Raw genomic sequence first — 57,671 nt, 5'->3', positions numbered from 1 at the left:
CGTCTTGAGGCGAAGCGCGAGGAATGGAGCCATCGCCGGGCCGATTTACGCATTGCCGCACCGGCGGCGATCTCGCTCAGCCTGTTGCCGGAGGGACCTTGCCGTCTGCATGTGGACACAGACATGCTGGCCGTCGATCCGGCCAGCGTGCGGATCGTGATGGAAGACCTTGCCCGCTTTTACGAGACGGCGTCAGGCGCAGCCGAAATCCGGACTTTCGAACCGGTAACTCCGTCGTTTTTCGACTGGGCGGAACGTCTCATGTCCGATCCGGACTTGAGGGGCTTGCGCGAAAGGGACCGCCTGTGGTGGCGGCAACGGCTTGCCGATGTTCCGGACGCTCCGCCGCTGCCGTTTCTGTCCGATGACCCCTCGCGCGCCGTTCACACGGACCGGCTCGCCACGCTGCTTTCTGCGGCGGAGCGCAGCAGCCTGGAGCGGACAGCGCGGCGTTTTTCCGTGACGACGTCGACCCTTCTGCTCGGCGTTTTCGCACTGGCGCTGTCGCAGGCGGCGGGGGCGGAAAAATTCCGGCTTTCCGTGCCGGGTTTCTGGCGCGCGCCGCTGGTGCAAGGGGTCGATGAGATCGTCGGCGAGTTTTCCAACGTGCTCGTGCTCGGCGTCGACATCAGGCCTGAAGAAACGCTTGAAGCGCTGCTCGGCAGGCTATTCGATGAGATGAACGGGCTTCTCGCACACCAGTCCTATCCGGGCGTCAGCGCCATGCGCGATCTCTCCCGCCAGCGCGGTGGTTTGCAGACCTCGCCGGTGGTTTTCACCGCCGGGGTCGATCTTCCGGGTGGGGAGCTGTTTTCGGAACGGGTCGGGCGGGTGTTCGGTCCGATGGTCCACACCGTCTCGCAGGGGCCGGGGGTCGCGCTGGATGCGCAGGTGGCGGCGGTGGATGGCGGTCTGCTGATCAACTGGGATGTGCGGCTCGATGCGCTGCCGGAACGCTGGCTGCGCGCCTTGTTCGAAACCTACGCCGCTCTTCTCCGCCAGATCGCGGAAAGCCCAGATCTCGCTTGCGAAAGCGTGGAGCGATTGGTCGCGCAGCGGTCGGAAACGGCAGCCGAGGCAAAAGGAAAACCCATGGAGCGTCCTCTTTCACCCCTGCAACAGGCCTATCTGCTCGGGCGCGGCACCCATCTGCCGCTGAGCGGCGTGGCGATGCAGGAGTTTCGCGAATATCGCGGCGATATCGACCCGGAACTGCTGCGGTCGCGGCTTGCCGCGATGGTCGCGAGACATGAAAGCCTGCGCACCCGCATCGACGAGCGACGTCTGGTGCAGATGGTCTCCGATGAGCCGAAGATCAATCTCGATCTCGTCGATCTTTCGGCCATGTCTGTTCCGCAAGCCGAAGCAAGGATCGGCGCGGTGCGACGGGATTTCTCCCATGCACATTTCGATCTCGCAGCCTCGCCATGGCAGGTCACGGTGTTTCTTACGCCGGATGCAGGGCCGACGGGGCATAAGGTCGTGGTCTTCCTGCGTTTCGACGCGCTTATCCTTGATGGGCGGGCCATTGCCAGCCTCGCGGCGGAACTCTTCGATGGTGTCGTGCCGCCGGAAGCCGCCGCTACGGTCGGAACGCCGAAGGAGGATATCTCGGCGGCCCGTGCCGGGGATGCCGCCTATTGGGCTGAAAAGTTGAAAGATGCCGAGGTGCCTTCGCAACTGCCGTGGAAAGCACCGCTCGAAACCATTCCCACCTCGCGTTACAGCCGCCAGAGCCTGACTGTCGAAAAACAGCGTTTCACCGCCTTTTCGCGCATCGGTGCGAAAGAGCGGCTGTTCAAGAATTCGGCGCTGACGGCCGTTATCCTCGATGTGCTCTCGCTCTGGCTCAACGAAGGCGCGCTCGTCGTCGGCATTCCCGTCGCGCCGCAGGTGGAAGGCGCCTTCGCCAACCGCTCCAGCTTCATTGCCGTCCAATGGGATGCGGCCAAGAATAGCTTTGCGGAGCGGGCGGCAGGCCTCCAGACGGATGTGCTGGAAGGGCTGAACCATCTCGCCTTTTCGGGTATCGATCTCAATCGTGTGCTTCTCAATGCCAATCCGGGCGGGCTCGCCTTGCCGGTGGTGATCACCAACGGTCTGACATGGCCGACGCTTTCATCCAAATCGACGATGCAATGGACCGGCGGGCTTACCCAGACGCCACAGGTGGCGCTGGATTTCCGCTTTTCGCAGAATCCGCAGGGCGATCTCGTCCTCGATATCGACTATGCCGAGCAGGCGATCGATGCGGCGGTGGTGGCGGATATTCTCGCCGCCATCGAACGCGCGATTGCCGGGATCGCCAATAGCGGCGCTTTCTCCTTCAACGCACGCGATATTGTCGACCTGTCCCACTACCGGCTGAACGGCGACGAAGGAAACTTCGTCTGCCCGCCATTTCTGGAACGGATCGCCGGCCATCTTTTCGAGGGCGACCCGTCGCGCACGGCGCTCGTCAGCGGCAAGCGGCGTATTGCCTATGGCGAACTCGCTCAGATGGTGGCAGGGGCGATGGCGGGCCTCAGGGCGCGCGGCATCGGCCGGGGCGATGTCGTGGCCGTGTGCCTGCCGCGCAGCCCGGAACATACGGCCATCACGCTCGCCGCAGCGCTGATGGGGGCTGTCTGGGTGCCGGTCGATGCCGGCTCGCCGGAAGATCGCCTGCGCTATCTGCTGACCAATTGCCGCCCGGCCGTCATCGTCGCCCGGAGCGTTCCGCAGGGTTTCGACGCCGTCGATCCGGCGGCGCTTCTGTCCACGCCCGCACCGGCTGGCGCACCCGTTAGCATGGCGGAGGTGTCGGCGCTCTCCCAAAGCGAGGAGCCTGCCTATTATCTCTATACCTCCGGCACGACGGGCAAACCGAAATGCGTCGTGCTTTCCAACCGCGCCACGGCCAATGTCGTTGGCAGCACGCTTGCGGAATGGGCGGTGACGGATGGCGACGTGTTCATCTCCGTCACGCCGCTGCATCACGACATGTCCGTCTTCGATGTTTTCGGCGCGTTGGTCGCCGGCGCGACCCTGGTGTTGCCGGAACCGGGCGAGGAAAAGGATGCGGTGCGCTGGAACGAGCTGGTGGCCGAACATGGCGTCACGCTCTGGTGCTCGGTGCCGGCCATCCTCGAAATGCTTCTCTCCTGCTGCCGTGGCGACCAGCTTGCCTCGCTGCGGCTCGTGGCGCAGGGCGGCGATTACATCAAGCCGATGATTATCGAAGAGCTTCGCAGATTGAAGCCCGGCCTGCGGCTGATATCGCTCGGCGGGCCGACTGAAACGACGATCTGGAGCATCTGGCACGAGATCGTAGCGGAAGATGTGGCGGCTGTGCCATATGGCCACCCGCTGCCCGCCAATCGTTATTTCGTCCTCAACGATCAGGGTGGCCATTGCCCGGCCGGTGTCGTCGGCCGCATCCATACGGCCGGCGTGAATGTCGCTATCGGCTATCTCGAAGATGGCGCGATTACCCAGACGGATTTCGTGACGGTTGCCGATCCGGAAGGAAACCCCGTGCGCGCCTTCCGCACCGGAGACCGGGGCCGTTACCGGCCGGATGGCAAGATCATGTTTGCCAGCCGCGTCAATGGTTACGTCAAGGTGCGCGGCGTGCGCGTTTCGCTGCCGGATGTGGAAAACGAGCTTATCCGCCATCCTTCCATCCAGCGCGTTCTGGTGGTGGATTACGGCGTCGAACAAAAGGGCGAAGCGGCCATCGGCGTGCTTTACGTCGTTGCGTCGGGCCTTGAACTCTCGACCGCCGATCTGCGCAATTTTGCCCGCCAGCATCTGCCGGAATCGCATGTGCCCGGCCGGTTTCTCAAGGTCGACGATCTGCCGCTCTCGGCCAATGGCAAGCCTGATCGCCGTCGCGCCCGCGAATTGCTGACAGGTGCTGCGGAACCGGCAAAAATCTCCGCCTCTGCTGCTCCCGCCGTCGATCAGGGCGACCGTAGGGTGCTGGATATCTATCTCGGCGTGCTGGGTAAAAAACCGGCGAATGTGGATGCGAACAGCGACCTGCTGGCGCTCGGTCTTCTGCCTTCGCATCTGAAAACCGTCTCGGCTGAAATCCGCACTGCCTTCGGCGTGGAGCTCACACCGCAGCAGCTTCTGCGGTGCCGCAACGCCAGGCAGGTGACTTCGCTCCTGGCCGCCCGGGCGGCGTGAACCCAATCATTTCGGGCGGCACTTCGCGCCCGATAACGGAAATTGTGCAAGGAAAAACAGATGGCGCATATCGATCCTGCCGGCGGCTGGCTTCCACTGACGCAGCCGCAACTCGATTTCTGGGAGGAGTTTTCCTTCCATCCCGACGAGCCGGTTTCCACGGTCGCCCATTATATCGATCTTTCCGGTGCGGTGAATGAAAGCGCGCTCATCGAGGCGATCAAACGCACCGTGCGCGAATCCGAAGTCCTGTCGATCCGTTTTCGCATCGGCGACGACGGCGAGACGCCGCAGCAACGCTGCGACCCGAGCCATGCCCCGGTGGTGGAGCTTGTCGATCTCCGTGGCGATTCCGCTCCCCTGGAAGAGGCGCTGCGGCGCATGAACGCGGATGTGGAAGCAAGGCTCGATCTTAGAACCGACAGGCTTTCGGCGCAGCTGCTCTACCGTATCGCCGACGATCGTTACCTCTGGTACATCCGCGCCCATCATATCGTCGTTGATGGTTATGGCCTGACGCTGGTGGAGCAGCGCTGCGGTCAGCTTTACGGGCACTATTGCGGCAAGGGCGAAGCGGGTCCGGATTTCCACCCCTTCGGCGATTTCCTTGCCGAAGAGGATGCCTATAAGCAAAGCCGGCGTTTTGAAAAGGACCGCGATTTCTGGGCGGCCTATCTTGCCGCACCCGCCGATCTGCCGGTGCTGGACAAGGATTGCGAGGACTATGGCGGTGGCGGCCTGCATACGGACGCGGCCTTGCCGCAGGGTTTCAGCACGCGGTTGCAACAGGTGGCGGGCGCAATGGAGATCGGCTGGCCGGACCTTCTGGTGCTGCTTTCCGGCCTTTATCTCCACCGTGTCTTGCCGCGGCCGGATCGCGATGTGCTGACTTTGTGGCTGCCCTTCATGAGCCGCTGGGGCAGCGTCGGCGCGCATATGCCGGCCATGCTCGTCAATATTTTGCCCTTCCATCTCACCATCGAGCCGGGGGAGAGCCTCGGCGCATTTCTGACGCGCAACGCCGCCAATCTGCGAAAGCAGCGCCTGCATGGCCGCTACCGCATCGAGCAGATCGCCGCCGACCGGGAAATCCCGAAGGGCCGGCGGTTCTTCTTCTCGCCGCTCATCAATGTCCTGCCCTTCAGCGCGCCGGTCTTTGCCGGGCTTACCGTTATCAGGCACATCCTTGCCAACGGTCCCGGCGACGGTTTCAACCTGACCTTCCGTGGCGAAGATGACGGCAGCGAGCTGAACCTGCATATCGATGCGGATTCAGCGCTGACGCAAGCGGAGGATTTCGCCCGTTACCGCGAGGAGTTGCCATTGTTCCTCGATGCCATGCTGCGCGAAGAAGCGCTGACGCTTGCGGCGGCGGAGGCGTCCACGGTGTTCCGTCTGGCGGTTTGAGGGGGATGACGACTGTGGGTGAATGCCGGGCCGGCTTCAGAGTGTGAGGCCGGGCATACGTTGCCGATAAAGACGGACAACCCCTTTTCCGTCATGCCGGACTAGATCCGGCATCCAGCCACGGCGCGTCTGCGCCGTGAACGGATTCTTTCGCGATCAAGGACTTGATCGCACTGGACCCCGGACCAAGCCCGGGGTGACGGCGTGCGGATGCAGCGGCCGCGCCAATGCATTCTCATCAGCGTTCATAGACAAAAATAACCCGGCTCCGCTAAGGCGAAGCCGGGTTTTCCTTGCGCAATTCCAGCTCAGGCGAGCGTTGTCAGCACGCGGCTCGAAGCGCCGGCTTCGGCAAAGCGGCTGAAGACGCCGCTGGTGGTGTTGCGCAGCCGCTCGACGTCCTGCGGGCCGTAGCGGTCCGAACGGTAGCTCATCAGCACGCGAATGGAGCGCTCGCCGCCGATCGTCTCTTCCATCACCTCGAATTGCAGTCCCAGCATGGATTCATGCTTGTCGGGGTCGATCTGGCGGAACTCCACCGGCTTGCCATCCGGCCCGGCAAGGGTGCCGTTCAGCTTGTTCTTGGCGTGGATCTGGATGAAGACCTCGAACAGATGGTCGCGGCCGGGCGTCATGCCCAGCGCTTCCTCGACGAGATCGATCGGGATTTCGCTATGTTCCAGCGAGCCGTTGATGGTGTTCTTCACCGAAGAAATCAGGTCGCCGACGGTCATTGTCTCGCCGAAACGCACGCGATGGGCGACAACCGTGGTGAAATAACCGATCGTATCGAAATAGCCGCTATCGGTGCGGCCCGAAGCCGAGGTGCCGACCACGAGATCGCTCAACCCGCCGAGATGGCGCAGCGATGCGGCGATGGCAGCATAGACCACGTTGAACAGCGAGGCGCTGTTCTGCTTGGCAATGGCGTAAAGCCCGTCGCTGACATGTTTTTCGAGCTTGAACTCGATCCAGCCGCCCGCCGGTGCTTCGTACTGCGATGCCTCGTGCGGCGTGCCGTCCTGTCCGTTGAGGGTAAGGCCTTTCGGCGCATCCCGCAGCATATCGGTCCAGTAGGCAAGGTGGTCGGCATTGACGCCTGACGCGACCTGTTTTCTCGCAAATTCATGGAAGGGCGCCGGCTTGGTGGCAAAGACCGGGGCCTTGCCCGCCGCCCTTGCCCGGTAGGCCTCGGTCAGCTCGTCCATCATCAGGTTCACCGACCATTCGTCGAGCACGATGTGATGGAAGAGGAAGGAAAGCACCTGGCGGCCGGTCTGCGCATCCTTAAGGAAGCGCAGCCGCATCGGCAGTTCACGCGCCAGATCGAACCGCCAGCCGGCCTCCGCGTGCCGGTCCACACCCTGGCTTTCTTCGCTGGTCCAGAACCATTTGTAACCGGGCAGGTCGTGCATCGGCACGATCTTCTGCAGAACCGTATCGTTTTCGACGTAGAAATGGGTCCGCAGGCCGGGATGGCGCTCGATGATATCGAGGAAGGCGCATTCGAAGGCATTCTCATCCACCGGATCGAGGAAATCGAGTGCGAAGGGAATGTTGAAGATTTCGCCGAAACCGAAGGCGGCATAGGCCTTCCAGAGCGACATCTGCGCCAGCGAAAGCGGTGCGGTGAGCGAGCCGCTCGCCGTCGCTTCGGCCTGCGCGGGTGCTGCGGTTTCGAGCCGGGTCGCCTGTTTTGCGAGCGAGGCGGCGGTCGGGTAGCTGAACAGGTCGTTGAAGCGCAGCTCGATGCCGTGATTGCTGAGAAGACGTCCGATGATGCGCGTCGCAATCAGCGAATGGCCGCCGAAATCGAAGAAATCGTCATCCGGCCCCATCTCGGGCGAGACGAGCGCTTCACGGAATTCCGCAAGGATCGTTGCGACGGTGTCGTCGTTATCACCGGAGGCAGCGGGCGAAAGGGCTGCCTGCTGAGGTGCTGTCGCAGCATTTTGAGGGACGATGCCGGAAAAATCCGCGCCGCCTTCGAGATGGCTGATGAAGCGCTCCAGCAGGAAGGCCGTCGCGTGCGGCGATGTCTCCCTTCCGCCCGTCAATTCGAGGCGGATATCGCCGGCGGCTGTCGGACCGGCGGCAAGCGTCAGGCCGAGACCGGATTGCAGGGAGGGCAGGGACAGGTGCTCAAACTGGAGCCCATGCTCCGATATGGCTTGAACGGGTGTTGCAAGCGCCTGCAACGTGAAGGTGGCGGTTCCGCCCTCATTGTCGTTTCGCTGCTCCAGACCGGACAGCACGGCTTTTTCAGCCTGTTCGGGCGTTTGGTCGCGGGAGATCGCTACCCGTGCCGCAGCCTCGGCTGACATCGGCATCGAAGCGCCGACACCGGGCTGCAGGCGCAGGGTTACGGTCTCGGGACCGCCGTTTTTCGCCAGGAAAAGGGCAAAACGCGATCCGGCGCGGGCCAGAAGCGCATTCGTCGCCGTGGAGCTGTTGAGGCCGAGCAGGGTGGCGGGAAGATCGACGCCGTGGCTGTGGCTCGCCGGCCTGTCGATCCCGTTTTGCCGCAGCGCCACGACGGTCGAGCCGGAGGCCGGACGTTGCAGCCATTGAAGCGGAAGCGGGTCGACGCCGTCACTTTCGACCGCGCGCGGCGAAAGCGGTTTCGGTGTCTCACCGGCATAGGCCGCCGTAATGCCTTCCAGCAGGATTTGCGGCGAGAGGACTTCGCCGAGCAGGCCGTGGACCAGAAATGCCAGCAGGATTTCTCCTTCGCTTAAGAGCACGACGGCCTGAAACGGCGGGTCGGTCTCGGCATCGAAGGGCCTTGCCTGCAGGTCGTGCAGCAAGGTCAGGGTCTCGCCCGCCGATGGAACATGCAGCAGTTGCACGATCGATGCGGACGGGGCCTCGATGCTCTTGGCAAGCGTGCCGTCCTCGCCGAAGGCAAAGCGTGCACGAAGTTCGGGCCAGACCTCGCAAACCGTCTTCAGCGCCGAAGTCAGACGCAGCAGATCGCACTCTTCACCGATGCGATAGGCGAGAAGGGCCCGGAAGACCTGATCGGGATCCTGAAACTGCTCGAACCAGACCCGTTCTTCGTATTGGCTCGGCGGGGCTGCATCTCCCCTGTCGAAAGTTTCTTCGATGCGACGTGCGAGCATACGCGTATTGTCTGCTGCCATGGTCCTCTCCTTGGAAATATTCGGGAATCGCGCTCCGGCGCGAAAAGTGCTGTGTCGTGGGATCAATGTCCCGCGCGCGACCGTTCGATGAGCGCCTGCCAGGCGGCAAGCGTGGGCTGCCGGGCCAGATCGTCATAATCGAGCCGTGTCCCGGCAAGCTGGGAAAGCGGCGGCATCAGCCGCATGAGGGCTAGCGAATGAAGCCCGCGACCGAACAGGTTGTCCCCCGGTTCGATGTCGCGCACTTCATCCTCCAGAACCCTGGCGATAAGGGCCTTGAGTTCGGTCATCATCGTTTCCGCCTCCGGCATGTCGTCCGCCGCGATTGCCGGTTCATTCATCGAAATGATCGTGAACGCCGCTGGCGCCGCGCCGCCAGTAACCGGAAGCGCGAGTCCATTTGGGGTTGGCGCCGAATTCTTCGACCAGAAGGGCGCGAACCTCCTTTGCAGCCTTCGATTCGCAGGCGACCCAGCTGAAGAAATCGCCCTTCGGCAGGTCGAGCTTGCGCAGCGCGCCCGCCAGCGCGTTGTGGTCGGTTCCGTTTTCCGTCTTCTGTGTCACCCAGACGATAGACGCATCCGCCTTCGTCGTGAGCTCCAGCCGGTCGGCATCCGTCTCGACCTCGATCAGCGCGACGACGCGGGTGCCCTCAGGCATTTCCTCCAGCCGCCGCGCCAGCGCGGGAAGGCCGGTATCGTCGGCAATCAGCAGGTGCCAGTCGTAGGTGAAGGGAACGGTGAAGGAGCCGCGCGGACCGGCGATCCACGCTTTGTCACCCGCTTTGGCGGCTTTCGCCCAGTTGCTGGCGGGGCCGTCGTGATGGGTGGCGAAATCGATGGCGAGTTCGCCCTTTTCGGCGTCGAAGCCGCGCGGCGTGTAGTCGCGCGCCAGCGGGCGCGGCGCGCCTTCGGGGAATTCAATGCCGTTCGGGCCGATCACCGGCAGGCTCGGTTCGGTTTCGCCGGGCTGGGCAAAGAACATCTTGACGTGGTCGTCGAAACCGAGGCTCGCAAAGCCCTCCAGTTCCGGCCCGGTCAGGACGATGCGGACCATGGACCGGCTGAGCTTTTCGACGCGCGCGACATTGAGCGCGCGCAGCGCGACGGCGTGGCGATGGCGTTTGGGAGTGCGGTCCGGGATGGGGGAATCCATGGTTTCTGGCATGCTCATGCTGTTGTCTTTCCTGGGATATCGCCGACGGGTTCGGCGGTCTCGCTGTCCCGGGTCGGCGTGCTGGACGATCGCGCGTTGGGAATCTTAATCCGGCGCGATATTCCGGCGTCGTTGCGTCAAGATGCGCGAACCATAACAGGCGGTTTCGGCCCCGGCAATATAACTTTCTCCAAAAACTCAAGTTTATACCCGGCACATAAATCGTGCCGGGATTGGCTTTGGATAACGCCGTTCAGCGGCGGCCTGCCCAGCTTTCCACCTCATTCAATGTGTGCAGGGCGCTTGGAATGGAAGGCGTCGTGACCCTGGTGGAATCGAGGAAAACGATCCTTTTCTCGCGCGCCGGTTTTACGAAACGCTCCCAGCCGGGAATGATCTTTTCAAGGGCGGCGCGCGTTCCGGCCTCGCCGCGGGCGGGGCTGGTATAGCTGTTCATCACCACCAGCAGATCGGGATTGAGCTTGCCGAAGGCATCGGCGCTCAGCGGCATCATCAGGGTCGAGCCCATGCCGCCCGAAGAGGCGGCGTTGTCGATCTTCAGGCGGGTATAACCCAGATCCTCCAATGCCTGCACCGCGCCGGACATGTCGCCCACCGCATTGATCTGGTCGGTCAGCAGGATCGCGAGATAGGTCTTGCCCTTGATATCGTCGCCCAGCGTCTTTTTGACGGCGGCGAGCTTCGTGTCATAGGTCTTCCGGCGCTCGGCAAAGACATCGCTTCGCCCGACCAGGGCGGCAAGGTTTTCTTCGACGCTGAAACCGTAGGCATGGCCGGTGCTGACTTTTTGCAGATAGACGGGGGCGACGGTGGAGAGCTGTTCGGCCTTGCCGCCATCCATTTCCGTGGCGACGATCAGGTCCGGTTGAAGCGCCCGCAGTTTTTCGAGGTCGATCTGGCCGACCGCGCCGAAACCCTTCGGTTTCGTGCGGCCTTCACCGAGAACGGTGTCGACGAAGTCGACGGCGGTGGCGAATTTGCCGTCGCTGTTGCGGCCATAGGCGCCGACCACATTGGCGTCGAGATCCATCAGCGGCACGCCGAGCAGCGGCTCGTGCATGACGACGATGCGTTGCGGCTTTTCCGGAACGGAGACGGTGCGGCCGGCGGCATCGGTCACGCTGCGCTCGGCGGCGAGGCTCGTTCCGGCGGCCAGAAGTGCGGCGATGAGGATGGCAATTCGCATGGCATTCCCTTTATTCGATGTCTTCAGTGGCTATTGGTTCTGCGCAACGCCTGAAGGCGCAGCGTGAGGATGAAAAGCGGCACGCCGATCAGCGTCAGCGCAAGGCCGATCGGCATCGGCGTATCGGCCACCAGCCCGCGCGACAGCGTATCGGCGGTGACGACAAGAATGCCGCCGGTAAGCCCAGACAGGAAAAGCCTGGCGCGGCCGACGGCGGGCGAAACGAAGGTGGCCAGATGCGGGGCGATAACGCCGAGAAAGGTCAGCGGGCCGACGGCGGTAACCGAGGAGGCGCTGAGGATGACCGCAAAAACAATGACGAGCGGGCGCGAATGCCTGACGGTTTCACCGAGCGCCATGGCCATTTCATTGCCGAGATCGAAGACCGCGAGCGCCCGGCCGATGAGAAAAATACTCACGAGGCTTGCGCCAAAGAGGGGCGCGAAAACGAGGATGGTCGACCAGCTTGCCTGAAACAGCGAACCCGCCATCCAGTCAGCCAGCGACAGCGAGGTTTCGGCCGGCGTGTAGAGCAAAAGAACGGAAGAGACGGATGAGAGGGCGGATTCGATCGCGATGCCCATCAGCAATATGGCAAGGCCGCTCGAGCGTTCCCGTCCGACGAGGGCGATGAGAAGGAAGGCGACAGCCAGACCGCCGCCGACGGCCGCAAGCGCCACCAGCGTCTTGGGTGCGGCCGGCACCAGCACCAGAAGCAGCATGATGGTGGTCATCGACCCCTGGCTCAGACCGAACAGGCCGGGATCGGCGAGCGGATTGCGGGCGACGGATTGCAGCATGGCTCCTGCCAGCGCCACGCTCCAGCCGGCCATGAAACCGATGAGGATGCGCGGCAGCCGCACCGTCCACAGCGCATAGGCCTGATCGTCGCCGAGATGCCCGCCCACCAAGCCGCGCAGGAGATCGACGAGGCCCGTTTCGGTATTGCCGAGGCTGACGGACAGGGCGGCGAGCGCCAGCGCCAGCACAAGCAGCGCAAGGCCGGCCTTCAGATTGCCGATGCCGATCTGCAGGCCGCTCGACAGCCTGAGGACGGCTTTGCCGTCGGTGGCGAAATGCCGTTTCATGAAAGCCCCCTTGCCGAAGGCGACAGATAGAAGCGCTTGACGATGACGATGAAGACGAGGCCGCCGAGCAGGTCCATGAACAGCCCGGTATTGACCACATACGGCGCAAACAGGGTTTGCGCGCCAAGATCGGCCAGCACGCAGAGGCCCGCGCCGACAAGCGCAGACGCCGGCAGGGCAAGCGTGAAGTTCACCCCGACCAGAGGCCGGATCATATGCGGCACGATGAGGCCGACGAAGCCGATGGGGCCGCAGATCGCCACCGCCGAACCCGAGGCCAGCATGGTGGCGAAGAGCGCGACCCGGGAAATACGCGTGACATTCACACCGGCGGAGGCGGCCTTTTCCGCGCCCAGCAGAACCAGCGTCAGCGGCCGGGCGACCGCCCACAACATGACGAGCGCAATTGCGCCGATCCACCAGAAATCGAACAGGCGCTCGGCATAGACGTGGTTGATATTGCCGCCCACCCAGCTGAGGAACTCGGCGCGGCGTGTGGGGTTGGAGAGAAGCAGGGCGTTGGTCACGCCGATCAGCAGCATGGAAACCAGCGCGCCGGAAAGGATGAGCGACAGGCCGCGCGGATCGTTCGCCCGCCCGGCGAGACGCGCGACGACGAAGCAGGCGGCAAAACCGAAGCCAGCGCCCGCGAGCGCGGCAAGGCCCTGTATTTCCGGAGAGAAATCGAACACCAGCGCGCCGGCAATCACAAAAAGCGTCGCGCCGGCATTCAGCCCCAGGGTGGAGGGCGAGGCGAGGGGATTGCGCGCAAGCCCCTGCAGCACACAACCGCTGACGGCCGTAGTCGCCCCCACATAGATGGCAATCAGCGCGCGTGGGATTTGCTGATAGAGAAGCACCGACTGCTCATAGCTGTCGGCCTCGCCGCGCCAGAGCGTCGCCATGATTTCGGCAGGCGGCATGTCGCCGGACATTACCAGCAGATTGATGGCGAGGATGGCGGCCAGCAGCAGCGCGGCGACGAAAATCAGCGTTATTTTCGGGGTCATGCCGGAATGGCCTGTTCCTGCCGCTCCAGCCGGGGCACGCAGATGAGCCGCCCCTGCCGGGAGAAGATATCGGCTTCGAGATCGAAGACCTCGGCGACATTTTCGGGCGTGACCGTTCTTTCAACCGGCCCGGATGCCAGAACCCGCCCGGCTTTCAGCATGATGACATCATCGGCGAAAGTGGAGGCAAGGTTGAGATCGTGCAGCACGACGATGACGGTCTTGCCATGCCTGTCCGTCAGTTCGCGCACGAGGCCGAGAACGGCATATTGATATTTCATGTCGAGATGATTGACCGGCTCGTCCATCAGGATCACGTCCGTATCTTGCGCCAGCACCATGGCGATGAAGGCGCGCTGGCGCTGGCCGCCAGAAAGCGTGTTGACCTGCGCTTTCGCCTTGTCTTCCAGCCCGACGGTCTTCAGCGCCTCGGCAAAAAGCGCGCGGTCGCGTTCGGTGGGGCCGCCCGCAAGGCCGTAACGGGCGTAACCGGCAAGCTCGATCAGCTCGCCGAGCGTCATATAGTCAGGGCAATGGCACTCCTGCGGCAGATAGGCGATGCGCCGCGCCAGTTCGCGGCGTCCGATCTCGCCGATCGAACGCTCGCCGAGCCTTATTGCCCCGGATGACAAAGGCACGAAACCCATGATGGTCTTCAACAGCGTCGACTTGCCGCAGCCATTGGGGCCGACCAGCGCGGTGACGCGGCCTGATCTGAAACGGGCGGAAAGCCCCCGCAGGACGGGAACATGTCCATAGCTGGCGTGAAGGTCCGTGGCGTCAAGCACCGGATACAACTCCTGTTATTCATGCGCCCATGCGTCGAGACGCCGCACGGTCTTTATAAGTATTTGAATTTAAATATCGAACCCGTGGAAAAAGCATTTCTTTCCGGCAGGCGCGACGGTGTGGTCTTGAAGCGACACTAAACTATAGTAAAACTCTCCACAAATCGAAATTTGCCGATTCAACGTGCGGATTTCCTGCCGGTTATTTCAGTCGAGGTGCATCATGTCAGTCGCAGCCAAGCTTCATGTCGGCATGTCGCTGGCCCCAACCTGGCTCAGCGGCGAGGCATGGCGGCGCGCGGACAGCGATATAAACGGGGTGTTTTCCAGCGACTATTTCGTCGATCTGGCGCAGCGCGCGGAGGCCGCCCATGTGGATTTCGTGTTTCGTCCGGATACGCTTTTTCTGCGCACCGAGGGGCTGGAGACCGGCGGCGGATTTGCCAGCATGGATCCGACTATGCTTCTTGCGGCCATTGCGCGGGAAACCAGCCATGTCGGGCTGTTGTCCACCGTTTCGACCACATTTCTGCCGCCCTATGTGGTGGCCCGCCAGATACAGTCGCTGAACTGGCTGAGCAACGGCAGGGCGGGGTGGAATATCGTCACGGCGCTTGAGGGGCACGAAAATTTCGGCCTGAAAGAGATGCCTTCGCCGCAGGAGCGCTACGAGCGCGCCGCCGAATTCACGCAGGTAGTGCAGCAACTCTGGGCGAGCTTTCCGAACGAAGCTCTCAAACTCGACCGGGAAAGCGGTCGGTTTGCCGATTCCTCGCTGGTGCGGCCGGTGACGCATGAGGGCAGGCATTTCAACGTCAAAGGCCCGCTCAACCTGCCGTCCCATGCCAGCCGCATTCCGCTGGTGCAGGCGGGCGCCTCTCCCGAGGGCCGTGATTTCGCCTCGTCGGTGGCCGACGCTGTCTTTGCCTCGACGCCGGACATGCAGGCGGCCAGCGAACTCAGGGCGGATTTGCGGCGGCGTGCCGAGGGGCATGGCCGAGACCCCGACGGCGTGAAGCTGATGCCGGGCCTCAGCCTCTATCTCGCGGAGACCGGCAGGGAGGCGCTGGAACTCTTCGCGGAGACCCATGCCCGCGCCAACCGCGCCCGCGCCTTTGCCTCCATCCGCGATATGACGGGTCTTGATCTCACGGACTGGCCGCTCACGCGGATCGTTACCGCCTCCGACCTGCCGCCGCCGCCGGAGACACCGAGAAGCCGCACCCATGCTGGCCTGCTGCGCCGGCTGATCGAGCGGGAGACGCTGAGTGTTGCGGAATTATTGCGGCGTCCGGAAGTGATGGGGTCGGGCCATTGGCAGATCATCGGCACCGTTGAAGATGCCCTTGAGGCCATCCGCGAATGGGCGGCTGCCGGTGCTATCGACGGTTTCGTCGCGGTGCCCGGCGGTTCGGTGGCGTCCATGCGGCTGGTGCTGGAGCGGCTGTTGCCGAAGCTCGCCGATGCCGGGCTGTTCCGCACGGCCTATTCCGGCCGCACCTTTGCGGAGCATCTGGCCGAATAGGCTTACACGCCGCCGGATTCGGCCGTCGCCTGTCTAGCTGCTTCGATCAGTCGGGAAAAATGCCGTTCGGTCTCGGCGGTGGCCACGAAGGATACGGTGGTGACGACACAACAGAGTTCGCCCTGGGCGTCGAAAACCGGCGCGGCCTTGCCCGTTAGGGCGGAGAACAGATGTTCATTGAGTTCCGCGCCACCCGCTTCGCGGATGGTTTCCAGAATGCAGGCATCGGGACGGGAGCCACGAAAGGCGGCCGGTTGCAGCCTGCGCACGGCGGCTATCCTGTCCGGAGGCAGGTAGGCCTGAAAAACCAGCCCGCAGGCGCTGTTGTCCAGCGGCAGAACATCGCCGAGCGCCACGGTGCTGATGGAAAAGCTGGCGCTTCTCGCCCATCGCACCACGGTCGGGCCGCGTTCGGTCCAGATCGCCACGCCGCAGCTGGCGCCGATCCTGGAAGCAAGCGCATTCATCTGGCGGCCGGCGGTTTCGACGGGATTGATTCGCCTGAGCGCGCTGATGCCTATCCCAAGCGCTGCGGGTCCGAGATCGTAACTGCCGCTTGCGGGGTCCTGTATCACCAGCCCCTCCCGCACGAGGCTTTGCATGTAGCGATGCGCGGTGGAGCGGCCGGTGCCGGCGCGTTTGGCCAGTTCGCCAAGTGCCAGCGCGCTGTCCGATCTGGCGAGAAGATTGAGGAAACGCGCCGCGATCGACACCGACTGAATGAGGGCAGAGCGCTTTTCGCCCTCGTTTTCCGGCAGATTGTCCGAATCGTCATCCATGGCGTTCAAGCGCGTTCCCCCCGTTTTGTTGAGCATGCCTAACGCATCGGACCGGAAATCGGAATCGATTTCTGCGGACGGAACCATGCTGTTCCCTTTCGAAACGCTGCGGGTGCGCAAGCGGCGGTCGGTAAACTTTGTTGTAAATATGGCACATCCCGTTACGGAAGCCTTTTTGTCCGCAATACAGAACGCATTCTCTATTGCGAAACGGATAACGCTTCCGTTACTTGAATATGACTTTAATACTCATGTTTATTAGGGGTGTGTGATGGGGTTTAGCTCTAACGGTCGTTTGATGAGCGGGGTCAGCGCTCTGACGCTGGCGACATTGTTTGTGACGCCGGTTCTCGGTCAGGATCAGCAGGCGGCGACGGCGGGCACCACCGTCCTGAAGCCGATCGTCGTGACCGGTGAAAAAGTGGCGCGCGACATGAAGAACACGGCGTCGTCCGTTTCGGTCATATCCGGGGATAAAATCAAGAAGGAAAAGACCGGCGACCCGACCGTATCGGAAGCGATCAAGGATATTCCGAACGTCGTTTACACCGACAATGTCAGCGCCCCGATCATTCGCGGACAGGATACGCAGGGACCGAATACCGGCTCCATCGCCTTCTTCACCGGCACGGTGCCGCGCGCGACGATCAATGTCGACGGCCACTATCTCGGTTATAACGAGTTCATCTATGGCGCGAGCTCCATCTGGGATGTCGAAAGCATCGAGGTGTTCCGCGGCCCGCAGACCACCTCGCAGGGCGCCAACGCCATTGCCGGCGCGATCCTCGTCAACACCAAGGACCCGACCTTTACGCCCGAAGCCAGCTATCAGGCGGAAATCGGCAATTATCACCAGAAGCGGGCTTCGTTTGCGCTTTCTGGGCCGCTGATCGAAGACGAGCTGGCGGCGCGCATGGCGATCGATTATTCCGGCCGCGACACCTTCATCGACTATATCAATCCGAGCTTTGCACGCAGCGGCACGGATCAGGACTTCAAGGAGTTCAACGGTCGCTTCAAGCTCTTGTGGGAACCTGCTGAAATTCCCGGCCTCTCGACCAAGCTGACCTATTCTTACAATAACTCCAACCGCCCGACATCGGAAGCGGCTTTCGGTCGTTACGAGGATCTCACGCACTCGACTGCCACGAAGCCGAGTTTCAAGCAGCACACCAACACCGTCATTCTCGACATCAACTATGATTTTGAAAATGGCGTGAAGGTATTCAACCAGACTCAGTTTTCCGCTGCCGATACCAAGCGAAGGGTGGGTATTCCCAATACGGGCGACGCCGACGTCGATCAGAAAAATACCTCCAACGAAACGCGCGTAACTTTCGGCGATCAGGAAGATACGCTGAGCGGCGTTGTCGGTCTTTATTATGCTCACACCCAGACCGACGAAAAACTCCTTCTCAACGGAACGTCTCTTTTCGACGATACCAAGGATAATTTCGGTCTCTTCAGCGAGCTGAGCTATCGCCTGACCGATCAGTGGACCCTGACCGGCGGTCTGCGGTATCAGCGGGACCAGATTCAGCGCGTCGGCTTCAGGGCGTTGGGCGCCGGAAGAAGTTCGGTGAACTACGACGAAACCTTCTCGGAAATTCTGCCGAAGGTCTCTCTTGCTTACGCCGTGACTGACGACTGGACGGTCGGCGGCATGATCAGCAGGGGTTACAATCCCGGCGGCGTGGCCTTCGATCTGACAACCAGCAAGTGGCGCAATTTCGACAAGGAAACGATCTGGAACTACGAGCTGTTCACGCGGGCGAACCTTCTGGACGACACGCTGACGGTCAACGGCAACCTGTTCTATATGGACATGCAGGATGCGCAGTTCAGCATTCCGGTGTTTGTCTCCTCGGGCGTGACCGAAACCTATACGATCAACGCCGAAGAGGCTCATGCCTATGGTTTGGAAATCGGAGCGGACTATCAGGTTCTCGACAATCTGACGCTCAAGGCCAGCGCCGGCGTATTGAAAACCGAAATCGACGAGATTTCCAGCAATGCCGCCTATGCCGGCAAGGAGTTCGCCAAGTCTCCGGGTTACATGTTCACCGTTGGCGCAAGTTGGGATGTGACTGACAAGTTCACGGTTTCAGGCCAGGTGCGTCATCTGGATGGCTATTTCTCGGATACGGCCAACACTTCGGCCTATGCGATCAAGCCCTATACCATCGCGGATATACGCGCGAGCTACAAGTTCCAGGAACAGCTCGAGCTCTATGCCTACGTCAAGAATGTGTTCGACGAACGCGCGCCGACCTACAAGATGCTGACTCGCGGTATCGGCGCGTCGGGCATCGAGGCAAGCATGACCGAACCGCGCATGTTTGGCGTCGGTATTCGCGGCACGTTCTAAGCGATTGCCCGATTTGAAAAGCAAAAGGCCTTCGAAGTGATCTTCGAAGGCCTTTCTGTTTCAGGGGGGGGACGCTCCCGATGATATGATTTGAGCTTGGCTCAGAGCGCTGGCTCACATTCGCCGGGGCGTCATGCATTCTCCCTCCGTCATTCCGGCCTTGAGCCGGAATCCAGCCAGCCCAAGTCCTTGGGCTGAAAGGAGTCTTCCCGCCACGCGGACGCGCGTCGGCTGGATTCCGGCTCAAGGCCGGAATGACGGTGAGAAGAAACTTCGCCGTTGCTATCCGACGCCGTCCCCGCTCCGGTCCATAAGCCTCAGAAAAACGCCTGAATGCCTGTCTGCGCCCGGCCGAGGATCAGCGCGTGGACGTCGTGTGTGCCCTCATAGGTGTTGACCGTCTCAAGGTTCTGGGCATGGCGCATGACGTGATATTCGATCTGGATGCCGTTGCCGCCATGCATGTCGCGGGCCTGGCGGGCGATGTCCAGCGCCTTGCCGCAATTGTTGCGCTTGATGATGGAGATCATTTCCGGCGCCATCTTATGGTCGTCCATCAGTTGGCCGACGCGGAGCGATGCCTGAAGGCCGAGCGCGATTTCGGTCTGCATGTCGGCGAGCTTCTTCTGGTAAAGCTGCATGCCGGCGAGCGGCTTGCCGAACTGCTTGCGGTCGAGACCATATTGCCGGGCGCGGAACCAGCAATCTTCCGCAGCTCCCATGACACCCCAGGAAATGCCGTAACGGGCGCGGTTGAGGCAGCCGAACGGGCCTTTCAGGCCGGAAACATTGGGCAGCAGCGCGTCTTCGCCCACTTCCACACCGTCCAGAACGATCTCGCCCGTAATGGAGGCGCGCAGCGACAGCTTGCCGCCGATCTTGGGAGCGGAGAGGCCCTTCATGCCCTTTTCCAGCACGAAGCCCCTGATCTGGTTGTCATGGGCTTCCGATTTCGCCCAGACGACGAAGACATCGGCGATTGGCGCATTGGAAATCCACATTTTCGAACCGCGCAGGCGATAGCCGCCGGCGATCTTTTCAGCGCGGGTCTTCATGCCGCCGGGATCGGAGCCGGCATCCGGCTCGGTCAGGCCGAAACAGCCGATCAACTCGCCCGAGACGAGGCCGGGCAGGTATTTCTTCTTCTGCTCGTCCGAGCCATAGGCGAAGATCGGATGGATGACGAGCGAGGACTGCACGCTCATCATCGAGCGGTAACCGCTGTCGATCCGCTCCACCTCGCGGGCGACGAGGCCGTAAGCCACATAGCTGGCATTGGCCGCGCCATATTCTTCCGGCAGGGTGACGCCGAGCAGGCCGGTGCGGCCCATCAGGCGGAACAGTTCCGGTTCGGTGGTCTCAGAAAGATAGGCTTCGGAGACACGCGGCAAGAGTTCCGATTTGCCGAAGGCGGCGGCGGCGTCGCGGATCATCCGCTCGTCGTCGTTCAGTTGGTCTTCGAGCAGAAAAGGGTCCTGCCAATTGAATGCTGCGTGTTCGCTCACGTGATGCCTCCGGATTTGCTGGCCGGATTATTGGTATTCGAGCCAGTCGGCACAAGCCATGTTTACTCATTTTTGCATTACATATAGTAATGGCTCATGACATCTCTCAGCCGCAAACTCCTGCCCTCCACCAGTGCGCTCGCCGCCTTCGATTCCGTGGCCCGGCTTGGCAGCTTTTCCGCGGCCGCCGATGAGCTTGCTCTGACGCAGGGGGCGATCAGCCGGCAGGTTATGTCACTGGAAGAACAGCTTGGCGTGCGCCTGTTCGAGCGCGGCGCACGCGGCGTGGCGCTGACGACCGAGGGCCGCGCCTATGCAAAATCGATTGCCTCCGCCCTTGGCGAGATACGCTCCGCGTCGCTGCAGATCATGACCAAAACGCATGGCAATACGCTGAACCTCGCCATGCTGCCCACTTTCGGCACCCGCTGGCTTCTGCCGCGTATCCCGGATTTCGTGGCGAACCACCCCGAAATCACGATCAATTTCGCCACCCGTATCGGGCAATTCGATTTTGAGCGCGAGCAGCTCGATATGGCGATCCATATCGGTCAAGCGGACTGGCCGGGGGCGGAAAGCACCTTTCTGATGCATGAAATGGTCGCGCCGGTGTGCAGCCCGCAATTCCTCAGCGCCCATCCCGTGGAAAAGGGGGAAGACATCGCCGCCCTGCCGCTGCTGCACATGGCCTCGCGGCCGGGCGCATGGGGTCACTGGTTCGAAAGCCTCGGCCTGTCGCTCGCCCTGCCGCAGGGCATGCGCTTCGAACAGTTTTCCAGCGTGGCGCAGGCCTGCATCGCCGGGCTCGGCGTGGCGCTCATGCCGCTTTTCCTGATCGATAACGAACTGAAATCGAAGCAACTGGTAAAGGCCTTCGATCATCAGGCCAGAAGCCCCAGCTCCTATTATGCCGTGGCGCCGCTTTCGCGCGCCAATCACGTGCCGGTCGTGCTGTTTCGTGACTGGCTGGTGCGGCAGGTGGAGGCATACCGCGCAGCGAACAGCGAAGCCTCGCAAAAATAATCGCACTTTTTTCGGGCAGTTAGACTTTATGCCCGGGTTTTCGCCGATTTTGCCCTCCGTCGGACTCGACAGGGCGGCCTTGCTCGATTATCGTGATTAAACGTTTAATCAGCCCTTCCGGACCATCATGGCGTCTTCACGGCCTGCCACCAATCTGAGCGCGATAGCAGCGGCACTCGGCGTGTCGGCGGCAACCGTGTCCAATGCGCTGTCGGGCAAGGGCCGCGTTTCGCCGGAACTGGTGGAGCGCATTCGCAAGACGGCAAGCGAGCTGGGTTATGTGCCGAGCTCGGCGGGCAGGGCGCTGCGCACCGGCAGAAGCGGGGTTCTGGGGCTGGTTCTGCCGGATATTGCCAATCCTCTTTTTCCGCAGATCGCGCAGGCCATCGAAAAGGCGGCCGTCACTGCCGGTTACGGCGTGCTCATCGCCGACTCGCGCGGCGAGATTGCCATGCAGACGGATGCGATCAACCGGCTGATCGAGCGCGGTGTGGATGGTATGGTCATCGTTCCCCGCCGCGGCACCCGCATTGCCGATGTCGATTGTCCCGTCGCGGTCATCGACAGCCCCTCGACGCCCGGCAACACTGTCGCCGCTGACCATTGGGATGGCGGCCGGCAGGTGGGCGAATATCTGGCGGGCCTGGGCCATCGCAAGGTGGTGCTGGTGGGCAAAAACCGCGATTCCAACGTGCAGAACGACCGTCTCGGCGGCATTCGCGATGGTCTTGGCAAGGCGTGCGTAACGCAGACGCTCTGGGTGGACGCCATTGAACAGGCGGGCGGCGCGGGTTGCCGGCTTGGTCTTGCAGAAAAGGTTGCCGAAGGTTTCACCGCCTTTGCCGCTGTATCCGATCTGCATGCGCTGCGCGTGCTCACGGAATTGCAGCGCGAGGGCATCGAGGTGCCGGAAGAGGCCAGTGTCACCGGCTTCGACGATCTCATCTTTTCCGCCGTGGTCACCCCGCCCTTGACGACCATGCGCATGGATATGGGCCGCATCGCCGATCTCGCCGTCGGCGCGCTGCTGCGCGCAATCGACGGCGCGGGCGAAAATGGCGTCGCCATCGACGTGACCGCGGATATTTCGAAAGTACCGATGGCGCTGATCATGCGCGGCTCCACCGGCAAGGCAAAGCATGATGCGATTGAAGCCAAAAAAACGACAGCAGGAGAACTCACACCATGAAAAAGATCATTCTTGCATCGGGCGCCGCCCTGATGTTGACGATGGGCGCCGCGCAGGCGCAGGACAAGACGCTGACGATTTCCGTCTACGCCTTCGCGCAGGACGAATTCAAGGAACTGGTCTATACGCCGTTCGAAAAGCAATGCGGCTGCAAGCTGGTCGTCGAGACCGGCAACAGCGTCGAGCGTCTGGCCAAGATGGAGGCCAACAAGGCCAATCCGGTGGTCGATCTCGCCATCGTTTCCATGGCGGATGCGCTGTCGGCCACCCGCAAGGACCTGATCCAGAAGATCGATGCTTCCAAGGTTCCGAATATCGAAAAGCTCTATGATATCGCCAAGGATCCGAATGGCGACGGCATGAGCGTCGGCGTCAATTTTTACGCCACGTCCATCGTTTACCGCACCGACAAGATGAAGATCGACAGCTGGGCCGATCTTTTGAAGGACGGCATTGTCGACCACGTCGCCTTCCCGAATGTCACCACCAACCAGGGCCCGCCGGCGCTTTATATGCTCGGCAAGGCCATCGGCAAGGATACGCCCGATCTTTCCGGCGCCATCGAGGCCGTGGGTGAAAAGAAGGACGATATTGTCACTTTCTACGTCAAATCCTCGCAGCTGGTGCAGTTGATGCAGCAGGAAGAAATTTGGGCAGCCCCCATCGGCCGCTTCTCTTGGGCGCCTTTCACCAAGCTCGACCTGCCGCTTGCCTGGGCAACGCCCAAGGAAGGCCAGACCGGCGGCATGAACGTGCTCGTGGTGCCGAAGGGCACGAAGAACGAAGATCTGGCGTTGCAGTTCATGGATTTCTGGCTCTCGACCGACGTTCAGAAGGCGCTGGCCGAAAAGCTGGTGGACAGCCCGACCAACAGGGAAGTCAAGGTTTCCGACGAGGTGGCGAACAACATCACCTATGGCGACGAAACCGCAAAAAGCCTGCAGCTCATCCCTTCCGACGTGACGCTGGATAACCGCGACAAGTGGCTGTCGGAGTGGAATTCCAAGGTCGGCCAATAAGTCCTTCACCGTTTGGAATGGGGCACTGAACGTCCGTCAGGGCGGCTCCATTCCCGGAAAAGCGGTTCGGTCGTCCCCTGACCGCTTTTCCACTCTTTTGATCGTAGGCCGGCGCGTCTGGCTGCCGTAACAACCGGCCTTCAGGCCGTTCAGGGAATAAACCCATGTTTCAGAACCGGGCCGAAGCGCTGGCGCTTGCCTTGCCCGCCGCAATTTTCGCGGCGGCGGTCTTTCTTGTGCCGGTCTTCATCCTGCTGTCGGAGGGCTTTCGCACCGCCGATGGCTGGACATTGGCGGCTTACGCCGATTTCTTCACCGATCCGCTGAACCAGACGGTTTTCCTGCGCACCCTGAAGCTCGGCGCGCTTGTCACCATCGTCTCGGCGGTGGTGGGTTATGCGGCGGCCTTCGCCATCATCAACCTGTCGCAGGGCGCGAAGGGACACGTCGTCAATCTGGTCGTGCTGCCGCTTATGATTTCGCCGGTTGCCCGCACCTATGCCTGGATCGTCATTCTGGGTCGAACCGGCATCGTCAATCAGGCACTGCAGGCGGTCGGCCTGAGTGACGGGCCGATCCGTATCCTGTTTTCCGAAACGGCCGTCTTCATCGGTCTTCTGCAATTGTTCCTGCCATTGATGATCATCTCGCTCATCAGCGCGCTGGAGAATATGCCGAAGGATACGATTGCGGCTGCCCGCGTTCTCGGCGCAAGCTGGTTTCAAGTGTTCTGGAAGGTCATCCTGCCGCTCACCAAGGAAGGGCTGGTCGTCGGCGGCACGCTGGTCTTCACCGGTTCGCTGACGGCCTATATCACGCCCGCCATTCTCGGCGGCTCGAAGGTGCTGATGCTGGAAACCCTGCTTTACCAGCAGGTGACGGTTTCCAACAATTTCGTCTCCGCCAGCGTCATCGCCTTCATCCTGATCGTCATGAGCTTTGCCGCCAATATCCTGCTGAAGCGCATCGCCACCGCAAGGAACAAGAAATGACCCGGCAGCTCTTCATTCCGCTCACGCTTCTGCTTGTCGTCGGTTTCCTGATCGGGCCGTTCCTCATCATCGTCGCGGCCTCGTTTTCGGCCGGCGATACGCTCGCCTTTCCGCCGCAGGGCTTTTCGCTGAAATGGATCGCCAAGGTCTTTACCGTTGAGAGCTTCCGCGAAAGCTTTGCGATGTCGATGTTCCTCGCCATCGGCGGCACGTTTGCGGCGCTCATCCTCGGCATTCCGGCCTCCTACGCCATGTCGCGCTACAAGCTGCCTTTTGCCGAGACGGTGCGCACCATCGTTTCCGCGCCGATCATCGTGCCCGGCATCATCGTGGGTCTCGCGCTGCTGCGTTATTTCGTCGTGCCTTTCGGCATCGGCATCACGCTTGCGTTGTTTCTCGCCCACACCGCGCTCATCCTGCCCTATGCGGTGCGGGTGGTGTCGGCCAGTCTCAACAATCTGCGTTCCGATATCGAGGAGGCGGCGGTGCTGCTCGGCTCGTCGCGGGTCGGGGCGTTTTTCCGCGTCGTGCTGCCGAATATCGCGGCGGCATCCTGTCCGCCTTCATTCTCGGTTTCGTGACGAGCTTCAACCAGGTGCCGGTATCGCTGTTCCTGTCGGGTCCCGGCGTTCGCACGCTGCCCATCGATATGCTGGGTTATATGGAAATCGTCTTCGATCCCTCCGTTGCAGCCCTTTCCTCGTTGCTCGCCTTCCTTTCCATCGGCATCGTCTTCATGGCCGAACGTTTTCTGGGGTTCTCCCGTTATGTCTGACGCAAATTACCTTTCGCTCAAAAAAGTTTCGCTCGCCTATGGTGGCAATGTCGCCGTCAAGGACCTCGATCTCGATATCCGCAAGGGCGAGCTGCTCGCGCTTCTCGGGCCTTCCGGCTGCGGCAAGACCACGACGATGCGCGCCATTGCCGGGCTGATGCCGGTGGCTGGCGGGCGCATCGATCTCGATGGCGCCGATATCACCCGCGTTGCCGCCAACAAGCGCGCCGTGGGTCTGGTGTTCCAGTCCTATGCGCTCTTCCCGCATCTGACGGTCTACGAAAACGTCGCTTTCGGCCTGAAGCTCAAGGGCATGAACGGCAAGGCGCTGGAAGACAAGGTCGCCTCCGGCCTGAAATCGGTGGGCTTGTCCAGCTTCGCCTCGCGCAAGCCTGCGGAGCTTTCCGGCGGCCAGCAGCAGCGCGTGGCGCTGGCGCGCTCCATGGTCATGGAACCGAAGGTGCTCCTGCTCGATGAGCCGCTCTCCAACCTCGATGCGCGTCTCAGGCTCGAAATGCGCACCGAATTGCAGCGCGTGCAGAAGGAGACCGGCGTGACGATGATCTTCGTCACCCATGACCAGATCGAGGCTTTGGCGCTCGCCGACCGCATTGTCGTCATGAAGGGCGGCAAGATTGAGCAGATCGGCACGCCGGAAGATATCTACAACGCGCCGGTTTCGTCCTTCGTGGCGGATTTCGTCGGCTTTGAAAACATCTTCGCGCTGGAAGGCGGCGCGCTCAAAACCGCAAACGGCACAACACCGCTTCCCGGACCAGTCCTTTCAGCATCCGGACTGGCCTGGCGGCCGCGCATGGTCACCCTCGGTTCAGGTCCTTTCCAGGGAACCGTGCGCGGCACCTCCTTTGCCGGCAACAGCCGCGAATATCTGCTCGATACGCCGCTCGGCCCCATCAAGGCGGAAACGGACGCTGCCCTGACCTCCCACGCAATCGGCGATACGCTCGCCTTCGACCTGCCGGTCGAAAAGGCGGCGAGCCTCAAGGTGTTCAACTGACCATGGGTGTATGGATCGATACCGATATGGGCTTTGACGATATCGCCGCCATCATGGTGGTGCAATCGTCGGGCCTTGCCATTGACGGCATTTCGCTGGTCTTCGGCAACACAACGCTTCAGGCGGTCTGCCGCAATGCTGCAGGCGCCGTCTCAGCCTTCGGCTGGTCGATGCCGATCCATCAGGGCCGCGCCATGCCGGTGCTGGGCGCGCTCGAAACCGCCCAGTCTATCCTCGGTGATAGCGGTATTCCGACTGTCGGCCAAAGCCTGCCGGATGCGACGGCATTGCCGAAAAGCGATGCCTTTGCCGCTATTTGCGATTGGCTGGCGGATGGGGAAGGCGAGAAGCGCATCCTTGCGCTCGGTCCGCTCACCAATATCGCCGCACTTTGCCTCGCCCGCCCCGATCTTGCCGCCAGAATTTCCGACCTCACCTGGATGGGCGGCGGCGTGACCAGCGGCAACCACACGGCCTCGGCTGAATTTAACGCCTTTGCCGATCCGGAAGCGCTGGCCATCGTGCTCTCCCACGGCCTGCCGTTGCGCATGGTCGATCTGGATGCCTGCCGCAAAGTCACCGCCTCGCCGGCCGATGTGCTGCCGATCCGCAATGCCGGTGGTAAAAACGCCGGGCTGATTGCCGATCTGCTGGAAGGTTTCATCGGCATCGCCACCAGCCGTGGCAGAGCCGCCATGGCGCTTTACGATCCCGTGGCCGGCGTCGCATTCGCCTCCGGTCTCATTGGTTGGCGTCATGCGCGGATCGATGTCGAGCTTCAGGCGACTCTGACGCGCGGGCGAACCGTGGTCGAGACGCGCGCTCAGAAAGCGAAAGCCTTCAACGCGCATTTCGCCGAAACGGTGGATGCCGAAGGTGCGAAGACCGCGATTCTCGAGGCGCTGCACCAGGAGGCCGCCCGATGAGCGCGAACTCTACAAAATGCGAGCCTGCCGATCTCACCGATGATGCGCTGCGCAGCCGCGCGGTCGCCGCCGCACGCGGCGATGCGCCTTTCGATGTCCTCATCACCGGCGGAACATTGGTGGATGTGGTGACGGGAGAGCTTCGCGCCGCCGATATCGGCATCGTCGGCGCTCTGATCGCCAGCGTGCACGAGCGGGCAAGCCGCAGCGACGCTGCACGGATCATCGATGCGGCAGGCGCCTATGTCTCGCCCGGCCTCATCGACACACATATGCATATCGAAAGCTCGATGGTCACACCGGCCGCCTATGCGGCGGCGGTGGTTGCCCGTGGCGTCACCACCATCGTCTGGGACCCCCATGAATTCGGCAATGTGCATGGTGTGGAAGGGGTGCGCTGGGCGGCGAAATCCATTGAAAACCTGCCCTTGCGCGCCATTCTGCTCGCGCCTTCCTGCGTGCCTTCCGCACCCGGGCTGGAGCGCGGTGGGGCGGATTTCGACGCTGCCATTCTTGCCGATATCCTGTCATGGCCTCAGGTTGGCGGCGTTGCGGAAATCATGAACATGCGCGGCGTCATCGAGCGTGATCCGCGCATGAGCGGTATCGTGCAGGCCGGGCTTGCCTCGGAAAAGCTGGTTTGCGGCCATGCACGCGGCCTGAAAGATGCCGATCTTAACGCCTTCATGGCGGCGGGCGTTTCTTCCGATCACGAGCTGGTCTCGGCCGAAGACCTGATGGCGAAGCTCAGGGCGGGGCTGACCATCGAGCTGCGCGGCTCGCACGATCACCTGCTGCCGGAATTCGTGGAAGCGCTGAACGCGTTCGGCCACCTGCCGCAGACGGTGACACTCTGTACGGACGACGTCTTCCCGGATGACCTGCTGCGGGGCGGTGGGCTTGACGATGTGGTGCGCCGTCTTGTCCGTTATGGCCTGAAGCCCGAATGGGCGCTGCGCGCCGCAACGCTGAATGCAGCCCAAAGGCTCGGCCGTGCCGATCTCGGCCTCATCGCCGCCGGCCGTCGCGCCGATATCGTCGTCTTTGAGGATCTGAGCGGTTTTGCCGCCCGCCACGTTCTGGCCTCGGGCAGGGCGGTTGCGGAAGGCGGGCATATGCTCGTCGACATTCCGGCCTGCGATGCGGCGGCGCTCGAAGGCTCGATGAAGCTGCCGCTGCGCGCAGCCGATGATTTTCGGGTTGCCTGCGAAGGCGCGAAGGTGCGCCTCGCCACCATCGACCGCCCGCGCTTCACGCAATGGGGCGAGGCGGAAGCCGAGGTGAAGGACGGTTTCGTCGTTCCGCCCGAAGGTGCGACGATGATTTCCGTTACCCATCGCCACGGCGTGGCCGAGCCGATCACCAGAACCGGCTTCCTCACCGGCTGGGGAAACTGGAACGGCGCCTTCGCCACCACCGTCTCGCATGACAGCCACAACCTCACTGTCTTCGGCGGTAATGAAGACGACATGGCGCTCGCCGCCAATGCGGTGATAAAGGCCGGCGGCGGCATGGCTGTCGCTTCCGAAGGCAAGGTGACCGCACTTCTCCCGTTGCCGCTTTCCGGCCTCGTTTCCGATGCCCCGCTTGAAGACGTGGCAAAGGCTTTCGAAGAATTGCGCGAAGCCGTCGGCAGGGTGGTGGAATGGCAGCCGCCCTATCTCGTCTTCAAGGCCTGCTTCGGCGCCACGCTCGCCTGCAATATCGGCCCGCACCAGACGGATATGGGCATTGCCGATGTGTTGACGGGCAGGGTGATGGAAAGCCCGGTGATCGCCGTTCTCGAATAGCGGCGGCCCGCATCCGCGGGCTGCGGTTTATTCGACCGCGGGCACATCAGGCGTCTGTATTTCGCGCGCGGCAATGCGCGCCGCCAACACGAAATTCTTCACCACCGGCGATGTCGTTCCGCGCCGATAGGCCAGCGATATGGAAAGCCGCGGCGGCGGGCCGCTGGAGGGCAACAGGACGATGTTCTGCATTTTGACCTGCGCGACGGATTCCGGAAGGAGGGAAACCCCGAGTTCGGCCGCGACCAGCGACAGTATCGAGGCGATTTGCGGTGCCGCCGGCCCGAGGCGCGGCGTGAAACCGGCCTCCTGGCAGGCTTTTATCGATGCATCGTGAAGGCTGGTGCCGACGTTGCGTGGCGTCAGAATGAAAGGGTCGTCGCGCAATTCCATCAGGTCTATGGCGGTGCCGCGCCGCGCGAGCGGATGGGATGCCGGCAGGGCGACCAGAAGCGGTTCGTCGGTGAGCACTTCCTCGAGCAATGTATCGGGATCGGATTGAGAAGGGCGCAAAAGCGCCACGTCCAGCCGATCTTCGAGCAGGGCCGGCGTCAAGGCCAGGGCGGCTGCTTCCATCACCTGAAGTTCCACGTCGGGATATTGGTGTCTGTAGGTGCGGATGCAGGCCGGAACCAGGGGGTTGAGCGCCGCCGTGCCGGTAACGCCTATTCTGAGAATGCCGGTTTCACCGGCCGCCGCCCTGCGTGCGAGCCGGACACCTTCGCCCACCTGATGCGGAATATGGGTTACCGCAGCACGAAAGGCATGGCCCGCCGGTGTCAGTTCCGCGCCATGCGCGAGACGCCGGAACAGCCGCACGCCGATTTCCTGTTCCAGAACCTTTATCTGCTGGCTGAGCGGCGGCTGCGCGATTCCCAGATGTTCTGCCGCCCGCGTAAAACTGCCTTCATTGGCGATGGCCAGAAAATAGCGGATGTGCCTGAGTTCCATGATATTAGATCCAGATATGATGGGAACGCCTTCCATATATTAGAATGAAAGACGGAGCTGCGCTATAGCTGGGAGCGAAAAGGACAAACCCGATGCGCCAGCTCAAAAAACAGGATTTCACCCCGCCGATCGTTATGACGGAGGAGCCGCCGGATGTGCTCTGGATACGGCAGGGAAGCCGCCAGTTTCGCCGGGCGAGCTGGGCGCTTTTCCTCGCGGGCTTCGCCAGCTTTTCGCTGATCTATTGCGTACAGCCGCTGCTACCGGAATTTCCGGCGGAATTCGGCATCAACCCTGCAACCGCATCGCTCGCTTTGTCGCTGACGACGGGAACGCTTGCCTTCGCCATTCTTCTCAGCGGGGCCTTTGCCCAGCTCTTCACCCGCCGAAATCTGATGTTCGTTTCGATGATGCTGGCCGCCATCGCCAATATCATCGCAGCAAGCACGCAAGGCTGGGCATGGCTGCTTGCCGCCCGTGCGCTGGAAGGCTTCGTGCTCGGCGGCGTTCCGGCCGTCGCCATGGCTTATCTTGCCGAGGAGATCGAACCTTCCAGCCTCGGCAAGGCGATGGGGCTTTATGTCGGCGGCACGGCCTTCGGCTCCATGGCGGGACGTGTCGGCATGGGGCTGGTGTCCGCCTATACCTCCTGGCAGGTGGCAATGTATGCGCTGGGGGCGGTCTGCATCCTCGCGGCCATCGGCTTCCTGCTGTTGCTTCCGCCCTCGCGGAATTTCCGGCCGCAGCACATGCCGCTTAAAAATCATCTGAGAATATGGGCGCAACATCTTGGAAACCCGGAACTTCGGCGGTTCTATTTTCTGGGCGCGATGCTGACGAGCGTTTTCACCACCGTTTTCAACTATTGTGCCTTTCGCCTCGTTGCGCCGCCTTACGAATTGGGCCGCACGGCCGTCAGCATGATTTTTCTGACCTTCGCCCTGGGTATCGTCGCGTCCTCCTATGGCGGGGCGCTGGTCGACCGGTTCAGCCGGCGGATCATGCTGGTGGTTGCCTTTTCCACCATTCTTGCCGGTATCCTGCTCACATTCGCCTCAAGCATCATCCTCATCGTGGCGGGGATTGCGGCGATAACCATCGGATTTTTCATCGGGCATTCGGCTGCCAGCAGCGGAGTGGGCGCCAATGCGGGCGCCGCCAAAAGCCATGCTTCCGCGCTTTATCTGCTGTTTTATTATTGCGGAGCGAGCATCACCGGCTGGGTCGGCGGCTGGTTCTGGATCCATGCCGGCTGGCCCGGCATCATGGCGATTACCGCCGGCTGCGCGCTTGCCGGAATTTTAGCCAGCCTCGCTCGCCCGGGCGCGCGGCGCGCCTGAGCGGCCATCGCGCCGGGCGGGGCGTCACTCCGCCGCCAGTTCTTGCTCCACCAGCGTCGCCCAGAACGCCACGCCCGGCACGATGGCCGCATCGTTGAAGTCGTAGGAGGTGTTGTGGTGCAGCGCGCCATCCACCGCCGGGCCGTTGCCCAGCCAGACATAGCAGCCGGGAGCTTCGCCCGCGAAGAAGGCGAAATCGTCGCCGGCGGTCGAGGGTGGGAAGGCGTTGCGGGTCCTGTTGCCGAAGACGGTTCTTGCGGCGCGCAGCGCCCGTTTCGTCGCATCCGCCTCGTTGATGACGGGTGGAATCCGGCGGATGAATTCGTAATGCGCCTCGATGCCGAACATCGCCGCCGTGCCCTTTGCCAGCCTGCCGATTTCCGCTTCGAGCTGGTCGCGCACGTCAGCCGCGTAAGCACGCGCCGTGCCGCCGATTTCGACGAGATCGGGAATGACGTTGAGCGCCTTCGGGTCGCCCGCCTGCACCGAACAGGCGCTGACCACGGCGGGCTGCAGCGGATCGACGACGCGGCCGACGATGGTTTGCAGCGAGGCGAGGAAGGTGCCCGCCGCCGTCACCGGATCGCGGCCGAGATGTGGTTTGGCGCCGTGGGTGCCGATGCCTTTGAACGTCACGCGCCAGCTATCGGAAGAGGCGAGCTGCGGGCCTTCCACCACCGCCATTTCGTCGATGCCAAGCCCCGGCATATTATGCAGGCCATAGACCGCATCGCAGGGGAACAGGGTGAAAAGCCCGTCCTCCACCATTTTTTTCGCGCCGCCACGGCCTTCTTCCGCAGGCTGGAAAATGAAATGCACAGTGCCGGAAAAATCGCGGGTCTTTGCGAGGTAACGCGCAGCACCCAGCAGCATGGCGGTGTGGCCGTCATGGCCGCAGGCATGCATCTTGCCGGGAAATTTCGATTTATAGGGCCTGTCGGGCACTTCCGGCATGGCAAGCGCATCCATGTCGGCACGCAGGCCGATGCTGCGGGTGCCGTTGCCCACCTGCAGCGTGGCGACCACGCCGGTGCCGCCGAGACCGCGATGCACCTTCAGCCCGGCACGCTCGAGAAGATCGGCGACGATGGCGCTGGTTCTTTCCTCTTCGAAGCCCAGTTCGGGATGCGCGTGCAGGTCGTGGCGAAGCTCCGTCAGGAATGGCAGGTCCTCGCCGATGCGGTCCAGCAGTCTCATGGGCAGCTTGTCCTTGAATATGGGAAAAACCCGCGTCATAGGTGGGTTCATCCGAATGCCTGTTGCTTTTTTCTCTTCTAGAGCATTTCCAGCAAAAGTGTGTAGCGGTTTTGCGTTCGGAAATGCGTAAACCAAAGAGCCAGGGTATTTCCGTGTTTCGGATAAAAACGGTAATACCCTACCGGAAAAAGCCAATGAAATGAACCCGCAGCGTCTCTGGGGTTGCTAAAATGACTAATCTGCCGAACGGGATTGGCGTGGCCGAAAACCGCCCGCGCCTTGCGCCATACCGGTTCTGAAAGGAAAACCGATGCCGTCACCCGCATCGCCTGCCGCCCATTCTCCCGCCGCGCCGCATGAGTTCTGGCAGGAGATCCATCCGTGCCGCAGCTTCGAAACGGCAGGCCCGCATTCCGCCTTCTTTCCGGCGGAGCTGGATGACGGAAGGCAGATATGTCTGCCGATAAGGCCGCTGGCGGATGGCGAACATGCGCTCGCCTCGCTTATCGTCAATCAGGCCTCTTTTGAGGTGCTCGAGGCGCTGGCGGCCGACCTTGCCGCACAGCTTCTTCCCTTCAAGCCCGATGTCGTCATTGGCCTGCCGACGCTGGGGCTGACGCTCGCCGCCGCCGTCGCCCGGCATCTCGGCCATTCCCGTTACGTGCCGCTCGGCACTTCGCGTAAATTCTGGTATCTGGAGGAATTGTCGGTGCCGATGTCCTCCATCACCACAAGGCAGGAAAAACGGCTCTATATCGATCCGCGCATGCTGCCGCTCATCGAGAACCGGCGGGTGGCGCTGGTGGATGACGTGATCTCCAGCGGCAGCTCCATCATAGCGGGTCTTTCGCTTCTCGCCGCCTCCGGCATTCGGCCCGCCGTCATCGGCGCGGCCATGCTGCAATCGGATCGCTGGCGGGAAAAAATCGCCGCTTTCGGGCCGGAATGGCCGGAGCGGGTGAGGGGTGTTTTTTCAACGCCACTGCTCACGAAAGCGGAAGGCGGCTGGCGCGCCTGACGAAGCGCAAATTCCGGCAAAAGGCAAGTGGTGATAATTTCACCGCTGCCTAATTTGTGTCTTGCGAAGCCCGAATAGATCGTCCTAAGATCGCCTCCGACAGACAATAGCGGTCGGCGAACAATGCGCCGGTTTGCTTTCGCGCGGTGTCATCCCGGCGTCTGCCCGCCCCCGTTTTGCTCTTTCCGATGACTGGAATTTCTTCCCATGCACGCAGTGTTCGACGGTCATAATGATGTGCTGCTTCGGTTGTGGCGCAACAGCAAGGCCGGTGCCGATCCGGTGGCCGAATTCAGGAACGGCACACGCGAAGGCCATATAGATGGCCCGCGTGCGAGGGCAGGCGGTCTCGGCGGCGGCATCTGCGCGATCTATATTCCCTCCGGCGATCTCATTCTTCAGGAACCGGATGAAAGCGGCCACTACAACACGCCGCTCGCCTCCCCACTGGAGCGCCAGCCCTCGCTCGATATCGCCATGGAAAAGGCGGCGATTGCGCTGAGGCTCGACCGCGCCGGCGCGTGGCGGCTTTGCCGCTCCACGGCCGAGATCCGCAAGGCCTTTGCCGAGGATATCTTCGCCGCCGTGCTGCATATGGAAGGCTGCGAGGCGATCGGGGCCGATCTCGACGCGCTGGAGGTGTTTTACGCCGCCGGCCTGCGCTCGCTCGGTCCGGTCTGGAGCCGGCACAATATCTTCGGCCATGGCGTTCCTTTCTCTTATCCCATGTCTCCCGATACGGCGCCCGGCCTCACCGACGCCGGTTTTGCGCTGGTGAAGGAATGCAACAGGCTCGGCATTCTCATCGATCTCGCGCATATCACCGAAAAAGGCTTCTGGGATGTGGCGAAGACCACCAACCAGCCTCTGATCGCCAGCCATTCCAATGCGCATGCGCTTACCCCCGTCGCCCGCAATCTCACCGACAGGCAGATGGATGCCATCAAGGAAAGCGGCGGGCTGGTGGGGCTCAATTACGCCGTGACCATGCTGCGCGCGGATGCTCGCGACATTGCCGATACGCCGCTTTCCGACATGGTGCGCCATATCGATTACATGGTGGAGCGCATGGGCATCGATTGCGTGGCGCTGGGATCGGACTTCGACGGCGCGACGATACCCGTCGGCGTTGCCGATGCGAGCGGCAATCACAATCTGGTTGCGGCGCTGAAATCGGCGGGCTACGGTGATGGAGAACTTGCTAAAATATGCCGGGAAAACTGGCTGCGTGTTTTGTCTGAGGCCTGGCACGAGGCGGCCTGAGAAGAGCTGAAGCGAACCAAATCAAGCTTATAACAAAAGGGGAGATCCTATGATCAAATCGCTCAACAAATCCATGCGCATTCTGAGCACCAGCGCCGCTTTGTCGCTGATGATGCTGGCGGCGCCCCATGCTTTTGCCGCAACGCCGGCCGATACGCTGGTCGAAGGTTTCGCCATCGACGACATCATCACGCTCGATCCGGGCGAGGCATTCGAACTTTCCGCCGCCGAAGTCACCGGCAATACCTACAGCAAGCTGGTTTCCATCGATCTCAACGACACGTCCAAGGTGATCGGCGATCTGGCCGAAAGCTGGACGACCTCCGAGGACGGCCTGACTTATACGTTCAAGCTGAAATCCGGCCTGAAATTCGCGTCGGGCAATCCGGTCACGGCCGATGATGTGGCCTTCTCCTTCGAACGTGCCGTGAAGCTCGACAAGTCGCCGGCATTCCTGCTGACGCAGTTCGGTCTCAGCGGTGACAATGTCACCGAAAAGGCGAAGGCCGCGGATGCGAACACCTTCGTTCTGACGGTCGACAAGCCCTATGCGCCGAGCTTCGTGCTGAACGTGCTGACCGCAACCGTCGCTTCGGTGGTCGACAAGAAATTCGTGACGGAAAAGGCCAAGTCGGTCACGCCGAGCGCCGATTACAAGTACGATACCGATTTCGGCAACGAGTTCCTGAAGACCGGTTATGCCGGTTCCGGCCCCTACAAAATCCTCGGCTGGAAGGCCAATGAAGCGGTCATCCTCGAGGCCAACCCGAATTATTACGGCGAGAAGCCGAAGCTGAAGCGCGTGGTCTATCGCCACATGAAGGAAAGCTCGGGCCAGCGCCTGGCGCTTGAAAACGGCGATATCGACGTTGCCCGCAACCTCGAGCCGGGCGACATGGAAGCCGTTTCCAAGAAGGAAGGCCTTGCCGTCACTTCCGCGCCGAAGGGCACCGTCTATTATTTCAGCCTCAACCAGAAGAACGAGAACCTGAAGAAGCCCGAGGTCATCGAAGCCTTCAAATATCTGGTCGACTACGATGCCATCGGTGCGACGATCATCAAGGGTATCGGCGAAGTTCACCAGACCTTCCTGCCGAAGGGCCAGCTCGGCGCGCTTGACGAGAACCCCTACAAGCTCGACGTCGCCAAGGCGAAGGAGCTTCTCGCCAAGGCCGGCCTGAAGGACGGCTTTACCGTGTCCATGGATGTGCGCAACACCCAGCCGGTGACCGGCATTGCCGAAAGCGTGCAGCAGACGCTGGCGCAGGCCGGCATCAAGCTGGAAATCATCCCCGGCGACGGCAAGCAGACGCTGACCAAATATCGCGCCCGCACCCATGATATCTATATCGGTCAGTGGGGTTCGGACTATTTCGACCCGAACTCGAATGCGGAAACCTTCACCATCAACTACGACAATTCCGACGAGGGTAAGAACAAGACGCTCGCCTGGCGCAATGCCTGGGACGTTCCCGATCTGACCAAGGAAACCCAGTCGGCACTGCTGGAGAAGGACAGCGCCAAGCGCGCCGCCATCTATGAAAACCTGCAGAAGGAAGTTCTGGCGAAGGGTCCCTTCGTCATCATCTTCCAGCAGACGGAAGTGGCGGGATATTCCGCCAAGCTGAAGGGCCTGAAGCTCGGACCGAGCTTCGACACCAACTTCGTCTACACCATTTCCAAGGAATGATCCGGAAGGATCGGTCCCTTGGAGATCGTTGAATGAGCATGGTTGAAACCAACAGCAGGGCGAGGCACGGCAAACGCCGTGCCAATGCCCGCGTGAAAGCCGTTCTCGGCTTCGCCGTCACCGTCATCACCACCTTTCTGGGGCTGATGGCGGTCACATTCTTCATTGGCCGCGTCGTGCCGATCGATCCCGCGCTGGCGATCGTCGGCGACCGTGCGCCTGCGCATGTGGTCGAGCGGGTGCGCGAGCAGCTCGGCCTCAACCTGCCGCTCTGGCAGCAGTTCTTCCTTTATCTGAAACAGGCGCTATCGGGCGATTTCGGCACCTCCGTCCTCACCACCAATCCGGTGATGGAGGATATCAAGCGGGTGTTCCCGGCGACGATTGAACTTGCCACGCTCGGCACCATCATCGGCGCCGTCTTCGGCATTCCGCTCGGCGTGCTTGCCGCCGTCAAGCGCGGCAGCTTTGCCGACCAGGTGGTGCGCGTCATCGGCCTCATCGGTTATTCCGTGCCGATCTTCTGGCTCGGCCTCCTGGCGCTGCTGGTGTTTTACGCCCGGCTGCAATGGGTGGCTTATCCCGGCCGCATGGACATCGTTTATGAATTCACCTTCACGCCGGTCACGGGCTTCTTCCTGATCGACGCGATCTGGCAGCGGCAATGGGACGTGTTGTGGGATCTCTTCCGCCACATCATCCTGCCGGCCTGTCTGCTCGGCTATTTTTCGCTGGCCTATATCAGCCGCATGACGCGCTCCTTCATGCTGAACGAGCTTGGCCAGGAATATATCGTCGCGGCCCGCGCCAAGGGGCTTTCGGAAACCCGCATCATCTGGTTCCACGCGCTGCGCAACGCCGCCGTGCCGCTGGTAACGGTGATTGCGCTGTCCTATGCCGGTCTGCTCGAAGGTTCGGTGCTTACCGAAACCATCTTCGCCTGGCCGGGGCTCGGCCTTTACATCACCAATTCCCTGCAGAATGCGGATATGAATGCCGTTCTTGGCGGCACGATCGTGATCGGCGCCATCTTCGTCGGCATCAATCTCTTCTCCGATCTGCTTTACCGGACGCTCGATCCAAGGACGCGCAGCCGATGACCCTTTCGACCGATACGATCAAACCCTATAGCCGCGAATGGCTGCTCTCCGACCGGCCGGCCTCGCGCAAACAGGCGCGGCTTGGCCGCGCCTATGTCATCTGGCGGCGCTTTTCGGAAAACCGTCTGGCGCTGCTCGGGCTGGCCATCATCATCGCGCTGCTGTTCGTGGCGCTGTTTGCCGATGTTCTGGCCCCGCATAACCCGGTGCAGGGCGATCTGCGCAATGCCCGGCTGTTGCCGCCCGGCACGGAAGGTTATCTGCTAGGCACCGACGATCAGGGCCGCGATATTCTCTCGCGCCTCATCCACGGTTCGCGGCTGACGCTGTTCGTGGTTCTGCTGGTCGCCATCATCGCGGCCCCCGTCGGCCTTATCGTCGGTACGGTTTCCGGTTATGCCGGCGGCTGGGTGGATGCGGTTTTGATGCGCATCACCGATATCTTCCTTGCCTTTCCAAAGCTCGTTCTGGCGCTGGCGCTGGTCGCGGCCCTCGGGCCGGGCATCGAAAACGCGGTGCTCGCCATCGCGCTCACCTCATGGCCGCCCTATGCGCGCATCGCGCGCGCCGAAACCATGACCTTCCGCAATTCCGATTTCATCGCCGCGGTCAAACTCATGGGCGCGTCGCCCTTCCGCATCGTGTTGAAGCACGTCATGCCGCTCTGCCTGTCGTCGCTCATCGTGCGCGTGACGCTGGATATGGCGGGCATCATCCTCACCGCCGCCGGCCTCGGTTTCCTCGGTCTCGGCGCACAGCCGCCGCTGCCGGAATGGGGCGCGATGATCGCTTCCGGCCGCCGCTTCATTCTCGATCAATGGTGGGTCGCGGCCATGCCCGGCGTGGCGATCCTCATTGTCAGCCTCGGTTTCAACCTGCTGGGCGACGGTCTGCGCGATGCGCTGGACCCCAAGGAGGCGGGCCAATGAGTGCGCCGCTTCTGACCGTTCAGAATCTCCGCGTGTCCTTCCCCACCCGCACCGGGCTGGTGGAGGCGGTGCGCGGTGTTTCTTTCACGCTCGGCCGCGAGCGTCTCGGCATCGTCGGCGAATCTGGCTCCGGCAAGTCCCAAACCGGCCGCGCCATCATGGGGCTGACCCCGAAAAACGCGCATATCGAGGCGGATGCGCTGCGCTTCGGCGATATCGATCTGCTTAAGGCGTCTGCGAAAGAGCGGCGGATCATGCGCGGCAAGCGCATGGCCATGATCCTGCAGGACCCGAAATATTCGCTGAACCCGGTCATGACCATCGGCCGCCAGATCATGGAAACCTTGCGGACCCATGAAAAGATCGGCAGCGGCGAGGCGCGCCAGCGCACGCTCGCCATGCTCGAAGCGGTACAGATACGCGACCCAGAACGCGTCTTCGATCTTTATCCGCACGAGGTTTCCGGCGGCATGGGCCAGCGTGTCATGATCGCCATGATGCTGGTCTGCGGCCCGGAACTGCTGATCGCCGACGAACCCACTTCGGCGCTCGATGTGACGGTTCAGCTGGAAGTGCTCGACATCCTCGACAAGCTGGTGCGCGACCGTGGCATGGGGCTGATCTTCGTCAGCCACGATCTGCGCCTCGTCTCCTCTTTCTGCGACCGTGTTCTCGTCATGTATGCGGGCAAGGTGGTGGAAGAGCTTGCTTCCGCCAATCTGAAAGAGGCAAAGCACCCCTATACGCAGGGCCTGCTGAACTGCCTGCCGGAAATCGGCGGCCACCGGCATCCGCTGCCGGTTCTGGAACGCAAGCCGGAGTGGCGCGCATGAGTTCAGTTCTTTCCGTCCGTGACATGGTGGTCGATTTCGACGGTTACATCGCGCTCGACAGCGTCAGCATCGATGTGGCCGAGGGTGAATCCTTCGGTATCGTCGGCGAATCCGGCTCCGGCAAATCCACGCTGCTGCGCGCCATTGCCGGCCTCAACCATTTCGATGAAGGCTCCTTGAAGGTGGCCGGACGCTCCTATTCCGGCAAGCACCGCGACAAGAGCTTTTATAGCGATGTGCAGATGGTGTTTCAGGACCCCTATGGCTCGCTTCACCCGCGCCAGACGGTGGATGCGCTGCTGCTCGAACCGCTGGTCATCCACGGTCTCGACAATCGCGAGCAGCGCATTGCCCGTGCGCTGGACGAGGTGGGCCTCGGCTCCGGTTTCCGTTTCCGGTATTCGCACCAGCTTTCCGGCGGCCAGCGCCAGCGCATCGCCATTGCGCGTGCGCTGATCGTCGAGCCGAAAATCCTGCTGCTGGATGAGCCGACCTCGGCGCTCGACGCCTCCATTCAGGCGGAAATCCTCAACCTGCTGGAACAGGCCCGCAAGGACCGTAACCTGACCTTCGTCATGGTCAGCCACGATCTCGGCGTCATCAGCCACATGTGCGATCGCCTTGCGGTGATGAAAAGCGGCAAGGTGGTGGAAATGCTGGAAGCCGAGGCGCTGGAAAGCCGGGAATTCAGCGCGGATTATACAAGGCAGCTGCTGGTGGCGAGCGAGGGCTTCAAGCGCGCTTGAGGTGCCGCTATAGTCGGGTCAAATGACATCTTCCGTCATTCCGGCCTTGAGCCGGAATCCAGCGACCGCGCGTCTGCGCGGTCAGAGACTCTATTGCGATCAAGGACTTGATCGCGCTGGATGCCGGGTCAAGCCCGGCATGACGGACGGTGTCGGCCAAAACAAGGTATCCAGACCATGCAACTGCGCGCATTGATGTATTTCGACGAACTGGTCCGCACCAATTCCATGCGCGCCGCGGCGGAAAATCTGAATGTGGCGCCGACGGCGGTGAGCCGGCAAATCGAGAACCTCGAATATTATTTCGGCTCGCCGCTGGTGGAGCGCTCCAGCCGCGGCGTGAAGCTGACGGCGGCAGGCGAGCTGCTCGCCGCCCGCGCCGGCAAGACGCTGCGGGAACTCGACCATGTGCACCAACTCATCGACGATCTGAAAGGCCTGCAACGCGGCCGGGTCACGGTCTATGCCAATGGCGCGACGGTGGCCAATCTTCTGGCGCCGGTGCTGGCGCAGTTCAGCCTGAAATATCCGAAGCTGCGTTTCGAGGTACATATTACCAGCGCCCGGCAGGCAATGGAGGCGCTGGGTGCTGCGGAGGCCGATCTGGTCGTCAGCTTGTTCGCGCCGAAGCTTTCCGGCGTAAAAGTGCGCTCGCGCACCCGCATCAGCTACGATGCGATCTTCCCGGCCGGCTATGCGCTCGCGGCACAGCCGGAAGTCTCGCTGAAGGAACTGGCCGGGCTGCCGCTGGCCCTGCCGGACAAGAGTTTCGCTGCGCGTCAGGCCTTCGACACGCTGTTTGCCGATGCGGGCATCGAGCTTGATCCTGTTTTCATCACCAGCTCTTTGGAAATGCTGAAGGAGCTGGTGCTGGGCCACGCCGCCGCCACGCTGTTGCCGGCGCTTTCGGTGGCGCGGGAAATCCGCAGCGGCCAGATGGTCGCCGTTCCGTTGGCCGGGAAAAAAGGCATCCATACCCAGATCGATCTCTGCGTTGCGCCCGACCGGCAATTGTCCTTCGCCGCCTCCAAGCTCGCCGATTTCATTGAGCGCTTCATGCGCGAGGCGACGGCGGGATAAGCGAGATGGCCGGCAATCTGCCCGAAAGGTTGATTTCCATCCGCATTTCCGTGTAGCCATTTCAGCTACACGGAGCACACAAAAATCGAGATTGTGTGTGCGCCTGCAACATGACACTCTTTTTGCAACGGGCGGTCTTTCGAGGGCAAAAATGCCCCGGCCGCCAGACAGGGGACAATGATGCCACGCACTTATCTTTCGCAGGCGGCAACGCTTTCGCGCCGTACCGCGCTGACCCTCGCATTGGGCACGGCGCTCTGGCTGCCGCTTTCGGCAACGGTTGCCGAAGCCGCGCCGAAAACCGCGCTGACGCTTGGCATGGCCGTCGAGCCGGCCGGTCTCGATCCGACCATCGCCGCCCCCGTCGCCATCGGCCAGGTCACCTGGCAGAATGTCTTCGAAGGTCTGGTGAAGATCGACCGCGAAGGCAAGGTAAAGCCGCAGCTTGCCGAAAGCTGGGAAATTTCCCCTGATGGCAAGACCTATACGTTCAAGCTGCGCAAGGGCGTGACCTTCCATGATGGCGAGACCTTCGATTCCGCTGTCGCGAAATTTTCGCTGGATCGGGCGCGTGGAGAAAGCTCGGTCAATCCGCAGAAACGCTTTTTCGCCGCCATCGACAGTATCGAGACGCCGGATGCGACAACGCTGGTGCTGAAGCTGAAGCAGCCGGCCGGCAGCCTTTTGTACTGGCTCGGCTGGCCAGCCTCCGTGATGGTTGCGCCGAAGAGCGCGGAGAATAACCGCACTATTCCTGTCGGCACCGGCCCGTTCAAATTCGTGAACTGGACCAAGGGCGACAAGGTCGAGTTGCAGAAGAACGACGCCTATTGGGACAAGGCCGTTTCGGTGAAGCTGGAGAAGGCGACCTTCCGTTTCGTCTCCGACCCGCAGGCGCAGGCCGCGGCGCTGAAATCCGGCGATATTGATGCCTTCCCGGAATTCGGCGCACCGGAACTGATGACCTCCTTCGATGGCGACGCGCGCCTCGGCACATTCGTCGGCAATACCGAGTTGAAGGTCGTGGCCGGCATGAACAATGCCCGCAAGCCCTTCGATGACAAGCGCGTGCGTCAGGCGCTGATGATGGCGGTGGATCGCGGTACTGTCATTGAAGGCGCCTGGTCCGGCTTCGGCACGGCCATCGGCAGCCATTACACTCCGAATGACCGCGGCTATATCGATACGACCGGGGTACATCCTTACGATATCGACAAGGCCAAGGCGCTGCTTGCCGAAGCCGGCTATCCGGATGGTTTCAACTTCACCATCAAGGCCCCGCAAATGGCCTATGCCCAGCGCACCTCGCAGATACTGCAGGCAATGTTTGCCGAAATCGGCGTGACCATGACCATCGAGACCACCGAGTTTCCGGCCAAATGGGTGGCGGATGTCCTGAAGGGCGCGGATTACGACATGACCATCGTTGCCCATGCGGAGCCGATGGATATCGATATCTACGCGCGCGACCCCTATTATTTCAATTACAAGAACCCGACCTTCAACGACGTCGTGGCGAATGTGGAGAAGACGGCGGATGCCGGCGAGCAGGAAAAGCTCTATGGCGAAGCCCAGAAAATACTCGCGGAAGACGTGCCGGCTCTCTTCCTTTTCGTCATGCCGAAACTCGGCGTCTGGGACAAGAAGGTGAAAGGGCTGTGGGAAAACGAGCCCATTCCCTCGAATGTGCTGACGGATGTGCATTGGGAAGAATAGGGTTTGTTGTGAGGGGTAGGGCGCAGTTTCCCCATCCACCTCATTCCTGTGCCTGTCACAGGAATCCAGCCAGCCCAAGTCCTTGGGCTGAAAGGAGTCTCTCCGCCGCGCGGACGCGCGTCGGCTGGATCCCTGTGACATCCTCGGGCTTGTTCCGGGGAACAGGGATGAGGGAAGAGTGTGCGGGGATGACAACAAATCTCTCCACGATATCCGACTGCGAAACAAAGCAAGGAGAAGATGCCAGATGTTAGCCGTCCTCATCCGGCGTCTTTTAAGCCTCGTCATCACCCTGTTTGCCGTTTCCCTCATCATCTATGTCGTCATGGGCCTGCTGCCGGGCGATCCGGCGGCCATCATGCTTGGAACCTCGGCGAGCCCCGATACGCTCGCGGCGCTGCAGAAGCAGATGGGCCTCGATCAGCCGCTGCCGCTGCGTTATCTCCACTGGCTCGCCGGTGTGTTTCATGGCGATCTCGGGCAATCCTATACCTATGGCGTGCCGGTGGCGGGCCTGATCCTGGAGCGGTTGGCCGTTACCCTGCCGCTTGCGCTGCTGGCCGTCTGCCTTTCGGTGGCCATCGCCATTCCGCTCGGCGTTGCGGCGGCGCGGAGCCGCAACGGGGCGCTGGATTTTGCGGCCGGGCTGTTTTCGCATGTGGGCATTGCCGTGCCCGGCTTCTGGGTCGGCCTGCTGCTCATCATCGTCTTTTCCACCACGCTCGGCTGGATGCCGGCTGGCGGTTTTCCCGGCTGGACGCCGAGCTTTTCAGCGGGTCTCACGGCGCTTATCCTCCCGGCGGTCGCGCTGGCGCTGTCGCAGGCCGGGGTTCTTACACGCGTCTGCCGCTCCGCCGTGCTGGAAGTGATGAATGAGGATTTCGTGCGCACTGCCCGAGCCAAGGGCCTGAGCGAGCGGGTGGCGCTGTGGCGGCATGCGGTGCCGAATGCGATGATCCCTGTTGTCACCATGATCGGCCTGCAATTCACCTTCCTCATTGCCGGCGCGGTGCTGGTGGAAAATGTCTTCAACCTGCCGGGTCTCGGGCGGCTTGCCTACCAGGCGCTGACCCAGCGCGATATCGTCGTCATGCAATCCGTTGTGCTGTTTTTCTCGGCGCTGGTGATCGTCATGAATTTCGTGGTCGATATCGCCTATCTCTTCATCGATCCGAGACTGCGGGCAGGTGCGCGATGATGCGATTGATCCGTCGCCGCCCCGCCTTTGCCCTCGGCATCGCCGTCACGGTCTTTCTGGTCGCAGTCGCCCTGCTGTCGCTGGTCTGGACACCGGTGTCCCCCACAAAGATGCAGATCGTTCAGAAGCTGAAATCGCCCTTCGTTTATGGCGGCCTCGGCACGGATCATTTCGGCCGCGACGTGTTGTCGATGCTGATGGCCGGTGCGTGGAACTCGCTGTCCACCTCCATCGCCGCCGTCGCCATCGGCGCATTTATCGGCACGACCATCGGCGTTGCGGTTGCGGCGCTGCGCGGTTTCACCGAAACCGTGGTCATGCGCATCTGCGATATCATCTTCGCCGTGCCGCCCATCCTGTCGGCCATGATGCTCGGCGCATTCATCGGCACGGGACGTTTTACCGCCATCATCGCCATCGCCACCTTCATGGTGCCGGTCTTTGCCCGGCTGACGCTGGGGGCGGCGTTGCAGATATGGTCGCGGGAATATGTCACCGCCGCCACCAGCATCGGCCAGAACCGCGCCAAGATCACGCTTTTCCATATCGTGCCGAATATTTCCAACCAGATCATCGTGCAGGTGACGATCCAGCTCGGTCTTGCGATATTGACGGAAGCCGGCCTTTCTTTCCTCGGTCTCGGCATGCCGCCGCCCGCCGCCACCTGGGGGCGGATGCTGGCCGATGCCCAGACCTATCTTGGCGTGGCACCCTGGCTCGCCATCATGCCCGGCCTTGCGATTGCGCTCGCCGTCTTCGGCCTCAATCTTCTCGGCGATGGCCTGCGCGATCTGCTGGACCCGCGCGATACCAGCTGACCGTTTCAAGCCGATATCGCCCTTATTTCCTGTTTTTCTGACGAGACGATGCCATGACCGATCTCATAGACCTCAACACGCTCGAAATCCTGGCGCTTTACCGGGATAAGCAGCTTTCGCCATCGGAATATTGGCAGGCGGTGGAGGCGCGTATCGATGCTTTCGAACCGGTGGTGAACGCGCTTTACGCCTACGATCCGGAAGATGCACGCAGGCAGGCGCTGGCCTCGACGGAACGTTGGCAAAAGGGCGAAACGCTCGGGGCTCTCGATGGCATTCCGGTCTCGCTGAAGGAATTGATCGCCACGAAAGGCCACCCGGTGCCGCTTGGCACCAAAGCGGTGGAACTGGTGCCTGCGGCTGAAGATGCGCCGGTGGCAGCCCGATGCCGGGAAGATGGCGCGATTATTTACGCCAAAACCACCTGCCCGGATTACGGCATGTTGTCCTCCGGCCTTTCCAGTTTCCACAAGCTCAGCCGCAATCCGTGGGATCCCACCCAGAACCCCGGCGGCTCCAGCGCCGGTGCTGCCTCGGCCGGGGCTGCGGGTTACGGCACGCTGCATATCGGCACGGATATTGGCGGCTCGGTGCGGTTGCCGGCGGGGTGGACCGGCCTGTTCGGTTTCAAGCCGAGCCAGGGTCGCATCCCGGTCGATCCCTATTATACCGGCCGCTGCGCCGGGCCGATGACCCGCTCCGTTGCCGATGCCGCCTATGCCATGGCGACGCTTTCGCGACCCGACTGGCGCGACGGCACCTCGCTGCCGCCCAACGATATCGACTGGATGAACCTCGATATTAATGTGAAGAGCCTGAGAATCGGCCTGATGCTGGATGCCGGCTGCGGCCTGCCGCTGCACGAAGAGGTGCGTGACGCCGTGCTTTCCGCCGCGAAACTGTTCGAGGCGGCTGGCGCCATCGTCATACCGGTCGAGCCGGTACTGACGCGGGAAATGCTGGATGGGCTGGATGATTTCTGGCGGGCGAAGTTCTGGGGCGACATGGTGGCGCTGAGCGCGGACCGCCGTGCCGCGATCCTTCCCTATATTCATGAATGGGCGCAGAAGGGGGCGGATATTTCCGGCGCGCGCGCCGTTTTCGGTTTCAACCAGACCATGGAAATGCGTAAGGCTTGCGGGCGGTTGATGCAGTCCGTTGATGCGGTGATTTCACCCGTCAATCCCATCGTGTCCTATCCGGCTGACTGGGCCTCGCCCACCAATGATCCCGAACTCCCCTTCGAGCATATCGCCTTCACGGTGCCGTGGAACATGTCGGAGCAGCCGGCCTCCTCGATCAATTGCGGCTTCTCCAGATCGGGAATGCCCATCGGCTTGCAGATCGTCGGGCCGCGCTACGAGGATTTGTTCGTGCTGAAGCTTTCAAAGGCCTTCGAGAATTGGGGCGGTGGTGTGCGGCGCTGGCCGCAGCCGCCGCAGGCCCGCTGATCTCACCTTTATCGGCCCTGTAGTATTGCCATAATACCCGCATCTCGATCCCGCCTGTTAGGGTGCCCAAAGGCATTCGAAAACGGGAGGAGCAGACATGCCGAAGAAGATTTTGATGATCGCCGGCGATTTCGCCGAGGATTATGAGACCATGGTGCCGTTCCAGACCTTGGCTGCGGTCGGCCACACGGTGCACGCCGTCTGCCCCGGCAAGAAGGCCGGCCAGACCATTGCCACGGCCATTCATGATTTCGAGGGCGACCAGACCTATTCGGAAAAGCGCGGCCATAATTTCGCGCTCAACGCCACCTTTGCCGATATCAAGGTTGCGGATTACGATGCGCTGGTCATTCCCGGCGGTCGCGCGCCGGAATATCTGCGGCTCAACGCGGATGTGCTTTCGGCGGTGAAACATTTCTTCGAGGCCGACAAACCAGTGGCGGCCGTCTGTCACGGCGCGCAGCTGCTCGCGGCTGCGGGCGTCCTGAAGGGCCGTACCTGCTCGGCCTATCCCGCCTGCCGCCCCGAAGTGGAATTGGCGGGCGGCACCTATGCCGATATCGCTATCGATGCGGCCGTCACCGACGGCAAGCTGGTAACGGCGCCCGCATGGCCGGCGCATCCGGCCTGGCTCTCGCAATTCATGGCCGTGCTCGGCAAATAAGACTAGCGAAACGGGGCTTTTTCCGGCCCCGTTTTCCGCCTATCTTTCAGGCGTGGTGAGGGAGGAAACCATGTGCAAGCTTTTCATCAAGGCAGACCCGGCGCTTTGGGAGAGCCATACGCGGTCGCTCAGAATCGATGGCATGGTCACCAGCGTGAGGCTTGAAAACTTCTTCTGGTCGATGCTGGACGAGATCGCGCGGCGCGACGGTATGAACAGCGTGCAGCTGATCGCCAAGCTTTATAATGAATCGATCGATGCCGGGCACGATCTCGGCAATTTCACCTCGTTCCTGCGGGTCTGCTGCGGGCGTTATCTGGCGCTTCAGCTTTCCGGCGACATTCCGGCGCGCAGCGATATTCCGATTGCGGCGCTGGATGCGGACAGCATTCTTGAGGCGGAGCAGGTGAATTATCACTAGTTGGCAACTTTGCGCTTGATAGTTGGTCAACGTGTATTCGACGTCATCCTCGGGCTTGACCCGAGGATCCACCATCACGTGTGGCAATGGATCCTCGGGTCAAGCCCGAGGATGACGTGGAGAGGTTCTTGTGACGCAGGAACGCGTCTCCTCAGCTCTTCAGCGCTCTTGGATCGAGCGCATCGCGCACCGCATCACCGATATAGTTGACGCTCAGAACCGTCAGCGAAATCGCCAGCCCCGGCCACAGCACGCGAGAAGGCGTCAGTTGCAGGAAGTTCGCGCCATCGAACAGCAGCCGTCCCCAGGTCGGGAAATCGGAGGGGAAGCCGAGGCCGAGGAAGGAGAGCGCGGATTCCGTGATGATGGCGGCGGCGATGCCGAGCGTGGCCGAGACCATGATCGAGCTCAACACATTCGGCAATATATGCCTGAGGATGATGCGGTATTCGCGCATGCCGCTCGATTTCGCCGCCATGATGAATTCTTGGCTTTTGATCGTCAGCACATCGCCGCGCACGATACGGGCCGTATGCATCCAGCTGGTTATCCCGATCACGAAGACGATCAGGATGAAGATGCCGGTTTCCGGCCCGAAGGCCGCGCGCAGCGTATCGCGAAACAGCATCAGGATGACGAGCAGCAGCGGCAAAAGCGGCAGCGCCAGGAACAGGTCGGTCAGCCGCATCAGCGGGCCGTCCAGCCTGCGAAAATAGCCAGACAGCACGCCCACCAGCGTTCCGAGAAACAGCGCCAGCAGCATGGCGGTGATGCCGACGGCAAGCGAAATGCGCCCGCCGGCCAGAACCTGCGCCAGCATGTCCTTGCCGAGATTATCGGTGCCGAAAGGATGCGCAAGCGACGGCCACTGGTTGCGCGCCTTCACATTGATGGCGTTGGGCGCAACGGTGTGGATATAGGGGCCGACATAGACCGCCAGCAGGATGAAGACGAAGACGAAGAGGCCCGCCACGCCGCCCTTGTGAACGCGGAACTGTTTCCAGATATCGGCAAGGGCGGATTGCGTGGGGGTGGCCGCAACCGTCGGCGCTGCGATCGTGGCGTCAGTCATAGCGGATCCTCGGGTCGAGAATGCCGTACAGCACGTCGGCAATCAGGTTGAAGAGCACGATAAGCACCGCGAAAATGAAGGTGAGCGTCTGCACCAGCGGAATATCCGCGCCCTGAACGGCGGTGATCAGCAATTGGCCAAGCCCGTTCACGCGGAAAATCTGCTCGGTGATGATGGCGCCGGAAAAGATCGTCGGCACGCCGAGCGCAATCACCGTCACCACCGGGATCAGGCTGTTGCGCAGCACGTGGATGAGCAGAACGGATTTTTCCTTCACGCCCTTGGCGCGCGCGGTGCGCACATAATCCTGGTGCAGATTGTCGAGCATGGAGGCGCGCACGAAGCGGCTGATCTGCGAGACATTGTAGAGCGTCAGCACCAGCACCGGCAGGAACATCTGCTTCACCTGCGCCACGAAACTTCCCCAGTCGGTCACCTGAAGGTTGGTGTCATAAACGGACGGGAACCATTGCAGGTAGGAGCTGAAGATGACCACCAGCAGTACGCCGGTGAAGAAAGTCGGCACCGAATAACCGACCATCGAAACGAAGGTGCCGATCTGGTCGAAGATCGAATATTGCTTGTAGGCGGAGATGACGCCGATCGGGATGGCCAGCAGCGCACCGAAGAGATAGGCGAGGCCCACCACCCACAGCGTCTGCGGCATGCGCTGAATGACGAGATCGACCACCGGGCTGCGTGTCGCCCAGGAGAGTACCCGCATGCGGCTGCCATCGCCGATCTGCCAGCCGGTCAGCCTTTCAATGAGGTTCAGCGGTTCGTTGATGAAGAATTGCTGCAGCCACATCAGATAGCGGATGAAGAAGGGCTGGTCGAGGCCGAGCGAGGCGCGGATTTGCTCGCGCACTTCCGGCGGGATGGTGAGCGGCAGATCGCCGGTCGGGTCGTTCGGCGCAAGATCGAGCAGCGCGAAGATGACGAAGCTGATGACAAGCAGCGTCGGTACGGCAAAGGCTAGCCGCCGGAGCGTAAAGGTAAACATCTGAAACTCTCCAGACCCAGAGCGCGACAGGACGAAAATTGGGAGCGTTTTCGCCTTAACGCGGCAAATGTGTCTTCAGATCATGGTCCAGGGGCATGCAGAAGGCCGGCCTCTCCGGGGGGAGAAGCCGGCGCATCTGCGTGTTACTTCTTGCGGGACCAGTCCGCGACGTTCCAGAGTTCCGAATCCCAGGCATTCATGCGAACGCCTTCCAGCGTCAGCGAATGCGAGGAAACGCTGCCGCGGTGGATGAGCGGAATATGCGCTCCTTCCTCCGTCAGCATGTCGTTGAGCTGCTTGGAAATCTCCGCGCGCTTGGCAAGCTCGGCGGTCTTGGAGAGTTCACCCACCAGCTTGTCGAATTCCGGGTTGCAATAACGCGGAATATTCTGGCCCTGCCAGCCGTTTTCCGGGGCCGGGATCTTGTCGCACAGCCATTCCGCCAGATATTTTTCCGGGTCCGTGCCGTCGAAATTGTTGGTGTACATTTCGACGTCGGCATAAAATTTCTGGAAGGTATCCGGGCTTGCCGGGTCGCCGCCGAAGAAGACCGAGGCGCTGACATTGCGCAGTTCGGAGGCAACGCCGATCTGCGACCACATGTCCTTCACCAGTTCCTGCGTGGCCTGGCGAACCGAGTTGGTGGAGGTCTGGTAGAGGAAGGAGAGCTTCACGCCATTCTTGGCACGAATGCCATCGGCGCCCTTCACCCAGCCGGCATCGTCCAGCAGCTTGTTTGCGCCTTCCACATCCTGCTTCAGGCACCAGCTGTCATTCTTGGTGGAAGCGACGGCTTCCGGAGCCGGCACGATGTTGCAGGTCGGCTTGCCCGCTTCGCCATAACCCGCTTCGTCGATGACATCGCGGTCGATGGCGAGCGACAATGCACGGCGCACGGCGGGATCGGAAAGGGCAGGGTGCGGGCCGGCCTGCTTGGTGGAGCGCTTGTCGCCCAGCGAAGGATCGGCATTGTACCAGTTGAGATTGATACGCTCGACCTGGGTGCCGAAGGCTGTCTCAAGCTTGCCCTTACCGGCGGCCACCATGGTGGCGAGGATTTCCGGCTCCACCTGCATGTTCCAGGCATAGTCGAATTCGCCGGTTTCAAGAACGGCGCGCGCGGCGGAAGCGGCATCGCCGCCGCCCTTCAGGGTCGCCGTGGCGAAGGCGGGCTTGGCGGGGTCGCGGTAATTGGTGTTGGCGACGAAGCTGATGACGTCATTCGGCTTGAAATCCTTGACCACGAAGGGGCCGGTGCCGATGGGACCGAAATTGGCGGAAGTGCAGCCGGGTGCGGCAGCGCCGACGCATTTTTCAAACTGCTTCTTCTGGATGACCGGCGATTGCGCGCCGACGAATGCGGAATAGGGGTAGGGTTTCGGTTCGGTGAAGCTGACCTTGACGGTATGGGCGTCGACGGCCTCGACATTCTTCACGCCCTCATATTGCGCCGCCTGCGCGCAGCCGCCATCCGGTGCGGTGCAATATTTCCAGGTGAAAATAACGTCCTCGGCGGTGAGCGGCGTACCATCCGACCACTTCACGTCGCTTTTCAGCTTCCAGGTCATGCTGAGCAAATCCTTCGCGACGCCGCCATTGTCGATCGTCGGAATTTCGGTGACCAGCATCGGCACCAGCTCGCCCTTTTCGTCGTAGCGCGCCAGCGGCTCAATCACCATGGACGAGCTGTAGACTTCCTTCGTGCCACCGGAAAGATAAGGATTAAGTGTCGATACGGCCTGCCAGAACAGGATTTTCAGTTCGCCGTCACTGCCACGCTCGGCATGGGCGGCAGAGCCTGCCAGGGCCATGGCCGCCACTGTGCTGGCAAAGAGAACGCTGCGCTTCTTCATTGTAGTTTTCCCCTTTTTGGATTTTATCTATTTGAATGTTTGACGCTTTTCCCGTCGTCATGTGCAAGGTCTTTTATTCTAAGTATTTGACTTTGCTAAGGAATATTCCTCCATTCCCGATGATGCTATTGTCAGTTTTTTTGAAAAGCAAGTCCCAATGTTTCTTTGATGAACAAAAATTGAGCCATTCAGTTTTGGGCCTATTTTTCGCTCATGCAGCAAATTTCATGCTTGCAAAACGAGAAATTCCAAACGCAATATGGCGTCCGACAACCCGGCGGGGAACAAAAAAAGGGAAAAAGAGAATGCCGATATTGAACCGTGTGGCTGAAATGCAGGAAGAAGTTGCCGGCTGGAGGCGCCATCTGCATGAACACCCGGAACTGCTCTACGATGTCTTCGAAACATCGAAATTCGTGGCCGAAAAACTCAAATCCTTCGGCTGCGACGTGGTCGAGACCGGCATCGGCAAGACCGGCGTGGTCGGCATCATCAAGGGCCGGCACGGGGATGGCCCGACCATCGGTTTCCGCTCCGACATGGACGCGCTGCCGATCCTTGAGACGAGCGGCAAGCCCTGGGCTTCGAAGACGCCGGGCAAGGCCCATTCCTGCGGTCATGACGGGCACACCGCCATGCTTCTGGGGGCGGCGCAATATCTGGCCGAGACCCGCAATTTCAAGGGCTCCGTGGCGGTGATCTTCCAGCCGGCGGAAGAGGGCGGCGCGGGCGCGCTCGCCATGCTGAACGACGGCATGATGGAGAAATTCGGCATTTCGCAGGTCTATGGCATGCATAACGAGCCGGGCATTCCGGTCGGCAATTTCGCCATCCGCAAGGGATCGACCATGGCGGCGGCGGATAGTTTCGAAATCGTCATCACCGGCAAGGGCAGCCATGCCGCCGCCCCGCATCTTTCCATCGATCCGGTGCTGACCTCGGCGCATGTCATCATCGCCCTGCAATCCATCGTCTCGCGGGAGACGGACCCGTTGAAATCGCTGGTCGTCACCGTCGCCACCACCCATGGCGGCACGGCCGTCAATGTCATTCCCGGTGCGGTGACGCTGACGGGAACGGTGCGCACGCTCTTGCCGGAAACCCGCGATTTCGCCGAAAAGCGCCTGAAGGAAGTGGCGACCGCCACCGCCATGGCGCATGGCGCCACCGTGGAGGTGAAATATCATCGCGGTTATCCCGTCACCTTCAACCACAGTGACGAGACCGAATTCGCGACCGGCGTGGCGATGGGCGTGGCCGGTGCGAACGCCGTCAACACCAATCCGAACCCGCATATGGGGGCGGAGGATTTCTCCTACATGCTGGAAGCGCGCCCCGGCGCCTTCATCTTCATCGGCAATGGCGATACCGCCGGGCTGCACAATGCGGCCTATGATTTCAACGACGATGCGCTGCCTTACGGCATCAGCTACTGGGTTTCGATGGCCGAAACCGCACTTGCTGCGTAAGACATCCGGCGGCCTTCATGGCCGCCTTTTGCTTTTCAGGAGATCGGCATGCTTTTGGCGGCGACGTCCATGGAACAGACCGGCGGTTCGGTAAGCCCGGTTTTATCGGTTCAAAATCTCACCACATCCTTCCGCGTCGATGGCGGCTGGAAATCCGTGGTCCGCAATATGAGTTTCGAGATCGCACCGCGCGAAACGGTGGCGATCGTCGGCGAAAGCGGCTCCGGCAAAAGCGTCACCTCGCTCTCCATCATGCGGCTCCTCGATAAAAAGACGAGCCGCATCGAAGGAAAGGTCATGCTCGGCGGGCGCGACCTGCTGGCGCTGCCGGAAGAGGAGATGCGCAAGGTTCGCGGCAAAGACATTTCGATGATCTTCCAGGAGCCGATGACCAGCCTCAACCCGATCTTCCCGATCGGCAAGCAGATCGCCGAGGCGCTGACCGTGCATCAGGATATTTCCTCCTCCGCCGCGCGCGCCGAGGTCATCCGCCTGCTTGAGAAAGTCCGTATTCCCAATGCGAAGAACCGTTTCGACGATTATCCGCACCAGTTTTCCGGCGGCATGCGCCAGCGCGTGATGATCGCCATGGCGCTCGCCTCCAAACCGAAGCTGTTGATCGCCGACGAGCCGACAACGGCGCTCGACGTCACCATTCAGGGCCAGATTCTCGACCTCATCAAGACGTTGCAGGAAGAGGAGGGCATGTCGGTCCTGTTCATCACCCATGATATGGGCGTGGTGGCGGAAGTCTCGGACCGCACCATCGTCATGTTCCGCGGCGATGTGGTGGAAACCGGCACCACCGACGACATCTTCCATCGCGGTCGCCACGCCTATACGCGGGCGCTGCTTTCGGCGGTGCCGAAGCTCGGCTCGATGAAGGAGAGGGTGCTGCCGGCCCGTTTCCCGATCATCGATATCAAGACCGGCGAAAGCCAGCCCGTCGCGGAGGTGAAGGACACGGTCTCCGGCGGCCGCACGCCCATTCTTTCGGTCAAGGACCTCACCACCCGTTTCGATATCCGCACCGGCCTTTTCGGCCGCAAATCCGGCGCCGTGCATGCGGTGGAAAAGGTCTCCTTCGATCTCGCCGAGGGCGAAACCCTGTCTCTCGTGGGCGAATCTGGGTGCGGCAAGTCCACCACGGGCCGCTCCATCACCCGGCTGATCGAGCCGACATCCGGCAATGTCATGCTCGATGGTTACGAGGTGCTGAAGCTCGACAAGACGACGCTGCGCACCATGCGCCGCAGCGTGCAGATGATCTTCCAGGACCCTTTCGCCTCGCTCGATCCGCGCATGAGCATCGGCACGGCGATCATGGAGCCCTTTATCGAGCATCGCCTCGGAACCAAGCAGCAGGCCCGCGAAAAGGCGGCCGATCTTCTGGAAAAGGTGGGCCTCAGCCCGGATATGATGCGGCGCTTCCCGCATGAATTTTCCGGCGGCCAGCGCCAGCGCATCGCCATTGCCCGCTCGCTGATGCTCGACCCCAAGGTCATCGTCGCCGACGAGGCGGTGTCGGCGCTCGATGTCTCGATCAAGGCGCAGGTCTGCAACCTGCTGCTCGACCTGCAACAGAGCCTCAACCTCGCTTTCCTGTTCATTTCCCATGACATGGCGGTGGTGGAGCGCGTCAGCCATCGTGTGGCGGTGATGTATCTCGGCGAGATCGTCGAAATCGGCCCGCGTGCGGCGGTTTTCGACAATCCGCAGCATCCCTATACGAAAAAGCTGATGTCCGCCGTTCCGGTGCCGGACCCGGCGCGGCGGCAGATCCGGCGCAACATGGCGACCGACGAGATCAAAAGCCCGATCCGGCCGGTGGACTACGTGCCGCCGCAGCGCCATTACCGCGAGGTTTCCGCAGGGCATCTGGTGCAGGAAGCGGCGTGATCGAACAGTGTCGGCTTCGGGCTGAGGGCTGATACGGGAGCGAGTGGTCGCCCCTTGTTTCTTCTCCCCGCCGGGGAGAAGGTCGCGGCAGCGGGATGAGGGGGCGAGGGTAGAGATATACGGAGAGGGTGCCCCCTCATCCGACCCTTCGGGCCACCTTCTCCCCGGCGGGGAGAAGAAACGCGCCGCACCGCCACGCCAGATGATTTTAGGCCCGCTGAGCGCTCTCTTCCGCATCCCCCGTTTGACAGCCGACGCAAAAAAATGCCAGCAAATGCGCAAGCATAATTCTCAAAGGGCAGCGGCATGGCCAGACGAAACGACGCACATGGACGGCTGGACGATGCGGCCCGTGCCGGCTGGCTTTATTATGTCGCGGGCCGCACGCAGGATGAGATCGCCGCCGCCATGGGCATTTCCCGGCAATCGGCGCAGCGGCTGGTGTCGTTGGCCGTCGCCGAGCGGCTGATCAAGGTGCGGCTCGATCATCCCATCGCCGCCTGTCTCGAAAAAGCCGAACGGCTGAAAGAGAAATTCGACCTGAAATATATCGAGGTGGTGCCGAGCGATCCGGCCGGGGTCTCCTCCACTGTCGGCATTGCCGAGGCCGGCGCGGCGGAAATCGAGCGCTGGCTGAAGAATGCCGATCCCATCGTGCTCGCCATCGGCACCGGCCGTACCTTGAAGGCCGCTGTTGATCAACTGCCGCCGATGGAATGCCCGCAGCACCGTATCGTGTCGCTGACGGGCAATATCGGGCCGGATGGCTCGGCCGCTTATTATAACGTCATCTTCAGCATGGCCGATGCCATCAAGGCGCGGCATTTCCCAATGCCGCTGCCGGTCCTGTGCTCTTCTGCGGAAGAGCGGGAACTGCTGCACGACCAGTCCATGGTGCGCTCCACGCTGGCGCTGGGTTCCGCGGCCAATGTTACCTTCGTCGGTGTCGGCGAACTTGGCGAAAACGCACCGCTCTGCGTCGATGGTTTCCTCGGCGTGGATGAGATGAAGGCGCTGATGGCAAGCGGTGCCGTCGGCGAGATTTGCGGCTGGATGTATGATGCCAATGGCCGCATTCTAGAGCATTCCGTCAACGAGCGCGTCGCCTCCGTTCCCATCCCTTCAAGAGACACCTGCACCGTCATCGGCATGGCGCAGGGCGCACGCAAGAACGCCTCGATTCTGGCGGCGCTGAGGGGCGGTCTGCTGAACGGCCTCATCACCGATGAAGTCACGAGCGAATATTTGCTCACTCACTGAGCAAAAATTAAACACATAAAATCAATGGCTTGGTTTTTCCATGTGCGTCGCAGCACAGGATGTCGCTTGACTTTTTTGCTAATGAGGTGAGTAAATGCCCTAGAGCAAAGCGAATGCTCATCATTTTTCTTCTGGGAGGAAGATATGACATTGAAGACCATTTTGCTGGGCGCATGCTCGGCACTCGCCTTTTCGACCCTTGCTTCCGCCGAGACGCTGACCATCGCGACCGTAAACAACGGCGACATGATCCGCATGCAGGGTCTGACCTCGGACTTCACCACCAAGAACCCCGACATCAAGGTCGAGTGGGTGACGCTTGAAGAAAACGTCCTGCGTGAGCGCGTGACGACCGATATCGCCACCAATGGCGGTCAATATGACATCATGACCATCGGCAATTACGAAGTGCCGATCTGGGCCAAGCAGGGCTGGCTGCTGCCGCTCGAAAAGCTCGGCGACAAATATGACGTCGACGATCTGCTGCCGGCGATCCGCGGCGGCCTCTCCAGCGAAGGCAAGCTTTACGCCGCGCCCTTCTATGGCGAATCCGCCATGATCATGTATCGCAAGGACCTGTTCGAAAAAGCCGGCCTGAAGATGCCCGATAGCCCGACCTGGGAATTCATCGGCGACGCCGCCCGCAAGATTACCGACCGCAAGGCTGATATCAACGGCATCTGCCTGCGCGGCAAGGCCGGCTGGGGCGAAAACATGGCCTTCATCAGCGCGCTCACCAACTCCTTCGGCGGCCGCTGGTTCGATGAGAACTGGAAGCCGCAGTTCGATCAGCCGGAATGGAAAAGCTCGCTGCAGTTCTACGTCGATCTGATGAAGGATGCCGGTCCGTCCGGTGCTTCCTCCAACGGCTTCAACGAAAACCTGACGCTGTTCCAGCAGGGCAAATGCGGCATGTGGATCGACGCCACGGTCGCTGCTTCCTTCGTCTCCAACCCGAAGGATTCCACCGTTGCCGACAAGGTCGGTTACGCCATCTTCCCGACCCATGGCGAGCTGAAGAACCACGGCAACTGGCTGTGGTCGTGGAACCTCGCGATCCCGAAGAGCTCGCAGAAGGCGGAAGCGGCCGAGAAGTTCATCTCCTGGGCAACCAGCAAGGAATATACCGAGCTTGTCGCTTCCAAGGAAGGCTGGGCAAACGTGCCTCCGGGCACCCGCACCTCGCTTTACAAGAATGCCGAGTATGAAAAGGCCGCCGCCTTCGCCAAGCCGACGCTTGCCGCGATGGATGCCGCTGACATCACCAAGCCGACCGTAAAGCCCGTGCCTTACACCGGCGGTCAGTTCGTGGCGATCCCTGAGTTCCAGGCGCTCGGCACCACGGTCGGTCAGCTGTTCTCGGCAGTCGTTGCCGGTCAGTCCAGCGTTGACGATGCGCTTGCGGGCGCCCAGTCGACCGCGACGCGTGAAATGACCCGCGCCGGTTACATCAAGTAATCCTCCCGAAGATCGCTGTCCGGCGCCAATGCCGGGCAGCGAACCTTGGGGACGGCAAGCCGCCGGTCTGTACGGCGGCGTTTAAGCCCTTCAAATCAAAACAAGAATGAGCCGGTTCTTCCGGATATGCCGGGCGCATGTCGTGACGCCCAGGCCCAAGGGGAGGTGAGTGCAATGGCAACCCGAAACACAAGCGGATTAGCGCGGGTTATGCTTGCGCCATCGGTGCTGCTGTTGCTGGTGTGGATGATCGTGCCTCTGGCGATGACCCTGTGGTTCTCGTTCCAGAACTACAATCTCCTCAATCCGGCCAATGTCAGCTTCGCCGGTCTGTTCAATTACCAGTATTTCTATACCGACCC

Annotated in this window: 44 protein-coding genes and 2 pseudogenes (1 of these 46 running past the window's edge); 32 read left to right on the top strand and 14 right to left on the bottom strand. The window is 61.6% G+C overall.

The genetic code is table 11. The features are described 5' to 3' along the window. On the top strand, positions 1 to 4,173 hold the 3' portion of the coding sequence (locus L901_RS24720; protein WP_082710823.1) for an amino acid adenylation domain-containing protein. Its footprint begins 276 nt before the window's first position; only the last 4,173 of its 4,449 coding nucleotides appear in the window; the start codon falls outside the window, past its left edge; it ends in the stop codon at positions 4,171 to 4,173. Between the two features lie 60 nt (positions 4,174 to 4,233). Continuing rightward, the gene (locus L901_RS24715; RefSeq protein WP_059760935.1) at positions 4,234 to 5,580 is read left to right on the top strand and encodes a condensation domain-containing protein; all 1,347 of its coding nucleotides are present in this window, start codon (positions 4,234 to 4,236) and stop codon (positions 5,578 to 5,580) included. A 308-nt stretch (positions 5,581 to 5,888) separates the two neighbouring features. Here L901_RS24715 and L901_RS24710 read toward each other — a convergent pair whose 3' ends face one another. The 7 genes from L901_RS24710 to L901_RS24680 form a co-directional block, all read right to left on the bottom strand. Then, positions 5,889 to 8,723, bottom strand: coding sequence for a condensation domain-containing protein (locus L901_RS24710; RefSeq protein WP_059760933.1), 2,835 nt, complete (start codon positions 8,721 to 8,723; stop codon positions 5,889 to 5,891). Positions 8,724 to 8,785: 62 nt separating this feature from the next. Further along, a complete protein-coding gene (locus tag L901_RS24705) occupies positions 8,786 to 9,064 on the bottom strand; it encodes a phosphopantetheine-binding protein (protein WP_059760931.1) in 279 nt (92 codons plus the stop codon). Further along, positions 9,057 to 9,896, bottom strand: a complete 840-nt coding sequence (locus L901_RS24700; protein ID WP_059760929.1) for a siderophore-interacting protein — start codon at positions 9,894 to 9,896, stop codon at positions 9,057 to 9,059. Before L901_RS24700 ends, L901_RS24705 begins: the two co-directional genes overlap by 8 nt. A gap of 235 nt (positions 9,897 to 10,131) precedes the next feature. After that, a complete protein-coding gene (locus L901_RS24695; protein WP_020811034.1) occupies positions 10,132 to 11,085 on the bottom strand; it encodes an ABC transporter substrate-binding protein in 954 nt (317 codons plus the stop codon). Positions 11,086 to 11,108: 23 nt separating this feature from the next. Beyond that, positions 11,109 to 12,173 (bottom strand): iron ABC transporter permease, encoded by a 1,065-nt coding sequence (locus tag L901_RS24690; RefSeq protein WP_059760927.1) that lies wholly within the window; start codon positions 12,171 to 12,173, stop codon positions 11,109 to 11,111. Continuing rightward, the gene (locus L901_RS24685; protein ID WP_059760925.1) at positions 12,170 to 13,183 is read right to left on the bottom strand and encodes an iron ABC transporter permease; all 1,014 of its coding nucleotides are present in this window, start codon (positions 13,181 to 13,183) and stop codon (positions 12,170 to 12,172) included. The genes L901_RS24690 and L901_RS24685 overlap by 4 nt, the downstream gene beginning before the upstream one ends. After that, the gene (locus tag L901_RS24680) at positions 13,180 to 13,980 is read right to left on the bottom strand and encodes an ABC transporter ATP-binding protein (RefSeq protein WP_059760923.1); all 801 of its coding nucleotides are present in this window, start codon (positions 13,978 to 13,980) and stop codon (positions 13,180 to 13,182) included. Before L901_RS24680 ends, L901_RS24685 begins: the two co-directional genes overlap by 4 nt. Positions 13,981 to 14,194: 214 nt before the next feature. Between L901_RS24680 and L901_RS24675 the strand changes: the two genes are divergently transcribed. After that, positions 14,195 to 15,496, top strand: a complete 1,302-nt coding sequence (locus tag L901_RS24675) for an NtaA/DmoA family FMN-dependent monooxygenase (protein ID WP_059760921.1) — start codon at positions 14,195 to 14,197, stop codon at positions 15,494 to 15,496. A 2-nt stretch (positions 15,497 to 15,498) separates the two neighbouring features. Here L901_RS24675 and L901_RS24670 read toward each other — a convergent pair whose 3' ends face one another. Next, complete coding sequence (locus tag L901_RS24670) at positions 15,499 to 16,275, bottom strand: IclR family transcriptional regulator (RefSeq protein ID WP_059761249.1); 777 nt, start codon at positions 16,273 to 16,275, stop codon at positions 15,499 to 15,501. A 298-nt stretch (positions 16,276 to 16,573) separates the two neighbouring features. Between L901_RS24670 and L901_RS24665 the strand changes: the two genes are divergently transcribed. Then, positions 16,574 to 18,643 (top strand): TonB-dependent receptor, encoded by a 2,070-nt coding sequence (locus L901_RS24665; protein WP_082710822.1) that lies wholly within the window; start codon positions 16,574 to 16,576, stop codon positions 18,641 to 18,643. 317 nt (positions 18,644 to 18,960) lie between these two features. Here the strand turns inward: L901_RS24665 and L901_RS24660 are convergent, their stop codons facing one another. Next, the gene (locus L901_RS24660; RefSeq protein WP_245289702.1) at positions 18,961 to 20,076 is read right to left on the bottom strand and encodes an acyl-CoA dehydrogenase; all 1,116 of its coding nucleotides are present in this window, start codon (positions 20,074 to 20,076) and stop codon (positions 18,961 to 18,963) included. A gap of 168 nt (positions 20,077 to 20,244) precedes the next feature. Here L901_RS24660 and L901_RS24655 point away from each other — a divergent pair, with 168 nt between their 5' ends. The 8 genes and pseudogenes from L901_RS24655 to L901_RS24620 all read left to right on the top strand — a co-directional run bounded on the left by L901_RS24655 (position 20,245) and on the right by L901_RS24620 (position 28,880). Further along, complete coding sequence (locus L901_RS24655) at positions 20,245 to 21,171, top strand: LysR family transcriptional regulator (RefSeq protein ID WP_059760916.1); 927 nt, start codon at positions 20,245 to 20,247, stop codon at positions 21,169 to 21,171. A 127-nt stretch (positions 21,172 to 21,298) separates the two neighbouring features. Next, positions 21,299 to 22,360, top strand: a complete 1,062-nt coding sequence (locus L901_RS24650; protein ID WP_059760915.1) for a LacI family DNA-binding transcriptional regulator — start codon at positions 21,299 to 21,301, stop codon at positions 22,358 to 22,360. Further along, entirely contained in the window at positions 22,357 to 23,379 is a 1,023-nt protein-coding gene (locus tag L901_RS24645; protein WP_003520909.1) for an ABC transporter substrate-binding protein, read from the top strand. The genes L901_RS24650 and L901_RS24645 overlap by 4 nt, the downstream gene beginning before the upstream one ends. Positions 23,380 to 23,543: 164 nt before the next feature. Beyond that, positions 23,544 to 24,371, top strand: coding sequence for an ABC transporter permease (locus L901_RS24640; protein ID WP_059760913.1), 828 nt, complete (start codon positions 23,544 to 23,546; stop codon positions 24,369 to 24,371). Next, a pseudogene (locus tag L901_RS24635) lies at positions 24,368 to 25,146 on the top strand (ABC transporter permease). The gene L901_RS24640 and the pseudogene L901_RS24635 overlap by 4 nt, the downstream one beginning before the upstream one ends. After that, complete coding sequence (locus L901_RS24630; protein WP_059760911.1) at positions 25,139 to 26,164, top strand: ABC transporter ATP-binding protein; 1,026 nt, start codon at positions 25,139 to 25,141, stop codon at positions 26,162 to 26,164. Before L901_RS24635 ends, L901_RS24630 begins: the two are co-directional and overlap by 8 nt. A 2-nt stretch (positions 26,165 to 26,166) precedes the next feature. Beyond that, positions 26,167 to 27,090, top strand: a complete 924-nt coding sequence (locus L901_RS24625) for a nucleoside hydrolase (protein ID WP_059760909.1) — start codon at positions 26,167 to 26,169, stop codon at positions 27,088 to 27,090. After that, positions 27,087 to 28,880 (top strand): adenine deaminase, encoded by a 1,794-nt coding sequence (locus L901_RS24620; RefSeq protein WP_059760907.1) that lies wholly within the window; start codon positions 27,087 to 27,089, stop codon positions 28,878 to 28,880. Before L901_RS24625 ends, L901_RS24620 begins: the two co-directional genes overlap by 4 nt. A 27-nt stretch (positions 28,881 to 28,907) precedes the next feature. Here L901_RS24620 and L901_RS24615 read toward each other — a convergent pair whose 3' ends face one another. Next, a complete protein-coding gene (locus tag L901_RS24615) occupies positions 28,908 to 29,831 on the bottom strand; it encodes a LysR family transcriptional regulator (protein WP_059760905.1) in 924 nt (307 codons plus the stop codon). A gap of 92 nt (positions 29,832 to 29,923) precedes the next feature. On the opposite strand from L901_RS24615, the gene L901_RS24610 reads away from it, so the two are divergent. After that, the gene (locus L901_RS24610; protein ID WP_003520902.1) at positions 29,924 to 31,171 is read left to right on the top strand and encodes an MFS transporter; all 1,248 of its coding nucleotides are present in this window, start codon (positions 29,924 to 29,926) and stop codon (positions 31,169 to 31,171) included. Between the two features lie 24 nt (positions 31,172 to 31,195). Here the strand turns inward: L901_RS24610 and L901_RS24605 are convergent, their stop codons facing one another. After that, complete coding sequence (locus tag L901_RS24605) at positions 31,196 to 32,368, bottom strand: M20 aminoacylase family protein (protein ID WP_059761247.1); 1,173 nt, start codon at positions 32,366 to 32,368, stop codon at positions 31,196 to 31,198. Between the two features lie 310 nt (positions 32,369 to 32,678). Here L901_RS24605 and L901_RS24600 point away from each other — a divergent pair, with 310 nt between their 5' ends. The 14 genes from L901_RS24600 (at position 32,679) to L901_RS24535 (ending at position 47,295) form a co-directional block, all read left to right on the top strand. Then, on the top strand, positions 32,679 to 33,386 hold the full coding sequence (locus L901_RS24600; RefSeq protein WP_059760903.1) for a phosphoribosyltransferase: 708 nt from the start codon (positions 32,679 to 32,681) through the stop codon (positions 33,384 to 33,386). A gap of 207 nt (positions 33,387 to 33,593) precedes the next feature. Continuing rightward, the gene (locus L901_RS24595; protein WP_059760901.1) at positions 33,594 to 34,649 is read left to right on the top strand and encodes a dipeptidase; all 1,056 of its coding nucleotides are present in this window, start codon (positions 33,594 to 33,596) and stop codon (positions 34,647 to 34,649) included. A 49-nt stretch (positions 34,650 to 34,698) separates the two neighbouring features. Beyond that, complete coding sequence (locus tag L901_RS24590; RefSeq protein ID WP_003523144.1) at positions 34,699 to 36,339, top strand: ABC transporter substrate-binding protein; 1,641 nt, start codon at positions 34,699 to 34,701, stop codon at positions 36,337 to 36,339. A 32-nt stretch (positions 36,340 to 36,371) separates the two neighbouring features. Next, the gene (locus L901_RS24585; protein WP_020813226.1) at positions 36,372 to 37,439 is read left to right on the top strand and encodes an ABC transporter permease; all 1,068 of its coding nucleotides are present in this window, start codon (positions 36,372 to 36,374) and stop codon (positions 37,437 to 37,439) included. Then, positions 37,436 to 38,368: an ABC transporter permease gene (locus L901_RS24580; RefSeq protein WP_003523147.1), complete on the top strand. Its 933-nt coding sequence runs from the start codon at positions 37,436 to 37,438 to the stop codon at positions 38,366 to 38,368. Before L901_RS24585 ends, L901_RS24580 begins: the two co-directional genes overlap by 4 nt. Then, complete coding sequence (locus L901_RS24575) at positions 38,365 to 39,201, top strand: ABC transporter ATP-binding protein (RefSeq protein ID WP_059760899.1); 837 nt, start codon at positions 38,365 to 38,367, stop codon at positions 39,199 to 39,201. Before L901_RS24580 ends, L901_RS24575 begins: the two co-directional genes overlap by 4 nt. Beyond that, positions 39,198 to 39,947, top strand: coding sequence for an ABC transporter ATP-binding protein (locus L901_RS24570; protein ID WP_059760897.1), 750 nt, complete (start codon positions 39,198 to 39,200; stop codon positions 39,945 to 39,947). Before L901_RS24575 ends, L901_RS24570 begins: the two co-directional genes overlap by 4 nt. Positions 39,948 to 40,124: 177 nt before the next feature. Next, positions 40,125 to 41,027 carry a LysR family transcriptional regulator gene (locus L901_RS24565; RefSeq protein ID WP_059760895.1) on the top strand — a complete coding sequence of 301 codons (903 nt, stop codon included), beginning with the start codon at positions 40,125 to 40,127 and terminating at the stop codon, positions 41,025 to 41,027. Between the two features lie 180 nt (positions 41,028 to 41,207). Beyond that, entirely contained in the window at positions 41,208 to 42,743 is a 1,536-nt protein-coding gene (locus L901_RS24560; protein WP_082710834.1) for an ABC transporter substrate-binding protein, read from the top strand. Between the two features lie 247 nt (positions 42,744 to 42,990). Continuing rightward, positions 42,991 to 43,941: an ABC transporter permease gene (locus L901_RS24555; protein WP_059760891.1), complete on the top strand. Its 951-nt coding sequence runs from the start codon at positions 42,991 to 42,993 to the stop codon at positions 43,939 to 43,941. Next, on the top strand, positions 43,938 to 44,759 hold the full coding sequence (locus L901_RS24550; protein WP_035228393.1) for an ABC transporter permease: 822 nt from the start codon (positions 43,938 to 43,940) through the stop codon (positions 44,757 to 44,759). Before L901_RS24555 ends, L901_RS24550 begins: the two co-directional genes overlap by 4 nt. Before the next feature lie 53 nt (positions 44,760 to 44,812). Continuing rightward, entirely contained in the window at positions 44,813 to 46,210 is a 1,398-nt protein-coding gene (locus L901_RS24545; RefSeq protein WP_059760888.1) for an amidase, read from the top strand. A gap of 97 nt (positions 46,211 to 46,307) precedes the next feature. Beyond that, positions 46,308 to 46,874 carry a DJ-1/PfpI family protein gene (locus L901_RS24540; RefSeq protein WP_020813219.1) on the top strand — a complete coding sequence of 189 codons (567 nt, stop codon included), beginning with the start codon at positions 46,308 to 46,310 and terminating at the stop codon, positions 46,872 to 46,874. A gap of 70 nt (positions 46,875 to 46,944) precedes the next feature. Further along, positions 46,945 to 47,295 carry a ribbon-helix-helix domain-containing protein gene (locus L901_RS24535; RefSeq protein ID WP_059760886.1) on the top strand — a complete coding sequence of 117 codons (351 nt, stop codon included), beginning with the start codon at positions 46,945 to 46,947 and terminating at the stop codon, positions 47,293 to 47,295. Between the two features lie 151 nt (positions 47,296 to 47,446). Here L901_RS24535 and L901_RS24530 read toward each other — a convergent pair whose 3' ends face one another. From L901_RS24530 to L901_RS24520, 3 genes are all read right to left on the bottom strand, one after another. Further along, a complete protein-coding gene (locus tag L901_RS24530; protein WP_003523158.1) occupies positions 47,447 to 48,367 on the bottom strand; it encodes an ABC transporter permease in 921 nt (306 codons plus the stop codon). Further along, on the bottom strand, positions 48,360 to 49,370 hold the full coding sequence (locus tag L901_RS24525) for an ABC transporter permease (RefSeq protein WP_020813216.1): 1,011 nt from the start codon (positions 49,368 to 49,370) through the stop codon (positions 48,360 to 48,362). The genes L901_RS24530 and L901_RS24525 overlap by 8 nt, the downstream gene beginning before the upstream one ends. A 143-nt stretch (positions 49,371 to 49,513) precedes the next feature. Further along, a complete protein-coding gene (locus L901_RS24520) occupies positions 49,514 to 51,223 on the bottom strand; it encodes a peptide ABC transporter substrate-binding protein (protein ID WP_059760884.1) in 1,710 nt (569 codons plus the stop codon). 305 nt (positions 51,224 to 51,528) lie between these two features. Here L901_RS24520 and L901_RS24515 point away from each other — a divergent pair, with 305 nt between their 5' ends. The 5 genes and pseudogenes from L901_RS24515 to L901_RS24495 form a co-directional block, all read left to right on the top strand. After that, positions 51,529 to 52,692, top strand: a complete 1,164-nt coding sequence (locus L901_RS24515) for a M20 aminoacylase family protein (RefSeq protein WP_020813214.1) — start codon at positions 51,529 to 51,531, stop codon at positions 52,690 to 52,692. A gap of 48 nt (positions 52,693 to 52,740) precedes the next feature. Further along, complete coding sequence (locus L901_RS24510) at positions 52,741 to 54,591, top strand: ABC transporter ATP-binding protein (RefSeq protein ID WP_059760882.1); 1,851 nt, start codon at positions 52,741 to 52,743, stop codon at positions 54,589 to 54,591. Between the two features lie 306 nt (positions 54,592 to 54,897). Beyond that, positions 54,898 to 55,851, top strand: coding sequence for a sugar-binding transcriptional regulator (locus L901_RS24505; protein ID WP_020813212.1), 954 nt, complete (start codon positions 54,898 to 54,900; stop codon positions 55,849 to 55,851). Positions 55,852 to 55,995: 144 nt separating this feature from the next. Next, positions 55,996 to 57,309 carry a sugar ABC transporter substrate-binding protein gene (locus tag L901_RS24500; RefSeq protein WP_003524929.1) on the top strand — a complete coding sequence of 438 codons (1,314 nt, stop codon included), beginning with the start codon at positions 55,996 to 55,998 and terminating at the stop codon, positions 57,307 to 57,309. Positions 57,310 to 57,483: 174 nt separating this feature from the next. Continuing rightward, positions 57,484 to 57,671: pseudogene (locus L901_RS24495) on the top strand (sugar ABC transporter permease); the annotation flags it as partial.

Source organism: Agrobacterium sp. D14, assembly GCF_001526505.1.
Classification (GTDB): Bacteria; Pseudomonadota; Alphaproteobacteria; order Rhizobiales; family Rhizobiaceae; genus Agrobacterium; species Agrobacterium leguminum.
The sequence above is the reverse complement of the archived record's forward strand: the minus strand, read 5'-3'. Positions and strand labels throughout refer to the sequence as shown.

Excerpts from the sequence above, each read along its gene's own strand:
- L901_RS24715 (WP_059760935.1), top strand. The coding sequence starts at position 4,234 with ATGGCGCATATCGATCCTGCCGGCGGCTGGCTTCCACTGACGCAGCCG.
- L901_RS24710 (WP_059760933.1), bottom strand. The coding sequence starts at position 8,723 with ATGGCAGCAGACAATACGCGTATGCTCGCACGTCGCATCGAAGAAACT.
- L901_RS24705 (WP_059760931.1), bottom strand. The coding sequence starts at position 9,064 with ATGAATGAACCGGCAATCGCGGCGGACGACATGCCGGAGGCGGAAACG.
- L901_RS24700 (WP_059760929.1), bottom strand. The coding sequence starts at position 9,896 with ATGAGCATGCCAGAAACCATGGATTCCCCCATCCCGGACCGCACTCCC.
- L901_RS24695 (WP_020811034.1), bottom strand. The coding sequence starts at position 11,085 with ATGCGAATTGCCATCCTCATCGCCGCACTTCTGGCCGCCGGAACGAGC.
- L901_RS24690 (WP_059760927.1), bottom strand. The coding sequence starts at position 12,173 with ATGAAACGGCATTTCGCCACCGACGGCAAAGCCGTCCTCAGGCTGTCG.
- L901_RS24685 (WP_059760925.1), bottom strand. The coding sequence starts at position 13,183 with ATGACCCCGAAAATAACGCTGATTTTCGTCGCCGCGCTGCTGCTGGCC.
- L901_RS24675 (WP_059760921.1), top strand. The coding sequence starts at position 14,195 with ATGTCAGTCGCAGCCAAGCTTCATGTCGGCATGTCGCTGGCCCCAACC.
- L901_RS24670 (WP_059761249.1), bottom strand. The coding sequence starts at position 16,275 with ATGGATGACGATTCGGACAATCTGCCGGAAAACGAGGGCGAAAAGCGC.
- L901_RS24665 (WP_082710822.1), top strand. The coding sequence starts at position 16,574 with ATGAGCGGGGTCAGCGCTCTGACGCTGGCGACATTGTTTGTGACGCCG.
- L901_RS24660 (WP_245289702.1), bottom strand. The coding sequence starts at position 20,076 with ATGATCCGCGACGCCGCCGCCGCCTTCGGCAAATCGGAACTCTTGCCG.
- L901_RS24655 (WP_059760916.1), top strand. The coding sequence starts at position 20,245 with ATGACATCTCTCAGCCGCAAACTCCTGCCCTCCACCAGTGCGCTCGCC.
- L901_RS24650 (WP_059760915.1), top strand. The coding sequence starts at position 21,299 with ATGGCGTCTTCACGGCCTGCCACCAATCTGAGCGCGATAGCAGCGGCA.
- L901_RS24645 (WP_003520909.1), top strand. The coding sequence starts at position 22,357 with ATGAAAAAGATCATTCTTGCATCGGGCGCCGCCCTGATGTTGACGATG.
- L901_RS24640 (WP_059760913.1), top strand. The coding sequence starts at position 23,544 with ATGTTTCAGAACCGGGCCGAAGCGCTGGCGCTTGCCTTGCCCGCCGCA.
- L901_RS24630 (WP_059760911.1), top strand. The coding sequence starts at position 25,139 with ATGTCTGACGCAAATTACCTTTCGCTCAAAAAAGTTTCGCTCGCCTAT.
- L901_RS24625 (WP_059760909.1), top strand. The coding sequence starts at position 26,167 with ATGGGTGTATGGATCGATACCGATATGGGCTTTGACGATATCGCCGCC.
- L901_RS24620 (WP_059760907.1), top strand. The coding sequence starts at position 27,087 with ATGAGCGCGAACTCTACAAAATGCGAGCCTGCCGATCTCACCGATGAT.
- L901_RS24615 (WP_059760905.1), bottom strand. The coding sequence starts at position 29,831 with ATGGAACTCAGGCACATCCGCTATTTTCTGGCCATCGCCAATGAAGGC.
- L901_RS24610 (WP_003520902.1), top strand. The coding sequence starts at position 29,924 with ATGCGCCAGCTCAAAAAACAGGATTTCACCCCGCCGATCGTTATGACG.
- L901_RS24605 (WP_059761247.1), bottom strand. The coding sequence starts at position 32,368 with ATGAGACTGCTGGACCGCATCGGCGAGGACCTGCCATTCCTGACGGAG.
- L901_RS24600 (WP_059760903.1), top strand. The coding sequence starts at position 32,679 with ATGCCGTCACCCGCATCGCCTGCCGCCCATTCTCCCGCCGCGCCGCAT.
- L901_RS24595 (WP_059760901.1), top strand. The coding sequence starts at position 33,594 with ATGCACGCAGTGTTCGACGGTCATAATGATGTGCTGCTTCGGTTGTGG.
- L901_RS24590 (WP_003523144.1), top strand. The coding sequence starts at position 34,699 with ATGATCAAATCGCTCAACAAATCCATGCGCATTCTGAGCACCAGCGCC.
- L901_RS24585 (WP_020813226.1), top strand. The coding sequence starts at position 36,372 with ATGAGCATGGTTGAAACCAACAGCAGGGCGAGGCACGGCAAACGCCGT.
- L901_RS24580 (WP_003523147.1), top strand. The coding sequence starts at position 37,436 with ATGACCCTTTCGACCGATACGATCAAACCCTATAGCCGCGAATGGCTG.
- L901_RS24575 (WP_059760899.1), top strand. The coding sequence starts at position 38,365 with ATGAGTGCGCCGCTTCTGACCGTTCAGAATCTCCGCGTGTCCTTCCCC.
- L901_RS24570 (WP_059760897.1), top strand. The coding sequence starts at position 39,198 with ATGAGTTCAGTTCTTTCCGTCCGTGACATGGTGGTCGATTTCGACGGT.
- L901_RS24565 (WP_059760895.1), top strand. The coding sequence starts at position 40,125 with ATGCAACTGCGCGCATTGATGTATTTCGACGAACTGGTCCGCACCAAT.
- L901_RS24560 (WP_082710834.1), top strand. The coding sequence starts at position 41,208 with ATGCCACGCACTTATCTTTCGCAGGCGGCAACGCTTTCGCGCCGTACC.
- L901_RS24555 (WP_059760891.1), top strand. The coding sequence starts at position 42,991 with ATGTTAGCCGTCCTCATCCGGCGTCTTTTAAGCCTCGTCATCACCCTG.
- L901_RS24550 (WP_035228393.1), top strand. The coding sequence starts at position 43,938 with ATGATGCGATTGATCCGTCGCCGCCCCGCCTTTGCCCTCGGCATCGCC.
- L901_RS24545 (WP_059760888.1), top strand. The coding sequence starts at position 44,813 with ATGACCGATCTCATAGACCTCAACACGCTCGAAATCCTGGCGCTTTAC.
- L901_RS24540 (WP_020813219.1), top strand. The coding sequence starts at position 46,308 with ATGCCGAAGAAGATTTTGATGATCGCCGGCGATTTCGCCGAGGATTAT.
- L901_RS24535 (WP_059760886.1), top strand. The coding sequence starts at position 46,945 with ATGTGCAAGCTTTTCATCAAGGCAGACCCGGCGCTTTGGGAGAGCCAT.
- L901_RS24530 (WP_003523158.1), bottom strand. The coding sequence starts at position 48,367 with ATGACTGACGCCACGATCGCAGCGCCGACGGTTGCGGCCACCCCCACG.
- L901_RS24525 (WP_020813216.1), bottom strand. The coding sequence starts at position 49,370 with ATGTTTACCTTTACGCTCCGGCGGCTAGCCTTTGCCGTACCGACGCTG.
- L901_RS24520 (WP_059760884.1), bottom strand. The coding sequence starts at position 51,223 with ATGAAGAAGCGCAGCGTTCTCTTTGCCAGCACAGTGGCGGCCATGGCC.
- L901_RS24515 (WP_020813214.1), top strand. The coding sequence starts at position 51,529 with ATGCCGATATTGAACCGTGTGGCTGAAATGCAGGAAGAAGTTGCCGGC.
- L901_RS24510 (WP_059760882.1), top strand. The coding sequence starts at position 52,741 with ATGCTTTTGGCGGCGACGTCCATGGAACAGACCGGCGGTTCGGTAAGC.
- L901_RS24505 (WP_020813212.1), top strand. The coding sequence starts at position 54,898 with ATGGCCAGACGAAACGACGCACATGGACGGCTGGACGATGCGGCCCGT.
- L901_RS24500 (WP_003524929.1), top strand. The coding sequence starts at position 55,996 with ATGACATTGAAGACCATTTTGCTGGGCGCATGCTCGGCACTCGCCTTT.